This window comes from Agromyces sp. Leaf222, from assembly GCF_001421565.1.
Lineage (GTDB): Bacteria > Actinomycetota > Actinomycetes > Actinomycetales > Microbacteriaceae > Agromyces.
In genome coordinates this window covers 3258101-3314336 of the sequence record NZ_LMKQ01000001.1, presented here as the reverse complement: position 1 = coordinate 3314336, position 56236 = coordinate 3258101, and the positions used below count along the sequence as shown (strand labels likewise).

The window sequence follows — 56236 nt, the reverse complement described above, 5'->3', positions numbered from 1 at the left end:
CCCGCAGACCCTGATCAACGTGCGACCCGTCGTCGCCGCGATCAAGGAGTTCTTCGGCACGTCGCAGCTCTCGCAGTTCATGGACCAGAACAACCCGCTCGCGGGCCTGACCCACAAGCGTCGCCTCTCGGCGCTCGGCCCCGGCGGTCTCTCACGAGACCGCGCCGGCGTCGAGGTCCGAGACGTCCACCCCTCGCACTACGGCCGCATGTGCCCGATCGAGACCCCGGAAGGCCCGAACATCGGTCTGATCGGCTCGCTCGCATCGTTCGCGCGCATCAACTCGTTCGGCTTCATCGAGACGCCGTACCGCAAGGTCGTCGCGGGCAAGGTCACCGACGAGATCGAGTACCTGACCGCCATGGAGGAGTCCGGCGAGGTCATCGCCCAGGCGAACGCCCCGCTCAAGTCCGACGGGCACTTCCAGGAGGACCGCGTCCTCGCCCGCAAGACCGGCGGCGAGGTCGACCTCATCCCCGCCGACGAGATCGGCTACATGGACGTCTCCCCGCGCCAGATGGTGTCGGTGGGTACCTCCCTCATCCCGTTCCTCGAGCACGACGACGCGAACCGCGCCCTCATGGGTGCCAACATGCAGCGTCAGGCTGTGCCGCTGCTCCGCAGCGACTCGCCGTTCGTCGGAACCGGCATGGAGGGCTACGCGGCCATCGACGCCGGCGACGTGGTCACCGCCGAGAAGCCCGGTGTCGTCACCGAGGTCTCGGCCGACTCCGTCACCGTGCAGCTCGACGAGGGCGGCACGCAGACCTACTGGCTGCGCAAGTTCGACCGCTCCAACCAGGGCACGTCGTACAACAACCGCGTCATCGTGACCGCGGGTGAGCGCATCGAGGCCGGCGAGGTCATCGCCGACGGTCCCGCGACCGACAACGGCGAGCTCGCGCTCGGCAAGAACCTCCTCGTGGCGTTCATGCCGTGGGAGGGCCACAACTTCGAAGACGCGATCATCCTCAGCCAGAACCTGGTGAAGGACGACGTGCTCTCCTCGATCCACATCGAGGAGTACGAGGTCGACGCCCGCGACACGAAGCTCGGCAAGGAGGAGATCACCCGTGACCTCCCCAACGTCAGCCCCGACCTGCTCTCCGACCTCGACGAGCGCGGCATCATCCGCATCGGCGCCGAGGTCCGCCCCGGCGACATCCTCGTCGGCAAGGTCACGCCGAAGGGCGAGACCGAGCTGTCGGCCGAAGAGCGTCTGCTCCGCGCGATCTTCAACGAGAAGAGCCGCGAGGTCCGCGACACGTCGCTGAAGGTGCCCCACGGTGAGCGCGGAACGATCATCGCCGTCAAGGAGTTCTCGGCCGAGAACGACGACGAGCTCGGCTCGGGCGTCAACCAGCGCGTGATCGTCTACATCGCCCAGAAGCGCAAGATCACCGAGGGTGACAAGCTCGCCGGCCGTCACGGCAACAAGGGCGTCATCTCGAAGATCCTGCCGGTCGAGGACATGCCGTTCCTCGCCGACGGAACCCCCGTCGACGTGATCCTGAACCCGCTCGGCATCCCCGGTCGAATGAACTTCGGCCAGGTGCTCGAGACCCACCTCGGGTGGGTCGCCAAGCAGGGCTGGAAGGTCGAGGGCAACCCGTCGTGGGCCAAGAAGCTCCCGAAGGCGGCGCACGAGGCCGCTCCGGGCACCAAGGTCGCCACCCCGGTGTTCGACGGGGCCTTCGAGGAGGAGATCGCGGGTCTGCTCGACTCCACGCTCCCCAACCGCGACGGCGAGCGCCTCATCGACTCGACCGGCAAGACGCATCTCTTCGACGGTCGCTCCGGTGAGCCGTTCCCGTACCCGGTCTCGGTCGGCTACATGTACATCCTGAAGCTGCACCACCTCGTCGACGACAAGATCCACGCTCGTTCGACGGGCCCGTACTCGATGATCACCCAGCAGCCGCTCGGTGGTAAGGCGCAGTTCGGTGGGCAGCGATTCGGTGAGATGGAGGTGTGGGCCCTCGAGGCCTACGGCGCCGCATACGCGCTCCAGGAGCTCCTCACGATCAAGTCCGACGACATCCTCGGCCGCGTCAAGGTGTACGAGGCGATCGTCAAGGGCGAGAACATCCAGGAGCCCGGCATCCCCGAGTCCTTCAAGGTGCTCATGAAGGAGATGCAGTCGCTCTGCCTGAACGTCGAGGTCCTCTCGGCCGACGGCACCGCGGTCTCCCTCCGCGACACCGATGACGAGGCCTTCCGCGCTGCGGAAGAGCTCGGCATCAACATCTCCGCGCGCTTCGAGTCGTCGAACATCGACGAGATCTAAGCCTGGCCAGTAGACGACTACAGAGACTTTCCAAGGAGAGAAATTGCTCGACGCAACCACATTTGACGAGCTTCGCATTGGCCTGGCGACCGCCGACGACATCCGCAAGTGGTCTTACGGTGAGGTCAAGAAGCCCGAGACCATCAACTACCGCACCCTGAAGCCCGAGAAGGACGGTCTGTTCGGTGAGCAGATCTTCGGACCGAGCCGTGACTGGGAGTGCGCGTGCGGCAAGTACAAGCGCGTTCGCTTCAAGGGCATCGTGTGCGAGCGCTGCGGCGTGGAGGTCACCAAGTCCTCCGTCCGTCGTGAGCGCATGGGCCACATCGAGCTCGCCGCTCCCGTGACCCACATCTGGTACTTCAAGGGTGTTCCCTCGCGCCTCGGCTACCTGCTCGACATGGCGCCGAAGGACCTCGAGAAGGTCATCTACTTCGCGGCCTACATGGTCATCGACGTCGACGACGAGGGTCGTCACGCCGACATGCCCGGCCTCGAGAACGAGATCCGTCTCGAGATCAAGACGATCGGCGACCAGCGCGATGCCCGCATCGCGACGCTGATGGTCCGCAAGGAGGAGGAGCTCGCGGCACTCGAGGCCGAGGGCGCCAAGTCCGACCAGAAGAAGCGCGCCGAGGCCGCCGCCGACAAGGAGATGACCGGCGTCCGCAAGTCGGCCGACGAGCAGATCGCGCACCTCGAGCGCGTGTGGGAGGACTTCCGCACCCTCAAGGTCGGCGACCTGAAGCCCGAAGACGCCGTCTTCCACGAGCTCCAGGACCGCTTCAGCATGTACTTCACCGCCTTCATGGGCGCTGAGGCCATCAAGAAGCGCCTGCTCGCGTTCGACCTGGCCGCCGAGGCCGAAGACCTGCGCCTGCAGATCGCCGAGGGCAAGGGTCAGAAGAAGATCCGTGCCATCAAGCGACTCCGCGTCGTGAGCTCCTTCCTCGCCACGGGCAACTCGCCCGCCGCGATGGTGCTCGACGTCGTTCCGGTGATCCCGCCGGAGCTTCGTCCGATGGTGCAGCTCGACGGTGGCCGCTTCGCGACCTCCGACCTCAACGACCTCTACCGTCGTGTGATCAACCGCAACAACCGCCTTCGTCGTCTGCTCGACCTCGGTGCCCCCGAGATCATCGTCAACAACGAGAAGCGGATGCTGCAGGAGGCCGTCGACGCGCTGTTCGACAACGGTCGTCGTGGTCGCCCGGTCACGGGTACCGGCAACCGCGCCCTCAAGTCCCTGAGCGACATGCTCAAGGGCAAGCAGGGTCGCTTCCGCCAGAACCTGCTCGGCAAGCGCGTCGACTACTCGGGCCGTTCGGTCATCGTCGTCGGCCCGCAGCTGAAGCTGCACCAGTGCGGTCTGCCCAAGCAGATGGCGCTGGAGCTCTTCAAGCCGTTCGTGATCAAGCGCCTGATCGACCTGAGCCACGCTCAGAACATCAAGGCTGCGAAGCGCATGGTCGAGCGCTCGAACCCGCACGTGTGGGACGTCCTCGAGGAGATCATCCGCGAGCGCCCCGTGCTGCTGAACCGTGCACCCACCCTGCACCGTCTCGGCATCCAGGCGTTCGAGCCGCAGCTCGTCGAGGGCAAGGCCATCCAGCTCCACCCGCTCGTGTGCGCCGCGTTCAACGCGGACTTCGACGGTGACCAGATGGCCGTGCACCTGCCGCTGTCGGTCGAGGCCCAGGCCGAGGCCCGCATCCTGATGCTCGCGTCGAACAACATCCTGAAGCCGTCCGACGGCCGTCCGGTGACCCTGCCCTCGCAGGACATGATCATCGGTCTGCACCACCTGACGACCGAGAAGCCCGGCGCAGCCGGCGAGGGCCGCGCGTTCTCGTCGATCTCCGAGGCCATCCTCGCGTTCGACCAGAACCGTCCGGGCGACATCGCGCTCGACCTGAACGCGAAGGTGCGCATCCGTCTCGACGGCGTGCACTTCGCCGAGGGCGAGGCCCCCGAGAACTTCGTCGAGGGCAAGCCGTACCTCATGGAGACCACGCTCGGTCGTGCGCTCTTCAACGAGGCGCTTCCGGTGGACTACCCGTTCTTCAACGAGCAGGCCGGCAAGGGCCAGATCTCGGCGATCGTCAACGACCTCGCCGAGCGCTACCCGAAGACCGAGGTCGCCGCGACCCTCGACCGCATCAAGGACGCCGGCTTCCGCTGGGCGACCCGTTCGGGCGTCACCGTGGCACTCTCCGACATCATCACGCCCCCCAACAAGGGTGAGATCGTCGGCCGCTACGAGAAGCTGGCCGCCAAGGTCACCGCGCAGTTCGAGAAGGGTCTCACGACCGACCTCGAGCGTCGTCAGGAGCTCATCCAGATCTGGACCAAGGCCACCGACGAGGTCGCCAAGGCCATGCAGGAGAACTTCCCGACCGACAACACCATCAACCGCATGGTCACGTCGGGCGCCCGTGGTAACTGGCTCCAGGTTCGCAACATCGCCGGTATGCGCGGTCTCGTGAACAACCCGAAGGGTGAGATCATCCCCCGCCCGATCATCTCCTCGTACCGCGAGGGGCTGTCGGTGGCGGAGTACTTCATCGCGACGCACGGTGCCCGAAAGGGTCTGGCCGACACGGCCCTCCGTACCGCCGACTCGGGGTACCTCACGCGTCGACTCGTCGACGTCTCGCAGGATGTCATCATCCGTGAAGAGGACTGCGGCACCGGCAAGGGCCTCGAGCTCCCCATCGCGACGACGGATGCCGCGGGCGAACTCGTCCGCGACCCCAACGTCGAGAACTCGGTGTTCGCCCGTTCGCTCGCGGCAGATGCCGTGAACGACAAGGGCGAGGTCGTCGCCGAGGCCGGCGAAGACGTGGGCGACGTGCTCATCGAGAAGCTCATCGCAGCAGGCGTCGGAACCATCAAGGTCCGCTCCGTCCTCACCTGCGAGTCGGCCGTCGGTGTCTGCGCGAAGTGCTACGGCCGTTCGCTCGCGACCGGCAAGCTCGTCGACATCGGCGAGGCCGTCGGCATCATCGCGGCCCAGTCGATCGGCGAGCCCGGCACGCAGCTCACGATGCGTACCTTCCACACCGGTGGTTCGGCTTCGGCCGATGACATCACGCAGGGTCTTCCCCGCGTGCAGGAGCTCTTCGAGGCCCGTACCCCCAAGGGTGCGTCGCCCATCGTCGAGGCCGCCGGTCGCATCACGATCGACGAGAGCGAGCGTCAGCGCAAGGTCATCCTCACGCCCGACAACGGCGACGAGCCGATCGCGTACAACGTGCTCAAGCGTTCGACCCTTCTGGTCGAAGACGGACAGCACGTCGAGCTCGGCCAGCAGCTGATCGTCGGCGCCGTCGACCCCAAGGAGGTCCTCCGGGTCAAGGGCGTGCGCGAGGTGCAGAAGCACCTCGTCGACGGTGTGCAGGGCGTCTACCGCTCGCAGGGTGTGCCGATCCACGACAAGCACATCGAGGTCATCGTGCGCCAGATGCTGCGCAAGGTCACCGTCGTCGACCACGGCGACACCGACCTGCTTCCGGGTGAGCTGGTCGACCGGTCGAAGTACCAGGAGATCAACCGCGCGACGATGACCGAGGGCAAGAAGACCGCCTCGGCTCGTCAGGAGGTCATGGGCATCACCAAGGCGTCGCTCGCGACCGAGTCGTGGCTGTCGGCCGCGTCCTTCCAGGAGACGACCCGCGTGCTCACGCAGGCCGCCATGGAGGGCAAGTCCGACCCGCTCGTCGGCCTCAAGGAGAACGTCATCATCGGAAAGCTGATCCCCGCGGGCACTGGTCTCAACCGGTACCGGAACGTGGCGGTCGAGGCGACCGAGGAGGCGAAGGCGGAGCGGTACCCGAACCGCATCTTCACGGACGACGCGGCGTTCACCGAGGGTGACCTGAGCTTCGTCGACTTCGACGCGTTCTCGAACGACGACTTCACGCCCGGCAACTACAGCTAGGCGCGATTCGCACAACGAACGGCCCCCGATCCCTTGCGGATCGGGGGCCGTTCGGCGTTTCACGGGGTGCGCAGAGGCCGGCGGATGCCGCGGCATCCGCTCTCCGTCGGGCTCCCGTCGGGCGACCCCCGCCCGGGAGGCCCCCGCCCGGGAGGCCCCCGCTCTGGGGGCCGCGCCGCGGGAATCGCGAACCTACTGTGTTCCCACACGCGGAACCCGATCCGCGTGCTTCACACCCGGTGCGGTGGTCGGCCCGACGACCGCTCCGACCCGATTGTGCGGAGCGACATGGCTGTCCTCGGAGAGATCCTGATCCTGCAGGGCGACGTCCCCTACGAACACCTGCACGAGGTCACGTCGGTCGACGAGTCCGACGAGCGCGCCGTGCAGGCGCTGGTCACGCGCGGCCTCATCACCGAGCGGCAGCTGCAGCGCGCTCGGGCGGCGCAGGCGGGCGTGCCGTTCATCGACGACCTGCTCGACTACCCGGTCGAGCAGGAGGCGGTCGACCTGGTCGGTCCGTCGACGTGCCGGCGGCATTCGGTGCTGCCGATCGCGGTGACGATCGACACGATCGTGCTCGCGATGGCGACGCCGGGCGACGTGTTCGCGCTCGACGACGTGCGCGTCGAGTCCGGCCTGACCGTGAGCCCGGTGGTCGCCGATCGCGAGCAGCTGCTCAGCATGATCGACCGGTACCACCGCGCCGACGAGGAGCTGCTCGACCTCGCGACGACGCTCGAGGGCGAGGCCGAGGCATCCGTCACCGATGCGTTCCAGGTCGCCGATGCCGATGACGACGCGCCGATCGTGCGCCTCGTGAACGTGCTCGTGTCGCAGGCGATCGCGGACTCGGCCTCCGACATCCACATCGAGCCGCAGGAGCACTCGCTGCGGGTGCGGTACCGCATCGACGGCGTGCTGCACGAGATGCAGAGCGCGCCGAAGTCGATCCAGAGCGGGGTGATCTCGCGCCTGAAGATCATGGCCGACATCGACATCGCCGAGCGGCGCAAGCCGCAGGACGGGCGGATGTCGGCGGTCGTCGGTGGCCGCAAGGTCGACGTGCGCGTCGCCACCCTGCCGACGGTGTGGGGCGAGAAGGTCGTCATGCGCATCCTCGACAACTCGCATGCGAGCCTCGACCTGCGCGACCTCGGCCTGAGCCCTGCGAACCAGGCGGTGTTCGAGCGCTCGTACCGCAAGCCGCACGGCATGATCCTGGTCACGGGCCCGACGGGTTCGGGCAAGTCGACGACGCTGTACGCGACGTTGAACGCGGTGGCGCGGTCTGAGGTCAACGTGATCACCGTCGAGGACCCGGTCGAGTACCGCATGAACGGCATCAACCAGGTGCAGGTCAACGCGAAGGCCGGCCTGACGTTCGCGAGCGCGCTGCGCAGCATCCTGCGGTCGGACCCCGACATCGTGCTCGTGGGCGAGATCCGCGACCGCGAGACGGCGCAGATCGCGATCGAGGCGTCGCTCACGGGTCACCTCGTGCTCTCGACGCTGCACACGAACGATGCGGCGAGCGCCGTCGTGCGCCTCACCGAGATGGGCGTCGAGCCGTTCCTCGTGGGGTCGGCGGTCGACTGCGTGGTCGCCCAGCGGCTCGCACGTCGGCTGTGCGACCGGTGCAAGGCGCCGCTCGAGGTCACGCGCGAAGAGCTGCAGGTGCTGCGCTTCGAGCTCGCCCCCGGCGAGATGGTGCCAGAGGTCTTCGGCGCGGTGGGCTGCCAGGCGTGCGCGAAGACGGGCTACAAGGGCCGCATCGCGCTGCACGAGGTCATGGAGGTCGACGAGCAGCTCGAGCGACTGGCCGTGGCGAGGGCCGCGGCGAGCGAGATCGGCGCGATGGCGCGCCGCAACGGCATGAGCTCGCTCCGCCAGGACGGCTGGGCGAAGGTGCGCGACGGCGTCACCTCGATCGAAGAGGTGCTGCGCGTCGCGATCTAGCGCAGCGCGGCGCACCGGGAGCGCACCGGTACGGCATGGCGACGAGACGCAGCGCGCCGAAGCATGAGAGGCATTCGGGCCATGCTCGTCGATGCGGGTCGAACCTCCCGAAGGAGGCGGATCTCGGTGCCCATTCGGTAGTCGACGCTCACGAATTGCACCGCGCGCGCTCCCGGGCGTGCGCGGTGCTCGTTGCTAGCATGAGCCAACCGACGCGGGTGCGTGGCGCCCGGAAGGAGCGCGATCATCATGAGCGACACGACGAGTGGCCCTGACAAGGCCGGTGCGACGCCGTCCGACGAGGCCGTCGACCTGCCCGGTGACGAGTCTTCGACCGACGCTCCCGCTCCCGCCGACGCGGACGCGGAGGTTCCCTCCGACCCGGTGACGGATGCCGCGCGGGAGCCCGAGTTCGTCGAGTCCGAGGCCGGGTTCGTCGAGCCCGACCCCGAGCCCGTCGAGTCCGAGGCCGGGTTCGTCGAGCCCGACCCCGAGCCCGTCGCTGCGGCCGAGCCAGTGCCCGAGGCGGTCGCGGAGCCGTTCGAGGTGTCTGAGCCGGATCCCGTTGCCGATCCCGAGCCCGTCGCCGAGCCGGAACCGAAGCCGGTCGCCGTGCCCGAGCCGGAGCCCGTCGCTGCTCCCGTCGCCGCGGCCGCTCCCGAGCCCGTCATCGAACCCGACGTCGACGCCGACGCAGCCCGCACGGCGAGGCTCGACGAGGCCGTGCAGCGCGCGAACGCCGGCGCCGTTACCTCCGACGCCGTCGGCGATGCCGACGACGACGCGCTCGCCGCCCCCGCGGTGACGCCCTCCGAGCCCACGCCCGAGCCGGCATACGAGCCGCTGCCCGAGCCCGTCGCCGCCGAGAGCGTGCGCCGTGAGACGTACATCCCGCCCAGCGCGGCCGCGGCGGGGGCGGTCGCCGGAGCGGCGACGCTCGCCCCGGAGCCGTTGATCACGCCGTCGACGCCCGCCGTGCCGCCGCAGACGATCTACGTGCAGGCCCCCGTGGCCCCGAAGTCGAAGGGCAACCGCGCGTTCGGGGTGCTCGTCGCCGCGATCGGCGCCGTCGCGTTCGCGCTGATCTACGCCGGGGTGACCTACCTGCTGCTGCTCGGCCGCGGCGACCAGGGAGCCGCGACCGACGAGTTCGTGAAGTTCCTGGCCGGCCCCTACTGGGCGCTGTTCTGGGTGCCGACGGTCGCGTTGTTCGTCGGATTCGCGCTGCTCGCGGCGATCGTCAACCGCGGACCGTGGTGGACCTACGCGGTCTTCGGACTGCTCGTCGGCGTGCTCGTGTACTTCTCGTACATCGGCGCCTCGCTGCTCGCGGTGCAGGCATGGACCCTCACGTTCGACGAGGCGCAGAAGTTCATCGGCGAGCGCTGGCTCGACCCGTTCGCGATCGTCGCGGGCGTGGTCGCGCGTGAGATCCCGATCTGGCTCGGCGGATGGATCGCCGCGCACGGCCGCACGGTGACCGAACGCAACCGCCTCGCACTCGAGGCGTACGACCGCGAGCTCGCAGCCGGACCCAGGCCGATCGTCTGACCGCGTGCGCGTCGGCGTCCGCGCCCGCCTCCGCGCGAGGGCGGACGCCGACGCGCACGCGCGCCCGGCGTCGGCGACGATGAACACCGGTTCGGCGCCGCTCGTTTAGGGTTGTGCGGGGGATCGGCGCCCGCATGGTGACCGCTCCCCATCGACAGCGCCAGCCGGTTCGAGTTTGCTGGCTCGTTGACCCTGCGCCCGAGGAGCCTAGTGAGCATCACGATGCACGTCGACGACGAGCCCACGCCGGGGCTCGGCCCCGACGGAAGACCGGACCCCGCCTACGCCGCGGCCCTCGGGCTCGTGCCCGCGCCGACCGGGCGGCGCGCCGCGGCGTTCAGCCTCGACGCGGCGATCTGGCTCGTGCTCGCCTCGCCGTCGATCTTCGGCGCCGTCGCGTTGTCGCGCGCCGTGCTCGCGGCCGGCGGCGACGCGTCGGCCGTCGACCTCACGACGCTCGCCGTTCCGCTCATCGCGCTCGCCGCCGGACAGGTGCTGACCGCCCTCTTCGGGCTCATCCAGTTGGTCATGCACGGGCTCCGCGGCGTCACCGTCGGCAAGGCCGCCCTCGGCATGCGCTCGGTCAGCGTGGTCGACTTCGGCAAGGCCGGCTTCTGGCGCATCACCCTGCGGGCGCTCGTGCTCTGGGCGAGCTGGATCGTGCTGCCGTTCATCGGCCCGGCGGTGATGTTCCTCTCGGCGAACTGGGACCCCGAGCAGCGCGGGCGCTCCTGGCTCGACCGCACGGGCCGGTGCTACGCGGTCGATGCGCGCAACGGACTCGACCCGTTCGACGCGAAGGCGTTGCGGCATGCCCGCCGCCAGGTCGAGTCCCCGCGCGAAACCGGCACGGCCAAGCTGCCCTCGCTCGCGAGCGACCGCCCCGTCGGCGAGGAGTTCCTCATTCCGTCGCAGCGTTCGAGCTCCGGCGTGGTCTCGGCCGGCGGATCCGTCGAGACCGGCCAGTGGACCCCGCCGCCCGTCGGCTCGACCGGGCCCCCGCCTGCGCCCGCCGGCCCGTCTCCGCTGCCGCCGAGCCCCGCCGCGCCGCCGGCCGCAGCGATGCCCGCCACGGCCGCCGCTGCCGCCGTCCCGCCCGCCGCACCGCCAGCGCCCCCCGCGTTCGTGCGGCCGCAGCAGACGACCCTGCCGCAGCAGACCACCCTGCCGCAGCAGACCACCCTGCCGCTTCCGCCCGCTCCGGCCGCCCAGACGCCCGCATCCGCCCGACCCGATTCGCAGGTCGTCGTGCTCGTCTTCGACGACGGCACCCGCCTGGTTCCGGGCGACTACGGACTGCTCGGCCGCGCGCCGGTCTCCGCCCCGGGCGAGCAGGCGCAGCTGGTGCCGCTCAGCGACCCGTCGATGCTCATCTCCAAGGTGCACGCCGAGTTCGGCGCCACGGCCTCCGGCTTCTGGATCGCCGACCGGGGGTCGACGAACGGCACAGATGTGCGGCACCCCGACGGCCGCGTCGAACCGCTGCGGGCGGGCGTGCGCACGCCGCTCGCCGTCGGCAGCGTCGTCACGGTCGGCGGCCGCAGCTTCACGATCGCACGCGATTCCGAAAGGTAAGGCATGAAGCTCAAAGTCGGTCTCCGCCGCCAGCAGGGCGCCCCGGTCGACCTCGTCATCACGACGGATGCCACGGCCACCGTCGGCGACGTCGCCTCGGCGATCGCCCACAACGACCCGGCATCGCCGGGCCTCCGCGGCGCGACGGGACTGAGCCTCGCGGTGGCGCCCCCGACCTCGAGCGAGCCGGTCGTGCTCGACCCGCAGGTGCTCATCGGCGACGCCGCCATCGGATCGGGGTTCAACGCGGCCGTCGTGGCCGGGCAGACCGCGGGCGGCCAGGGCGGCCAGTCGGCGGTCGCGGCCGTCATGCGCGTGCACAACGGCCCCGACGCGGGGCGCGAGTTCCCGCTGCCGCGCGGGGCGAGCATCATCGGTCGCGCGGCGGGCGCCGACATCGTGCTCGTCGATGCGCTCGCCTCGAAGCGGCATGCGAGGGTCGAGGTCGACCAGGCGTCGATCGAGCTCGTCGACCTGAACTCCGCCAACGGGCTCGTCGTCGACGGCGGCCTCGTGCAGCGCGTGCGCGTGATCCCCGGGCAGAAGATCACGATCGGCGACACCGACATCTCCTTCTCGCTCGTCGCGACCGGCGACGCCGCCCCGTCGAGCGATCCGGTGCTCGAGCGCGGCGGCTCGCTCATGTTCAACCGGTCGCCGCGCGTCGAGGAACGCTACCCGGGCACCGAGCACCGGCATCCGACCGTCCCGAACGAGGCAGAGCCGCGCCTGTTCCCGTGGCCGATGATCGTCGCGCCCATCATGCTCGGCTTCGCGATGTTCGCGTTCACGGGCCGGGCGACATCCCTGCTCATCGTCGCGATGTCGCCGCTCATGATGCTCGGCAACTTCGTCGGCCAGCGCACGCAGCAGGGCAAGAAGCTGCGGCTCGAGATCGACACGTTCGAGACCCAGATCGAAGACCTCGAGGAACGGCTCGCCAAGGAGACGATCGTCGAGCGGGCCAGGCGCCTCGAGGAGTCGCCAGCGGTCGCCGCGGTCTACGAGCAGGCCATGCGCCTCGGGCCGCTGCTCTGGACGCGCCGCCCCGAGCACTGGAACTTCCTCGCGCTGCGCCTCGGCATCGGCCGCGCCCGCAGCCGCAACACCGTCGCGCAGACCAGCGAGCTCAAGGGCATCGCCAGGTATGCGAGCCAGGTCGACGTGCTGCGCGACCGCCACGAGTTCATCGACGACGTGCCGCTCGTCGAGATGCTGCCGAGCTCGGGTGCCATCGGCATCGCGGGCCCCCGTCACCTCGCCGCCGATGTGCTCCGCGGCCTCGGCGTGCAGCTCTTCGGCCTGCACGCCCCGAACGAGCTCGTCACCGCCGCGATCGTCGACCCGGCGTGGGCGCGCGAGATCGAGTGGATGAAGTGGCTCCCGCACACCACGAGCCCGAAGTCGCCGTTCGCCGAGCTCGCCCTGGCCGACAGCCAGTCGGCGGGCACCGCCCTCCTGAACGCGCTGGAGGAGACGATCCTCGAGCGCCTGTCGGGTACCGCGAGCCGCCGCGGACCCCTCAGCACCGACGACTCCACGATGTCGCTCGGCGCCCGCGTCGGCGGCTCGGGCGGTTCGGCCGGCGAACTCGACGGCGACCTCGCGCTCGTGCTCATCGCCTCGAACGACGCACCCGTCGACCGGCCGCGCCTCACGCAGGTCATCGAGCGAGGGGCGGATGCCGGCATCTTCACGATCTTCCTCGCCCCGACCGTCGAGTCGCTGCCCGCCGCCTGCCGCACCTTCATCGACGCGACCGACGGGCTCGAGCACGCCCGCGTCGGCTACGTGCGCGCCGGCGAGGACTACCGTGAGGCCGTCATCGAGGGCGTCTCGAACCAGTACGCCGAGGTCTTCGCGAAGCGGCTCGCACCCGTCGTCGACTCCAGCTCGGTGACCGCGGACTCGACCGACCTGCCGCGCAGCGTCTCCCTGCTGCGCCTGCTCGGCACCGACATGGCCGCCCAGCCGTCGACCGCGGTCGAGCGCTGGCGCCAGAACAACTCCGTGCTCGACCGCACCCGCGGCACGCGCCCTCGGCTGAAGCGCGCGGGCACGCTGAAGGCGTACATCGGCCAGGGCAGCCCCGACGCGATGTCGCTCGACCTGCGCACGCAGGGCCCGCACGCCCTCGTCGGCGGCACGACCGGTTCGGGCAAGTCCGAGTTCCTGCAGGCGTGGGTGCTCGGCATGGCGGCCGAGTACAGCCCCGACCGGGTCACGTTCCTCTTCGTCGACTACAAGGGCGGGTCGGCGTTCGCCGACTGCGTCGAGCTGCCGCACTGCGTCGGCCTCGTCACCGACCTCAGCCCGCACCTCGTGCGGCGAGCCCTCACGAGCCTCCGCGCCGAGCTGCACCACCGCGAGCACCTGTTCAACCGCAAGAAGGCGAAGGACCTCCTCGAGCTCGAGAAGCGCCAAGACCCCGAGACGCCGCCCGCGCTCGTGCTCGTCATCGACGAGTTCGCCGCACTCGCGGGCGAGGTGCCCGAGTTCGTCGACGGCGTCGTCGACATCGCCCAGCGCGGCCGCTCGCTCGGCATCCACCTGATCATGGCCACGCAGCGTCCGGCCGGCGTCATCAAGGACAACCTGCGCGCGAACACGAACCTCAGGGTCGCACTGCGCATGGCGGATGTCTCCGACTCGAACGACGTCGTCGGCGACCCGATCGCGGGCACCTTCGACCCGTCGATCCCGGGTCGCGGCATCGCCAAGACCGGCCCAGGTCGCCTCGTGCCGTTCCAGTCGGGCTACGCCGGCGGCTGGACGACCGACGTGCCCGACGTCGCCCAGGCCAAGGTCGCCGAGCTCCGCTTCGGCGGCGCGATCGTGTGGGAGGGCGACGCAGAGGGCGAGTCCGACACCCACGACGAGGACCTCGGCCCGAACGACCAGAAGCGGCTCGTGAAGAACCTCATCGCCGCGGCATCCGAGGCGCGCATCCCCGCGCCCCGCCGGCCCTGGCTCGACGACCTCGCGACCACCGTCGACCTCCGCAGCCTGCCCCAAGACGGCGACTCGCGCATCCCGCTCGGTCTCGCCGACATCCCCGAGCGCCAGCTCCAGGAGCCGATGTACTTCGAGCCGGACACCGACGGCCACATGCTCGTCTACGGCACGAGCGGTGCGGGCAAGTCGACCGCCCTGCGTTCGATCGCGCTCGCAGCCGGCGCCAGGCCCGACCTCGCGCGGGCGGTCGTCTACGGCCTCGACTTCGGCACCGGCTCGCTCCGCGCCATCGAGGAGCTCCCGCACGTCGGCTCGATCGTGCCGGGCGACGACGCAGAGCGCGTGCAGCGCCTGCTCCGCAACATCCGCTCGGTGCTCGACGAACGCGCCAAGCGGTTCTCGGCCGTGAACGCGGCGACCCTGTCGGAGTACCGCGCGATCACCGGGCGCACCGACGAGTCGCGCATCCTGCTGCTCATCGACGGCTTCGGCACGTTCAAGCAGGAGTGGGAGACGACGTCGGCCCGATCGCCGTTCTACGCGATCTTCATGCGCCTGCTCGGCGAGGGGCGCCCGCTCGGCATCCACGCCATCGTGACGGCCGACCGCTACGGCGCCGTGCCGACCGCGGTCAGCGCGAACGTCAGCAAGCGCATCATCCTGCGGATGTCGGATGACGGCGCCTACGCGATCCTCGGCGCCCCGAAGGACGTGCTCAACGAGCGCAGTGCCCCGGGCCGCGCCATCGTCGACGGCTTCGAGACGCAGATCGCGGCCATCGGCGGCACCGCCAACGTCGCCGAGCAGACGAGCGCGATGCAGGAGTTCGCCGCGACCCTGCGCGCGCGGGGCGCGGTCGAGGCGTCCGAGATCGGCGCGCTGCCGACCGAGCTCGCCACGACCGACCTGCCCGACCAGATCGACGGGCAGCCGGTCATCGGCGTCTCCGACGACGTGCTCGGCCCCAAGGGCTTCGAGCCGATCGGCACGTTCGTGATCGCCGGTCCGCCGAGGAGCGGCAAGTCGACCGCGCTCCGGGCCCTCGTCACCTCGGTGCGCCGCTTCGACCCCGCCGTGGAGCTGTTCCACTTCGGCGGACGACGTGCGGTGCTGCGCGAGTTCGCGCCGTGGCGCCGCTCGGCGACCACCATCGACGACGCGCGGGCGCTCGCGAAGGAGCTCGCCGGCATCGTCGGCGACGAGTCGATCCCCGGCCGCATCATGATCGTCGTCGAGAACGTCACCGAGTTCGGCGACACCGACGCCGAGCGTCCGCTGAAGGAGCTGTTCCAGGCGATCAACCGAAGCGATCACTTCCTCGTCGGCGACGGCGACGTGTCGCAGCTGAGCTCCGGATACGGGCTCGTCGGCGAACTGAAGGCGGGTCGGCGCGGCATCGCGCTCCGCCCAGAGACCTACGACGGCGACTCGCTGTTCAAGGTGCCGTTCCCGAAGGTCGCCAGGCACGAGTACCCCGAGGGCCGGGGCATCTTCGTCGAGAACGGCGCGTTCGTGACCGTGCAGCTGCCGCTCGTGGGGGAGGGCCCCATCGGTGGGTAGTCCTCCCCATTGGGCGTGTCGCGTCGATGCGCTTATCTTTGGTGGAGCAGGGCGCGCCACGGCGGGCCGAGACACGACGAAAGGTGCAACACCATGGCGGACTTCAAGGCTTCTTACGGCGAGATGGAATCGATGGCCGGCAAGCTCGACAGCGGTCGCGAGGACATCGGCGACGTGCTTCGCCGACTGAAGGACGACGTCGACCGTCTCCTCGGCGACGACTTCAAGACGCAGCACGCGTCGGGCAAGTTCGGCGAGGGCTACACCGAGCTGACCACGGGCCTCGAGAAGGCGATCGAGGGCATCAGCGACATGGGCGACTCGCTCCGCAAGATGATGCAGGCGATCAAGGACACCGACCAGGCGCTCGCCGGCAACTAGCATCCGGCGTCGCCCATGGGCGACGCGCGACAGGGGAGGGCCGGTGGGTCCTCCCCTCGGCGCTCTCTCGAGCGCATGAGCTGACCCGAGTGGAAGGAACGAGCACATGGCCGGTCCCGATGTCGACCTCGACTTCGACGACCTCACGTCGATGACGTCCGATCTCGGCACGTTCGTCAAGGAGTTCGAGGACATCAAGAACTCCACCGACGACGTACAGGATGCCGTGGGCTCCCCGCAGGGCCGCGGAGAGCTGCGCGGCAAGGTCGGCGACTTCGAGAGCAAGTGGGACGGCAACCGCGAGGTCATCCTCGAGGGGCTCACGAACATCCACGATCACCTCAAGGCGATCGTCGACGGCTTCAGCGAGACCGACGTGAAGCTCGCGACCCCCTCGCCTTCGCCAGGACCCTCGCCGACTCCGGCAGGAGGCCCGCGATGACGACCGACGACCACACCCGACGCGGAGGCACCCGATGAGCTACGGCGGAACGCTGCGCTCCCCGAACCGGCACTACCTGCTGTCCGAACTCGACGGCTCGCCCTCGAAGATCGAGGCCGCCGGCAACCACTACATCGAGATCGGCGCACGCATGTCGGCCACCGCCGACGAGCTGAAGAAGCTCGGCGACGGTGAGAAGTACAAGGCCAAGAGCCTCGACAAGGTGCGCGAGTCCGCCCGCGAGATGCAGGGCGAGCTGCGCAATGTCGGCGAGCGCTACGAGAAGACCGGCCCGGTGCTCGTCACCTACGCCGGCGCGCTGCGCACGGCACGCAACACGACCGTCGACCCGTACGTCGAGCTCATCGCCAACGCCCACCAGGCGAACCTCGACGCTGCGGCCGACCGCCGCGAGGCGCAGGGCAAGGTCGACGACAACAACACGACCTGGCTCTGGGAGAAAGAGGCGACCGACCACCAGAAGGCCGTCGCCGATGCCGCACTCGACGAGGCGAAGACCGCCGCGACGACCGCGGCAAGCAAGCTCGAAGACCTCTGGGAGGAGTTCGAGAGCGGGTTCCACGACTGGGACAAGGCGTACGACGACGCCGTCGGCGACATCGCGAGCGCGCTCGAGGCATCCGGGGTCGACGACAGCTGGTGGGAGGACCTCCTCGACGGCATCGCGACCGTGGCGACCGTCATCGCGACCATCGCCGTCATCGCCGCCCTCGTGATCGGGGGTCCGATCTTCCTCGCGATCGCCGCGGTGGCGGGCATCGTCGCCCTCGTCGCGCACTGCATCATGATGGCCTGCGGCTCGAAGCGCGTCAGCTGGACCGATATCGCGTTCGACGCGATCGGCGTGCTGCCGTTCCTCGGTGCGTTCGGCAAGGGGCTCGCGGCGGGTCGCGGCGGCATGGGCGCCCTCCGTGCGGGCCTCGGCTTCGGCAATGCGTCGAGTGGGTTCCTCGCGATCGGGCGCAACGCCATCGTCCGCGACCTTCGCACGGTCACGGGCGCCGGCCGCTTCGTCGGAAACCGTGCGGCGCGTGATGCCGCGGCATCCGGCCTGGCAGACGACTTCCTGCGCGCGAGCCGCGGCAGCTGGCTCGGCAACACGTGGAACGCGCTGCGCAACGGCGGTTCCCGGTTCGACGGCGAGGCGTACACGCTCACCCAGCGGCTCGCCTCGGCATGGCCCGGCGCCGGCGTCCTGCCGCCCGGCGGTCGTGCGGCGACGTGGGCCACGCAGTTCAGCACGATGCCGTCGCTCGCAGGCCAGGGCCTGAACCTCTGGAACACCGGGTACGGTGGCTATCAGACAGCGCAGGCCACCGGCCTGCCGCTGCCCGACATGCCCGACTTCATCGGCGGTGCGATCGACTTCGTCCGAGGTCGATGACCGGCCGCTCCCCAGAAAGCCGAGGAGCCTCCTTGAGCTCGCTCCGTGACGAACTCACCGGCGTGCAGACGCCGAAGGTGTCGTACACCCTGCTCTGCCCGCCCGGGTGGACCAAGCTGCCTCCGTCGGCGCTGACCGACGACGCGGCCACGGCGAGTGCGCTGCAGGCCATGAAGGGCGCGGGACGAGCCGACCTGGTGCTCGAGTTCCGCAGCATGCTCTCGCGACTCAAGAGCTCCCTCCGCGACCGGGGAGTGTTCGAGGTCTACGTCGCACCCGAGCGCGAGGGGGCGCCGATGCCGGCGATCATCGCGGTCTCGCCGTTCGTCGTGCCGACGGGCGTGACCTGGAACGCCGCGCTCGCGAGGCTCGCCAAGGGCGGCGCCGTCGAGGCGGCCCCGGCCGAGGTCGAGATGCACCTGATCCGCCGCGCCTCCCAGTTCCGCGACGACTCGGCCGCGGTGCACACCGACGAGCTCACGTACGTCGTGCCGGTGCCCGGGGGCGACCAGCGCCGGGCGCTGGTCTTCCAGGCCTCGGTGCTGTCGGTCGACGACGACAACTCCGCCGAGCTGGCCAGGGGCCTGGTGTTCACGTGCGAGGCGATCATGTCGACGTTCAGATGGGTGCCCGCAGCGTGAAGCAGACCTTCCCGATCTCATTCGACTCCGACCGGTGGGTTCGTGTTCCCGTCGCGTTCGCCGACGAGCAGTGGGCCTCTGGCGACGAGTGGGCGGAGTGGATCGCCGACGAGCTCACGCAGGGCCGCGAGTCGGCGGCGGAGTTCCGTGACCCGCTGCGCGATCAGGCGGCCGCGATCGCGGCGTTCCCGACCGAGCACGTGGGCGCCCGGTTCTGGTTCTTCCCGATCGACGGCGACCCGGCCGGTTGGGTCGACGTGTACGTGCAGCGACGCGATCACGACGGTTCGGATGCCGCGGCGCTGCTGCCCGACGCCGGCGCGACGCTGATCGAGCCCGCCGTCGACGCGCTCGCCGTCGCGTCGTTCGACGACGCGGTGCGGCGTCTGACGTTGTCGCCGATCGCCGCGGATGACGACGCTGGCCCCGAGGCGCGGCCCGGCATCCTCGCGAAGGGGGAGTGGGTCGCGGTGTCCGGAGACTGGGCGGTGTACCTCGTGTCGGTCGACGACGACCCCCGCCGGCTCACCTTTCGACTCGACGACATCGACGCACTCTTCGCGGGCATCGACCCGCGTGGCGTCGCCGCAGCTTCTGGAGTGGCCCGATGAGCGAACGAGACCTGTCGACCGATGGCGTGAACGTCGAGCTGGCCGCGGCGATCCGGCGCGTGCCGTCGACGCTCTCGGCCGAGGAGGCGCTCGCGGGCGTGCCGCTCATGGCGCTGCTCGCGAGCCATGCCGATGCCGCCAAGGGGTATCCGACCATCGTCTCGACCGTCGAGCGGGCCGAGCTCGACCTGGTTCAGCCGTTGCGCGACGTCGCGCCGAAGAAGACGTCGAAGGCCTATCGCTGGTGGAGCGTCATCGCGCTGGTGCTCTCGCTGATCGCGCCCGCGCTCATCATGACGGGGCGCACCGGCAGCTCCGCGCTCGACCCCGTCTCGGGCGCGCTGCCCTCGGGCCTCGCGATGGCCGTGGCGCTGGGCCTCTTCGTGTGGCTCGAGCCCAAGCGCACGTCGAACCCGCTCTATCGCTCAGGCAACTTCGGAGCGCCGATGTTCGTGCTGATCACGGTGATCTGGGCGATCGGCGTGTCCATCGTGCTCCGCTCGGGTGAGGAACTCCAGTTCCATCCCGAGGCGGTCTTCGGGCTCGTCCTCCAGATCGTCGCGACCATCGGATGCCTCGTGCTCGCCGTGTTCGCGTTCCGGCACGACCGGGAGCGGCCGGAGTGGGCCGGCGGGCGCAAGGTCCGTGGGTCCTCGGCGCTTCCGCCCGAGGTCGCGGAGTCGCCCGAGTATCGCGCGAAGCTCGAGCAGCGCCTCACCGAATGGCGTCGCCACGTCTACCGCTTGAGCACCGCCGACGAGCGTGCGGCCCTGCTCGATGCCGAACTCGAAGCCGTGCGTCTGCTCGCCGATCGAGGCACGTTGACGGCGGCGCAGTTCGACGAGGCGCAGCAGCGAGTGCGCTCCCGCGAAGACTGGCGATGACCAGACGATGACGCGCGCGGCCACGGTCGGGGTCGTGGCGGCCGGTGCCATCACGGGGGAGCGCTCCCCATTCCGTCCGGGGTGCGCGACCTCGTATGGTCGTCACTGTCCTGACGTCGACACCGTGAAAGGCGAGTCCGCATGGCAGACCTCGTGAAGCTCGACCTCGCCGCGATCGGCGGCGCCGCGAGCGATGCCCGCGCCATCAAGCGGGTCTTCGACGAGAGCGACCAGTCCGCGCACGACGCGGCCGATGCGGCGGGGCACCCCGATCTCGCCCACGCGATCGAGCGGTTCGCCTCGACGTGGGACGACCGCCGGCAGGACTTCGCCGAGAACCTGGGCAAGCTCGCGGGCGTGCTCACCGAGATCGATCTCGCGTTCACCGAGATCGATCGCTCGCTGGCCGCACGTGAGGAGAACTGATGCATCCGCTTCCCGGTGACCCGGTCGTGCTTCGCCGCACCGGCCAGCGCTACGCCGAGACCGCCTCCGCGATCCGCGATGCCGTCGCCACCCTCGACCGCATCGCCGAGCCGTCGGCGATGGTCAGCCTCGCGATCGATCGCGTGCGAACGGATGCCGCGAGGCTCGCCGGCGACATCGGCGCCGCCGAGCGGCGATACGGCGAGACCGGCGACGCGCTCGTCGACTACGCATCGGCCCTCGAGTCCGCGCAGGACGATGCCGATCGCGCCATCCGCGACGCGGATGACGCCGCCGGCCAGTCCGCGACGTTCGAGGCCCGTGACCGCACGCTGCGCTCGCGTCTGCGGGCGATGCCCGACGACGCCGCGGCAGCCGACATCCGGGCCCTCGAGCGCTCGATCACCGCCGTCGGCGCCGAACTCGACCGAAGTGACGGGGCAGCCGAATCGGCGCGACAGCGCTGGCAGGAGGCCGTCGAGGCCAGGGATCGCGCCGCGCGGGCGGCGATCGAGCGCATTCGTGGCGTCGTCGACGGCAGCGACCTCAACGACTCGTTCTGGGATGACGTGGGCGGTGCGTTCGGCGCCGTGTTCGACGCGATCGGCGATGCGCTCAAGGCGATCGCCGGGGCTGTCGTCGCGGCGGTGATGGCCATCGTCGAGGCGGTCATCGTGCTCATCGCGGCAGTGCTGGTGGTGGTCGCCGCGATCGTGCTGCTCGGCCTCGCGGTGGTTGCCGCGCTCATCGTCGCGGCACTCGCGATCGCTGCCCTGCTCATCGTCGTCGTGGCCGCAGCGCTGCTCGCGTTCGTGGCCATCGCGCTCATCGCCGGGCTGCTGCTCGTCACCGCAGGGCTCGTGCTCCTCGTCGCGGCGGCCATCGCGGTGATCCTGGCCGCAGTCGTCGGGCTCGCACTGCTGTTGCTCAGCAGCCCGCTCTTCTGGTCACTCGTGCTGGGCGCGGCCGGTCTCATCGCGCTCGTGCTCGCGTGGCGCGTGGCGATCGAGATCTTCGCGCCGACGCCCGAGGTCACGCCGTTCGAGCCCGGCGCCGACGAGAGCCGTGAGTCGCATGCGGCTTGGGAGGATGCGAACGCGGTCACCGAGATCGACAGCCTCGACGACCTCGTCGGTCTCGAGGGACTCTCCGACACGATGGGCGGCGAATCCCAGACCGTCGTCGACATCGTCCGCATGGAGGGCGAGCCGGCGCGCTACATCGTGACGCTGCCGAGCACGCAGGACTGGCAGGCCGCCGGCGTCTTCTTCGGACAGGACATGAACGGCGACGGCGCGGTCAACGACCTCGACACGAACATCGTGCTCCGCCTCTTCCCCGACGTGCGCACCCAATACGAGCGTGCCGTGCTCGACGCGATGACGAAGGCCGGCATCGGGCCCGACGACCCCGTGCTGCTCGTGGGGTTCAGCCAGGGCGGCATCCTCGCGGGACACCTCGCGGCGAACCGGTCCGATGCGTTCAACTTCGAGGGCGTGGTGGCCTACGGCGCGCCCATCGACGACATGGCGATCCCGTCGAAGACGACGGTCGTCTCGATGCAGCACGAGGGCGACATCGTGCACCAGCTCGACCTCACCGGACCACCGCGTTCGACCGACACCTGGACGACCTATTCCCGCGACGTGCCTCCAGGGGTCAACCCGTCGACGGGGGAGCCGTACTCGGCCCAGCCGCACAACAACGTCGCCTACCAGCAGACCGCGCGCGACCTCCTCGCTGCGGACCCGACCATCGACGACGGACTCGCGCAGTTCTTCGGCACCGTCGGCGACAGCGCTCAATACACGTTCGCGGAGTAGGTAGGGTGCTCAGCATGGTGAATCGTCTCGGTAGGGTCGCGCTCGGCGGCATGGTGGTGGCCCTGGTGGTGGCGCTCGGTGCGTGCGCGGCGCCGAGTGCAGCCGAGGCGCACGACGACGTCGCCGACGCCGTGCGCGCCGCCTCGCCCGAATTCGCCGAGGTCTACGTCGAAGACGGCGTCGACGGCCTCTCCCGCTACCTCTTCGTCGAGCTCGACATGGTCGGCGACGACCTGCCCATCGACGCGTTGACCGCAGCCCTCGGCGCCGTCGGCACCACCGTGCCGAAGCAGTACGACACCGTTCGGGTGGTCGCGCGCACGGCAGGCGGTGATCGCCTCGAGCTCGAGGTGCCGATGCAGCAGACGGGCATCGACGGGGTCTTCATGATCAACCCGCGCCTCGCGAGCATCCAGGCGGCCGCTCTGCGCGGCCTCGGCGAGTAGGTCGCTCGCGTGAGGTCGAGAATCGGCGCAGTGGCGCTCGGCGTCATCCTCGTCACGTTGGCTCTTGGCGGATGCGCGGCGCTTCCGGGCGAGAGCGCGAACGCCGGCGTCAGCCACGACGAGGCGTACGACGACATCGCCGACGCCGTGCGCGTCGCGTCGCCCGAGTTCGCCGAGGTTCGCATCGGCGAGGGTGCAGAGGGGGCGGAGACCTTCCTCATGGTCGAACTCGACATGATCGGCGACGAACTCCCCGGAGCTGCGCTCGACTCGGCGATGCTCGTGCTGCGCGAGTCCGTTCCCGACTCGTTCGACGCGGTCAGAGTCGTCGCCGTGTCGGCGGCCGACGTCGAACTCGACCTCGAGGAGCCGCTGCTGCAGACCGGGGTCGACGGCCAGACGATGATCGATCCCGGCACGGCGAGCATCCCGGTCGACGCGTTGCGCGACATGAGGATCCTCGGCTGATGGCGGTGTCCCGAACCCTCGCGCCGCGTCTCGAGTTCGCGTTGCCCGGCGCCTGGTGGCGTGCACCACTCGATGCCGACGGCGAGGAGCGCGCCCACGCGATCTCGGAGTTCGTGCGCGCGAAGTACGGCCGCCGCGACGATCTCGCCCGCACGCGGGCGGAGCACCGCGTGAAGCTGGCCCACGCCCTCGACGAGGCGGTGCGCGCCGGAGCCGTGGCGATGCACGTCTCGGAGTCGAACGACGGCGGCATCGCCTTCGCCTCGACGGTCACCGAGTACGCGCTCCCGGGCGTCTTCGGCACGAACCCCGCGCCGGAGGTGCTGGCCGACCGCGTGGTCAGCGGGCTGGCGCGTGCAGGCGGCGCCGAGGTCGCGACCGGTGCGGCCGGTGCGGCCCCGGATGCGGGCGAGGCCTGGTCGGCGTTCCAGGCGGCGGGCGGCGTCGCGTTCGCGAAGGGCGAGTCCATCGTGCTGCGCCGTGTGCTGCGCCGCGGGGCCGACGCGAGCCCGACTGCTGCCCCGCACCCCGGCGAGCCGAACGCATCGCAGCCCGACGCGGCATCCGAAGCCACGACCGCCGAGTCGATCACCGCCGACTACTGGATCACGGTGCCAGGCAGGCCCGAGGTCGTGCTCGTGAGCATGACGAGCGTGCTCGGTCCGCTCGAGCCGCTCATGCTCGAGCTGTTCGACCGCATCGTCGCGGCCGCGGCCTGGCGCGCGGCGCCGTCGCTGCGCGACGAGCTGACCGCCGCACGCTGACCGTCCCGCACCCCACGCCGACCACGACACGTCCACCGGCGCGTACGCTCGAACGCATGGACCCCCGACGCACGGCCTGGGTCGTCGCCGGATTCGCGGCGGCGCTCCACGTCGCCGTCGTCGTGTGCGCCTACGGGTTCGTGAGCCTGCTGGCCGACGTCGAGGTCGTCGCCGATCCGCAGGTGGGGGTGCTCGTGGTGCCCGTCGCCGTCGGGGTATCCGCCCTGACCCTGCTCGTCACGCTCGGACTGCGGCTGGCGCGGCCGGAGCGCATGGCGTCGACCGTCGTGCTCGCCGCCTTCGTGACCTGGGCGATGCTCGTCATCGTGGCGATCATCGGGCACCTGATGGCCTCGACGGGCAACGTGCTCGAAAGCGTGGCGTTCGGCATCCTGTTCGGGCTCGGCTGGTTCGGCCTGCTCGTGCCGGTCTCTGCGGCGGTCGCGTCGGTGTTCGCGGTGCTCGTCGCCCGCGGGCGCGATCACGGCATGCGACGACCGCGCTGGCCGTGGGAGCGCGACGACGACGAGTGACGGATGCCGCGTCAGGCCGGGTCGTCGACGTACCCGGTTGCGGCGACCGAGACGCGCGCCGCACCCCCGGTGAGCTCGGCGATGCGGCCGGCGAAGCCCTCCGTCTCCGACGGCGGCACGCCGAGGTCGATCCGCATGCCGGTGCCGTACTCGATGCGGAGCGGAACGTGGCCGATGCGGCGCAGTTCGGCCTCGAGCGAGGGCCCGCGCTCGTAGTCGACGTGCACCTCGAGCGTCGTCCGCAGGCTCCGGCCGAGTCGGGTCGCGGCCCGTGCCGACTCCTGCACCGAGGCCGTGTAGGCGCGCACGAGTCCACCGGTGCCGAGCAGCACCCCGCCGAAGTACCGGCTGACCACCGCCGCGACGTCCGAGAGTCCCTCTCCGCGCAGCGCCTCGAGCATCGGCTGCCCCGCCGTGCCCGACGGCTCGCCGTCGTCGCTCGATCGCGCGAGCTCCCCGCGCGCGCCGATGACGAAGGCGGTGCAGTGGTGGCGAGCCTTGGGCTCGGCGGCCCGAACGCTCGCGACGACCCGGCGCGCGGCGCCCTCGTCGTCGACGCGTTCGAGCACGCAGATGAAGCGGGAGCGCTCGATCTCGAGCTCCGTGCGCACGCGCCCGGCGATGGTCGTGTAGCTTCCGGATGCCGCGCCCATGCCGCCATTCTCCCGGAGCCCGCCGCGCCGAGTGGCCGTCGCGACCCTCGCTCGAGCGGTCGGCGCCCCGGTCGCGCGGCTGCGCAGACCCCACGCGCGGCACTCGCGGCGCTATCGTGAACCTCGTGGAGGGTTCGGTCGAGGCGCGCGTGAGCCACGAGGTCGACCGCTGGCTGCAGTGGCTGCCGCGGTGGCGACCCGGCACGCACCGCTCCCGGGTGCGCCTGTGCCAGCGCTGCTTCGGCTCGCCGATCCTCGCCGCCGCCGGCCTCGACGTCGACGTGCCGCATCCGGTGCAGCACTCGTTCTCGATGCGCATGAAGGGCGTCATCGACCTCGCGGTCGACGACTACACGGCTCGCAACCTGCCGATGCTGCACCGCGAGATCCGACTGGCCGAAGAGCGTAAGGCCCGTCGTCCGTACCGCGCGGGCGAGGGGCTCGACCCCGAGTTCGCCGGCCTCGACGTCGACCCCGAGCCGGTGGCCGACCAGCCGTTCCTCTTCACCCTCGGCGGACTCGAGCAGGAGGCGGCGGCCGAGGCCGCCGAGCCGGCACCGCGTCCGTTCACGCCTGACGAGAAGGAGGCGCTCCGCGAGGAGGTGCGCCTCGCCGACGAGTTCGCGAAGCAGCTCGGCCGCCGCATCTGCGTCGAGCTCGCGCAGCACCGCTACCGCATCGGTAACGCGGTCGAGCGCCTCGTCGAACCGCAGGTGGCCGAGATGCTCGCCGACCTCGACCGCGAGCTCGACGCACCCGGATGGCCCGGCTGAACGACAGCTGCGAGACCGCTGGGCAGCCGCCTGCGGCATCCGCCCGCATTTGACCGCAACGTTACGCGGCATTACCATAGATCGGGTGTGCGCGCTCCGGCGTGCGCACTCAGGGCGTCTCGCCCCCACGGCATACCCACCACATCAAAGACCACGCGGTTCCGCGCGGTCGGTGGGTCGTGATGTGAAATCCATCAAACGCTGTCACCGTGCAGCACCAACAAGGAGAAGCAGTGCCAACCATTCAGCAGTTGGTCCGCAAGGGTCGCTCGCCGAAGGTCACCAAGACCAAGGCTCCCGCCCTGAAGGCCAACCCCCAGCAGCGCGGCGTGTGCACGCGTGTGTACACCACCACCCCGAAGAAGCCGAACTCCGCGCTCCGCAAGGTCGCACGTGTGAAGCTCTCGAACGGCACCGAGGTCACCGCCTACATCCCCGGTGAGGGCCACAACCTGCAGGAGCACTCGATGGTGCTCGTGCGCGGCGGTCGTGTGAAGGACCTCCCGGGTGTCCGTTACAAGATCATCCGCGGTGCCCTCGACACGCAGGCCGTGAAGAACCGCAAGCAGGCTCGCAGCCGCTACGGCGCGAAGATGGAGAAGAAGTAATGCCTCGCAAGGGACCCGCTCCGAAGCGCCCCGTCGTCGCAGACCCCGTCTACGGCTCGCCGGTCGTCAGCCAGCTCGTCAACAAGATCCTCGTCGACGGCAAGAAGGACCTCGCTCAGCGCATCGTCTACGAAGCGCTCGAGAACGTGGCCACCAAGTCCGGCCAGGACGCCGTCACGGTGCTCAAGAAGGCGCTCGACAACGTGCGCCCGACCCTCGAGGTGCGTTCGCGCCGCGTCGGCGGTTCGACCTACCAGGTCCCCGTCGAGGTCAAGCCGCACCGCGCCAACACCCTCGCCCTCCGCTGGCTCACGAGCTACGCGAAGGCCCGTCGCGAGAAGACGATGACCGAGCGTCTCACCAACGAGATCCTCGACGCGTCGAACAGCCTCGGTGCAGCCGTCAAGCGTCGTGAAGACACGCACAAGATGGCCGAGTCGAACCGCGCATTCGCCCACTACCGCTGGTAGCAGGCCGAGCGGATGCCGCGGCCTCGGCTCGCGGCATCCGCTCCCCCTTCCCCTTCCGTTCCTGAACATCCGGAGGAACCCCCGTGGCACAAGACGTGCTCACCGACCTGAGCAAGGTCCGCAACATCGGCATCATGGCCCACATCGATGCCGGCAAGACCACCACCACTGAGCGCATCCTGTTCTACACGGGCGTGAACCACAAGATCGGCGAGACCCACGACGGCGCCTCGACGACCGACTGGATGGAGCAGGAGAAGGAGCGCGGCATCACGATCACGTCTGCCGCCGTGACCTGCTACTGGAACAAGAACCAGATCAACATCATCGACACCCCCGGCCACGTGGACTTCACGGTCGAGGTCGAGCGTTCGCTCCGCGTGCTCGACGGTGCGGTCGCCGTCTTCGACGGCAAGGAGGGCGTCGAGCCCCAGTCCGAGACCGTGTGGCGTCAGGCCGACAAGTACAACGTCCCGCGCATCTGCTTCGTCAACAAGATGGACAAGCTCGGCGCCGACTTCTACTACACGGTCGACACGATCGTCAGCCGTCTGGGCGCCAAGCCGCTCGTGCTGCAGCTCCCGATCGGTTCCGAGTCGCAGTTCGAGGGCGTCGTCGACCTCATCGAGATGCGCGCACTCACGTGGCGCGGCGACGCAAAGGGTGACGTCGAGATGGGCGCCAAGTACGCCATCGAGGAGATCCCCGCCGACCTCGTCGAGAAGGCCGCGGAGTACCGCACGGCCCTGCTCGAGGTCGTCGCCGAGACGAGCGACGACCTGATGGAGAAGTACTTCGGCGGCGAGGAGCTCACCGTCGCCGAGATCAAGGCTGCGATCCGCAAGCTCACGGTCAACTCGGAGATCTACCCGGTCCTCTGCGGTTCCGCGTTCAAGAACCGCGGCGTGCAGCCGATGCTCGACGCCGTCATCGACTTCCTCCCGTCGCCGCTCGACGTCCCGGCCATCGAGGCCCACGACGCCCGCGACGAAGAGAAGGTCGTCATGCGTCACGCCGACGCGAGCGAGCCGTTCACGGCCCTCGCGTTCAAGGTCGCGGTGCACCCGTTCTTCGGTCGCCTCACCTACGTGCGCGTCTACTCCGGCCGCCTCGACAGCGGCGCCCAGGTCATCAACTCGACCAAGGGCAAGAAGGAGCGCATCGGCAAGATCTTCCAGATGCACGCCAACAAGGAGATCCCGATCGATTCGGTGACCGCCGGCAACATCTACGCCGTCATCGGCCTGAAGGACACCACGACCGGTGACACCCTGTCCGACCCGAACAACCAGGTCGTGCTCGAGTCGATGACCTTCCCCGAGCCCGTCATCGAGGTCGCCATCGAGCCGAAGACGAAGGCCGACCAGGAGAAGCTGGGCACCGCGATCCAGAAGCTCGCCGAGGAAGACCCGACGTTCCGCACCGAGCAGAACCAGGAGACCGGTCAGACGGTCATCAAGGGCATGGGCGAGCTGCACCTCGACATCCTCGTCGACCGCATGAAGCGCGAGTTCAACGTCGAGGCCAACGTGGGCAAGCCCCAGGTCGCGTACCGCGAGACGATCAAGCGCTCGGTCGAGAAGCACGACTACACCCACAAGAAGCAGACGGGTGGTTCGGGTCAGTTCGCGAAGATCCAGTTCGCGCTCGAGCCCCTCGAGGTCACGGCCGACCAGACCTACCTCTTCGAGAACAAGACCTCCGGCGGACGCGTCCCCCGCGAGTACATCCCTTCGGTCGATGCCGGATTCCAGGACGCCATGCAGTACGGCATCCTGGCCGGTTACCCGATGGTCGGCGTCAGGGCGAGCCTGCTCGACGGCGCCGCACACGACGTCGACTCCTCGGAGATGGCGTTCAAGATCGCCGGCTCGATGGGCTTCAAGGAAGCCGCTCGGAAGGCGAACCCGGTTCTGCTCGAGCCGCTCATGGCCGTCGAGGTGCGCACCCCTGAGGAATACATGGGTGATGTCATCGGCGACCTGAACTCGCGCCGCGGTCAGATCCAGTCCATGGAGGACGCGAGCGGCGTGAAGGTCATTCGCGCCAACGTGCCCCTGTCGGAGATGTTCGGCTACATCGGCGACCTGCGGTCCAAGACCTCGGGCCGCGCGGTGTACTCGATGACGTTCGACAGCTACGCGGAGGTCCCGAAGGCTGTCGCCGACGAGATCGTCCAGAAGAACAAGGGCGAATAAATCTCCCTGGCGGGGGCCTTGGCCCTCTCCGACCCACGAGCCAGCCGGTTCGCGTAACATATCTACAAACCCCGTAGCACGCCGGTCGCAATCCAGCGCCCGGAGGTTCTACACGAGTCCTGAGGAGGACCCACAGTGGCTAAGGCCAAGTTCGAGCGGACCAAGCCGCACGTCAACATCGGAACGATCGGTCACGTCGACCACGGCAAGACCACGCTCACCGCAGCGATCTCGAAGGTGCTTGCTGACAAGTACCCCTCGGCGACCAACGTTCAGCGCGACTTCGCGTCGATCGACTCGGCTCCCGAAGAGCGCCAGCGCGGCATCACGATCAACATCTCGCACGTCGAGTACGAGACGCCGAAGCGCCACTACGCGCACGTCGACGCTCCCGGTCACGCCGACTACATCAAGAACATGATCACCGGTGCGGCTCAGATGGACGGCGCGATCCTCGTGGTCGCCGCCACCGACGGCCCGATGGCTCAGACGCGTGAGCACGTGCTGCTCGCCAAGCAGGTCGGCGTGCCGTACCTGCTCGTCGCACTGAACAAGTCCGACATGGTCGACGACGAGGAGATCCTGGAGCTCGTCGAGCTCGAGGTTCGCGAGCTGCTCTCGAGCCAGGGCTTCGACGGCGACGACGCTCCGGTCGTCCGCGTCTCGGGCCTCAAGGCTCTCGAGGGCGACGAGAAGTGGGTGGACTCGGTTCTCGAGCTCATGGCCGCCGTCGACGACTCCGTGCCCGACCCGGTGCGCGACCGCGACAAGCCGTTCCTCATGCCGGTCGAAGACGTGTTCACGATCACCGGTCGTGGCACCGTCGTCACGGGCCGCGCCGAGCGTGGCACGCTGAAGATCAACTCCGAGGTCGAGATCGTCGGCATCCGCCCGACGCAGAAGACCACGGTCACGGGTATCGAGATGTTCCACAAGCAGCTCGACGAGGCCTGGGCCGGCGAGAACTGCGGTCTTCTCCTCCGTGGCACCAAGCGCGAAGACGTCGAGCGCGGCCAGGTCGTCGTGGCCCCCGGCTCGGTCACCCCGCACACGGACTTCGAGGGCACCGCGTACATCCTCTCCAAGGATGAGGGTGGGCGTCACAACCCGTTCTACGCGAACTACCGTCCGCAGTTCTACTTCCGCACCACCGACGTCACCGGCGTCATCACGCTGCCCGAGGGCACCGAGATGGTCATGCCCGGCGACACCACCGACATGACGGTCGCGCTGATCCAGCCGATCGCCATGGAGGAGGGCCTCGGCTTCGCCATCCGCGAGGGTGGCCGCACCGTCGGCGCCGGTACCGTCACGAAGGTCATCAAGTAAGTCCTTCGCGAGAGCGACCTTGAACGGGGTCGGACCTTCGGGTCCGGCCCCGTTCTGTCGTTCCGGGTGGCGGAATGCGCACACCGGATGCACGGGTGCCCGTAACCCCGTCGACATTTCGATCACCCCCCGAGCGGGTTACGCTGGGTTGGTATGGCGATGTCCGCAGCGGTCCCGAGCACCACCACCGTGCGGCCCGAGATCCAAGCGCTCCGGGCCGTCGCCGTCGCGGCCGTGGTCCTGCATCACGGGTGGCCCGCGGTCGCTCCCGCCGGGTACATGGGCGTCGACGTCTTCTTCGTCGTCTCGGGGTACCTCATCACGGCGCTCCTGCTCCGCGAGGTGGATCGCACCGGTCGTGTGTCACTCGGCGCGTTCTACCTCAGGCGTGCGCGTCGCATCCTCCCTGCAGCGATGGTGGTGCTGCTGGCCGTCTCGGCGGCGACCCTGGCGTTCGCCCCGTACCGGGACTGGGCCGCGTACTTCCGCGAGATCGTGGCGAGTGCGTTCTACGTCGAGAACTGGCGCCTGGCTGCGGACTCGCAGCTCCCGGCGTCCGCCGATCTCGAGTCGACGCCGGTGCAGCACTTCTGGTCGCTGTCGGTCGAGGAGCAGTTCTACCTGGCGTGGCCGCTCCTCATCCTCCTGGCTCTCTGGCTGGTGCACCGTCGAGGTGCATCGATCATGCGGACGCTCGCCATCGTGCTGGGTGCGGTCACGGCCGCGTCGTTCGCCTGGTCTCTCGTGCTCACGGCCGAGGACCACAACCTCGCGTACTTCTCCACGTTCAGCAGGGCTTGGGAGTTCGGCGTCGGCGGCCTGCTGGCGCTGCTGGCCGCGGCGATCCCTCGCCTGACGGCCGATCGCTGGCGCGCGGGTCGCAGCCTCGTCTCATGGGGCGGGCTCGCGATGATCGTCGTGCCGGTGGTCGCGTTCGACGACACCGAGGCGTTCCCGGGTCTCTGGGTGCTGCTGCCGGTGACGGGCACGCTCGCCATCATCTGGGCCGGCACGCCCGCGACGCGCTGGTCGACCTCGCACGTCGTCGGCCTCAGGCCGGTGCAGTGGGTGGGCGACATCTCGTACTCGCTGTACCTCTGGCACTGGCCGATCTTCATGTTCACGCCGATGGTCACCGGGGTGCCGAGCCCACCGGCCCTCATGGTCGTGCTCGTCGGCGTCTCGCTCATCGTGTCGGCGTTCTCGAAGCGATTCGTCGAGGACCCGTTCCGGCGGCGCACCGGTGCGATCGGCTCGCATCCGCGCGTGCTCGCCGGGGCGTTGGCCGTGGCGCTCGCCGGCGTGATCACGATGGGATCGGTCGCCCCCGGCATCGCCGCCGACGAGCTCGTGTGCCGCAGCCAGGGGCCGCGCGAGTAGCGAGCGGTTGCGGCTGCCGGTGTGCGGATGTCGCGGCCGCCGCGTGGGGGAGCGGAGGCCGCGCTCGCCTCACTCGCCGACGTCGACGATCTCGTGCGTGACGTCGATGTCCTGCTCGACGCTGCGCCCGACCGTGCAGCTTCGCGCGATGGAGGCGTCGACGAGGTGCGCGAGCTTCTCGCGCTCGGCGTCGGTGAGGCCCGCGAGGGGAATGAGCAGCTCCTCCTCGATGCGCTCGTAGCGGTTGTCGGGTTCGGAGGTGCCATGGGCCCAGACCGTGAATGCGACGTCTTCGCCGAGACGGCGTGAGATCACGCGGTCGGCGCTCATGCCGGAGCACGCCGCGAGGGCGAGCTTCAGCAGTTCGCCTGGCGAGAAGTGGCCCGGCGTGCCGGCCGGACCGATACTGACCGTCGCGCCCGATGCATTGCGCCCCTCGAAGGTTCGCTCGCCCGTTCGGGCCGCCGAGACGCTGCCCGAGTCCGCACGCGCGCTCTCGCGATGGTGGATGCCGGTCGCCGGAGTCTTCGTCATACCGACATCCTCGCCGCTCGGAGGCGCCGATCGATAGGGGTGGACGGATGCCCGGAAGACTCTCAGGCCGTCGTGGGACACTGAGAGGACACCGACGATGCGACGGCCTCGGCCACCGCTTCGACCCGCTGTCCGCCACTCCTGGTTTCGCCCGGAACGGCGCGCGACACGCCCGGGTTGCAGCAATGTGCCGAGTATGGCAAACTTGGTGAGTTCAACATTTCGGGCGTGCGCTCTGCGTGCGTCCGGATCACTGCCAGGCAGTGCATAACCACCCGCGCAGCAGCGCCGAGATCCTCCAGGACTTCGAGCCATTGTGCGCAAGGGGTCAGGTTAGGCCGCGGGCAGCAGAACACGACTGAACCGAAACCAAAACAGCCTTGGGCGAACCATGTCTTCCGCCAGGAAGACACGCCCGAGCGCGGGGGTCGGGGATACGGCTTGCGGGTCGAGCGTGTCGAGGTCACCAAATGCGGGTCGAGATCCGTGCGGTGGTTTCGACAGGCTCGATCACAGCCTTTGACAGAAGAACAGTGGTTGCTTCATCAGAAGTCGCTACGCGGCGCCCGATGCCCTCGGAAGGGGTATGGCGCCTTGACAGAGAGAGAGTTCGACATGGCGGGACAGAAGATCCGCATTCGACTGAAGTCGTATGACCACGAGGTCATCGACACCTCGGCGCGCAAGATCGTCGACACGGTGACCCGCGCGGGCGCCACGGTCGTCGGCCCCGTGCCGCTTCCGACCGAGAAGAACGTGGTGTGCGTCATCCGTTCGCCCCACAAGTACAAGGACAGCCGCGAGCACTTCGAGATGCGCACCCACAAGCGCCTCATCGACATCGTGGACCCGACGCCGAAGGCCGTCGACTCGCTCATGCGTCTCGACCTGCCCGCCGACGTCAACATCGAGATCAAGCTCTGAGGTAACAGATGTCTTCCGCTACCAAGAACGTGAAGGGTCTGCTCGGCACCAAGCTCGGCATGACCCAGGTGTGGGACGAGAACAACAAGCTCGTGCCCGTGACCGTCATCGAGATCGCTCCCAACGTGGTCACCCAGCTCCGTACCGTCGAGCGTGACGGCTACGAAGCTGTGCAGATCGCCGCCGGCGCCATCGACCCGCGCAAGGTCAACCAGCCCGCGACCGGCCACTTCGCCGCCGCAGGCGTGACCCCCCGTCGCCACGTGACCGAGGTCCGCACCGCGGACGCCGCGTCCTACGCGCTCGGCCAGGAGCTCCCCGTCGAGGGTGCCTTCGAGGCCGGCCAGCTCGTCGACGTCGTCGGCACGAGCAAGGGCAAGGGCTTCGCCGGTGTCATGAAGCGCCACAACTTCAAGGGCGTCTCCGCCTCGCACGGTTCGCACCGCAACCACCGCAAGCCCGGTTCCATCGGTGCCTCGTCGACGCCCAGCCGCGTCTTCAAGGGCATGCGCATGGCCGGCCGCATGGGTGGCGAGCGCGTGACCGTGCTCAACCTCCGCGTGCACGCCGTCGACGCAGAGAAGGGCCTGCTGCTCGTCAAGGGCGCCGTCCCCGGTGCTCGTGGCCGTCTCGTTTTCGTCCGCAACGCAGTGAAGGGGGCGTAGTCCATGGCTACCGCGACCAACACCATCGACACCCTCGACGTCACCGGCAAGAAGTCCGGCACCGTTGAGCTCCCCGCCGAGCTCTTCGACGTGCAGACCAACGTGCCGCTGATCCACCAGGTCGTCGTCGCCCAGCTCGCCGCAGCGCGTCAGGGCACCCACAAGACCAAGACCCGTGGTGAGGTCTCCGGCGCCGGCCGCAAGCCGTTCAAGCAGAAGGGCACCGGCCGCGCTCGTCAGGGCTCGATCCGCGCTCCTCAGATGACCGGTGGTGGCATCGTCCACGGCCCGCAGCCGCGTGACTACTCGCAGCGCACCCCCAAGAAGATGATCGCCGCTGCTCTGCTCGGCGCACTCTCCGACCGCGCTCGCGGCGGCCGCATCCACGCGGTCGAGGCCTTCGTGGCCGGCGACGTCGCCAAGACGAAGGACGCCATCGCGCTCCTCTCGTCGATCGCTCCGGCGAAGCACTACCTCGTGGTGCTGGCTCGCGGCGAGGAGCTCGCCGAGCGCGCCGTCCGCAACATCCCGACCGTGCACTCGCTGACGGTCGACCAGCTGAACGCCTACGACGTGCTCGTCTCGGACGACATCGTCTTCAGCACCGCTGCGCTCGAGGCGTTCATCGCCTCGAAGACGGCGAAGAAGGAAGAGGTCTCCGCATGAGTGCCGCACACAACAAGGACCCGCGCGACGTCATCATCGCGCCGGTCGTCTCGGAGAAGAGCTACGGCCTGATCGACGAGGGCAAGTACACGTTCACCGTGGACCCCCGCTCGAACAAGACCGAGATCAAGCTCGCCATCGAGAAGATCTTCAACGTCCAGGTGGCGTCGATCAACACCCTGAACCGTCAGGGCAAGACCCGCCGTACCCGGTTCGGCATGGGCAAGCGCAAGGACACCAAGCGCGCGATCGTCACCCTCAAGTCCGGCTCGATCGACATCTTCACGGCTGTCGGCTAAGGAGCAGAGGAAGAACATGGCTATTCGTAAGTACAAGCCCACGACCCCGGGTCGTCGCGGTTCCTCCGTCGCCGATTTCGCGGAGATCACGCGTTCGACGCCCGAGAAGTCGCTGCTCAAGCCGATCTCCAAGACCGGTGGCCGCAACAACCAGGGTCGCATCACGACCCGTCACATCGGTGGTGGCCACAAGCGCCAGTACCGCGTGATCGACTTCCGTCGCAACGACAAGGACGGCGTGCCGGCCAAGGTCGCTCACATCGAGTACGACCCCAACCGCACCGCCCGCATCGCGCTGCTCCACTTCGTGGACGGCACGAAGCGCTACATCATCGCGCCGAACAAGCTGCAGCAGGGCGACCCGATCGAATCGGGCGCCGGTGCCGACATCAAGCCGGGCAACAACCTGCCGCTGAAGAACATCCCGACGGGTACCGTCATCCACGCGATCGAGCTCCGTCCCGGTGGCGGCGCCAAGCTGGCCCGCTCGGCCGGTGCGTCGGTTCGTCTCGTCGCCAAGGACGGCCCCTACGCGCAGCTCCGTCTGCCGTCGGGCGAGATCCGCAATGTCGATGCGCGCTGCCGCGCGACCATCGGCGAGGTCGGCAACGCCGAGCAGTCGAACATCAACTGGGGCAAGGCCGGCCGCAAGCGCTGGAAGGGCGTCCGCCCGACCGTGCGTGGTGTCGCGATGAACCCGGTCGACCACCCGCACGGTGGTGGTGAGGGCAAGACCTCCGGTGGTCGCCACCCGGTCAGCCCCTGGGGCAAGTCCGAGGGACGCACTCGTCGCCCCAACAAGGAAAGCGACAAGCTCATCGTCCGTCGTCGCACCGTCGGCAAGAAGCGCAAGTAGGAGTAAGAGAAGATGCCTCGCAGTCTTAAGAAGGGCCCCTTCGTCGACGAGCACCTGCTTCGCAAGGTCGTCGTCGCCAACGAAGCCGGTTCCAAGAACGTCATCAAGACGTGGTCCCGTCGCTCGATGATCATCCCGGCAATGCTCGGGCACACGATCGCCGTGCACGACGGCCGCAAGCACATCCCGGTGTTCGTCACCGAGACCATGGTGGGTCACAAGCTCGGAGAGTTCGCCCCCACCCGCACCTTCCGTGGACACGTGAAGGATGACAAGAAGGGTCGCCGCCGCTGACGCGGTGGCGAAAAGGAGGAGAGAAATGGTGGAGTCGATCGCACGCGTGCGTCACATCCGCGTGACCCCCATGAAGGCCCGTCGCGTCGTCAACCTGATCCGCGGCAAGCAGGCACAGGAGGCACTCGCCATCCTGAAGTTCGCACCCCAGAGTGCGAGCGAGCCGGTGTACAAGCTCGTCGCCTCGGCCATCGCGAATGCTCGCGTCAAGGCCGATGCAACGAACACCTATCTGGACGAGCAGGACCTCTACATCAGCCGCGCATTCGTCGATGAGGGCACCACCCTCAAGCGTTTCCAGCCGCGTGCTCAGGGTCGTGCCTTCCGCATCAACAAGCGAACGAGCCACATCACCGTCGTGCTCGCCACGCCCGAGGAGGGTACGAAGTAATGGGTCAGAAGGTAAACCCGTACGGCTTCCGTCTCGGCATCACCACCGACCATGTGTCGCGGTGGTTCTCCGACTCGACCAAGCCCGGACAGCGCTACGCCGACTACCTCGCTGAGGACGTCAAGATCCGTCGCCTGCTCCAGACGTCGCTCGACCGCGCGGGAGTCTCGCGCATCGAGATCGAGCGCACCCGTGACCGTGTGCGTGTGGACATCCACACCGCACGTCCCGGCATCGTGATCGGCCGCCGCGGCGCCGAGGCCGAGCGCATCCGCGCCGACCTCGAGAAGCTGTCCGGCAAGCAGATCCAGCTCAACATCCTCGAGGTGAAGAACCCCGAGGCCGACGCCCAGCTCGTCGCGCAGGGCATCGCCGAGCAGCTCTCCGCACGTGTGGCGTTCCGCCGCGCGATGCGCAAGGGCCTGCAGGGTGCTCAGCGCGCCGGCGCGAAGGGTGTCCGCATCCAGGTCTCCGGCCGCCTCGGCGGCGCCGAGATGAGCCGCTCGGAGTTCTACCGCGAAGGCCGTGTGCCCCTGCACACGCTCCGCGCGAACATCGACTACGGCTTCTACGAGGCGAAGACCACCTTCGGCCGCATCGGCGTGAAGGTCTGGATCTACAAGGGCGATATCACCAACAAGGAGCTCGCACGCGAGCAGGCTTCGCAGAAGCCCTCGCGTGGCGACCGCAATGACCGTCCCCGCCGTGCGCCCAAGGCGCAGGAGCCGGTCGCAGCAGGAGTTGAGGCATAACCATGTTGATTCCCCGTCGAGTCAAGTACCGCAAGCAGCACCACCCCGGCCGCTCGGGCCAGGCCACCGGTGGCACCAAGGTGTCGTTCGGTGAGTTCGGCATCCAGGCGCTGACGCCCGCTTACGTGACCAACCGTCAGATCGAGTCCGCTCGTATCGCCATGACGCGTCACATCAAGCGTGGCGGCAAGGTGTGGATCAACATCTACCCCGACCGTCCGCTCACGAAGAAGCCGGCCGAAACCCGCATGGGTTCCGGTAAGGGTTCGCCCGAGTGGTGGGTCGCCAACGTCAAGCCGGGTCGCGTCCTCTTCGAGGTCTCGGGCGTCTCCGAGGAGCTCGCTCGCGAGGCTCTGACCCGTGCCATCCACAAGCTGCCCCTCAAGGCACGCATCATCAAGCGCGAGGAGGGCGACGCATAATGTCCGTCGGAACGAAGGAGCTCGCCACTGTCGAGCTCGACACCTTTGAAGACGAGCGACTCGTCGACGAGCTGAAGAAGGCCAAGGAAGAGCTGTTCAACCTGCGCTTCCAGTCGGCCACCGGCCAGCTCGAGAGCCACGGCCGCCTGCGTGCGGTCAAGCGCGACATCGCTCGCATCTACACGGTCATCCGTGAGCGCGAGCTCGGCATCCGTGCCACTCCCGCACCGGTCGAGGCTCCGGCCAAGGCTGAGAAGAAGACGAAGAAGGCCAAGGCCGAGGCGGAAGCCCCTGCTGAGGCCGCAGAGACGAAGGAGGCCTGATCATGGCTGAGACCAAGAAGGCTGCTGCAGCCGAGGTCGCCGAGTCGGCCGAACTCGTTCGCGGGTACCGCAAGGTGCGTCGTGGCTACGTCGTCAGCGACAAGATGGACAAGACCATCGTCGTCGAGGTCGAAGACCGCGTGAAGCACCCGCTGTACGGCAAGGTCATCCGCCGCACCTCGAAGGTCAAGGCGCACGACGAGCAGAACTCCGCCGGCATCGGCGACCTCGTCGTGATCTCCGAGACCCGCCCGCTCTCCGCCACGAAGCGCTGGCGCCTCGTCGAGATCGCCGAGAAGGCCAAGTAAGCCTCCGGCTTGCTTGAAAGAAGGAGACAACTGTGCTTCAGCAGGAATCACGAGTCAAGGTCGCCGACAACACCGGCGCCAAGGAGCTGCTCACCATTCGCGTGCTCGGCGGGTCGAAGCGTCGCTACGCCGGCCTGGGCGACGTCATCGTCGCCACGGTCAAGGACGCGATCCCCGGCGGCAACGTCAAGAAGGGCGATGTGGTCAAGGCCGTCATCGTCCGCACCGTCAAGGAGACCCGTCGTCCCGACGGTTCGTACATCAAGTTCGACGAGAACGCCGCAGTGATCCTGAAGAACGACGGCGAGCCTCGCGGCACCCGCATCTTCGGACCGGTCGGTCGCGAGCTTCGCGACAAGAAGTTCATGAAGATCATCTCGCTGGCACCGGAGGTTATCTAGTCATGGCCAACATCAAGAAGGGTGACCTCGTTCAGGTCATCTCGGGCCGCAGCCAGGCCCGCGGCGGAGACCGCGGCAAGCAGGGCAAGGTCATCGAGGTGCTCGTCGCCGAGAACCGCGTCGTCGTGCAGGGTGTGAACTTCGTCACCAAGCACGTGCGCGTCGGCCAGACGCAGCGCGGCTCGAAGACCGGTGGCATCGAGACCCACGAGGCCCCGATCCACGTCTCGAACGTCGCGCTCGTCGACCCCGAGACGAAGAAGCCGACTCGCGTCGGCTTCCGCGAAGAGCAGATCACGAAGGACGGCGTCACCAAGACGGTCCGCGTTCGTTACGCAAAGAAGTCAGGCAAGGACATCTGATGACCGACACGGTTACGCAGGCTGGCAAAATCCAGCCGCGACTCAAGACCAAGTACCGCACCGAGATCGCCAAGACCCTCACCGAGGAGCACGGCTACACCAACGTGCACCAGGTTCCGGGTCTCGTGAAGATCGTCGTGAACATGGGTGTCGGCGAGGCCGCACGCGATGGCAAGGTCATCGACGGCGCGATCGCCGATCTCACCAAGATCACCGGTCAGAAGCCGCAGGTCACCAAGGCTCGCAAGTCCATCGCGCAGTTCAAGCTGCGCGAGGGCCAGGCGATCGGCACGCACGTCACGCTGCGCGGCGACCGCATGTGGGAGTTCCTCGACCGCCTGCTCTCGCTCGCGCTGCCCCGAATCCGCGACTTCCGCGGCCTCTCGGACGCGCAGTTCGACGGCAACGGCAACTACACCTTCGGTCTCACGGAGCAGTCCGTGTTCCACGAGATCGACCAGGACAAGATCGACCGCGTCCGCGGCATGGACATCACTGTGGTGACCACCGCCAAGACCGACGCCGAGGGCCGCTCGCTGCTCAAGCAGCTGGGCTTCCCGTTCAAGTCGACCGAGTCCGCTCAGTAGTTCGTAGTAGACTCAACGAGTTTGTGCCAGCGCCGGCGGGTCTCGGAGCTTTCCGAGGCCCCGCCGGCACCGGCATATCGGCGGTCCGCATCCGCGTATCGCCACCACCACAGGTCAGCCCCCGTGTAACGGGTGCTGAAACCTGGTGAACGTAAGGAAACATCTGCCATGACGATGACCGACCCGGTCGCTGACATGCTGACCCGCCTTCGCAACGCGAACTCGGCGCATCACGACTCCGTGACCATGCCGAACTCGAAGCTGAAGTCGCACATCGCCGACATCCTCACCAAAGAGGGATTCATCGCCGGCTTCGAGGTGAACGACGCCCGCGTCGGCACCGAGCTCACGCTGACCCTCAAGTTCGGCCCGAATCGCGAGCGCTCCATCGTGGGCATCAAGCGCGTCTCGAAGCCCGGCCTCCGCGTCTACGCGAAGTCGACCGAGATCCCCAAGGTGCTCGGCGGCCTCGGCGTCGCGATCCTGTCCACCTCCAGCGGTCTTCTGACGGACCGCCAGGCCGAGAAGAAGGGCGTGGGTGGGGAAGTCCTCGCCTACGTGTGGTAATCCCATGTCACGAATCGGACGACTCCCCATCGACATCCCCGCGGGTGTCGAGGTCAAGGTCGACGGCTCCGCCGTCAACGTCAAGGGCCCCAAGGGCGAGCTCTCGCTCACCGTGGCTTCGCCCATCGAGGCAAAGGTCGAGGCGAACCAGGTCCTGGTCACCCGCCCCGACGACGAGCGTGCATCGCGTTCGCTGCACGGCCTGACCCGCACGCTCATCGCGAACCAGATCATCGGCGTCACCGAGGGCTACTCCAAGGGCCTCGAGATCGTCGGTACCGGTTACCGCGTCGCGCAGAAGGGTACTGCGATCGAGTTCGCGCTCGGTTTCTCGCACCCCGTCACCGTCGAGCCGCCCGCCGGCATCACGCTGACCGTCGAGGGCAACAACAAGCTCACGGTCGCTGGTATCGACAAGCAGGCCGTCGGCGAGACCGCCGCGAACATCCGCAAGATCAAGAAGCCCGAGCCCTACAAGGGCAAGGGCATCCGCTACGCCGGCGAGGTCGTGCGTCGCAAGGCCGGAAAGTCAGGTAAGTAATCATGGCTGTGAAGACCAAGACGGCTGCGCGTTCGCGCCGCCACACCCGCCTTCGCAAGAAGGTCGTCGGCACCGAGCTGCGCCCGCGCCTCGTCGTCACCCGTTCGGCCCGTCACGTGTTCGTGCAGGTCGTCGACGACAGCAAGGGCCTGACCGTCGCCAGCGCCTCGACCATGGAGGCAGACCTCCGTGCGTTCGACGGTGACAAGACCGCCAAGGCCAAGAAGGTCGGCGAGCTGGTCGCAGAGCGTGCGAAGCAGGCCGGCGTCGAGTCGGTCGTCTTCGACCGCGGCGGCAACAAGTACGCCGGTCGTGTCGCAGCGATCGCCGATGGAGCGCGAGAGGCAGGGCTCAACCTGTGAGTGAGAACACTGTTAAGGAGACCGAGGTGACTGCAGAGGCACCCGTCGAGACGGCAGCTGCTTCTGAGCCGGCTCGCAACGAGCGCGACAACCGTCGTGGCGGCGGTCGTGACCGCAACCAGGGTGGCCGCGACCGCGGTGGCCGCGACGCCGAGAAGAGCCAGTTCCTCGAGCGCGTCGTGACCATCAACCGCGTGTCGAAGGTCGTCAAGGGCGGTCGTCGCTTCAGCTTCACGGCGCTCGTCGTCGTGGGCGATGGCAACGGCCTCGTGGGCGTCGGCTACGGCAAGGCCCGCGAAGTCCCGACCGCGATCTCGAAGGGCGTCGAGGAGGCGAAGAAGAACTTCTTCCGCGTCCCGCGCATCGGCGCGACCATTCCCCACCCCGTCCAGGGTGAGGCAGCGGCCGGTGTCGTGCTCCTGCGTCCGGCGTCGCCCGGTACCGGTGTCATCGCCGGTGGTCCCGTGCGCGCCGTGCTCGAGTGCGCCGGCATCCACGACGTGCTGAGCAAGTCGCTCGGCTCGTCGAACACGATCAACATCGTGCACGCAACGGTCGAGGCCCTGAAGCAGCTCGAAGAGCCGCGCGCAGTGGCAGCCCGCCGTGGCCTCGCCTACGACGAGGTCGCACCGGCCCGTCTGCTGCGTGCCGAGGCTCAGGCGGCCGAGGCCGCTGCAGCAGCGAAGGCAGGTGCCTGATGGCCAAGCAGCTCAAGGTGACCCAGATCAAGTCCAAGGTGAGCGAGAAGCAGTACCAGCGTGACACGCTGCGTAGCCTCGGACTCAAGCGAATCGGCCAGTCGGTCGTGCGTGAGGACAACCCGCAGAACCGTGGGTACGTCAACACCGTCGCTCACCTCGTGAAGGTTGAGGAGATTGACTAATGGCTGACGAGAAGATCGACGCCGCCGCAGAAGCCCCCAAGAAGGCTCCCGCGAAGAAGGCTGCGGCCAAGCCCGCCGCCGAGAAGGCCGCAGCTCCCAAGGCTGCTGCCGCGAAGAAGGCGCCGGCCAAGGCCGCCGCTGCGAAGGCTGACGACGCCGCTGCCGAGAAGGCTCCTGCGAAGAAGGCCCCCGCGAAGAAGGCCGCTCCGAAGGCCGACGTGGCCGAGAAGCGCGAGCAGGTCCTGAAGGTGCACCACCTTCGTCCGGCTCCCGGTGCCAAGAAGGACAAGACCCGCGTCGGACGCGGTGAAGGTTCCAAGGGCAAGACGGCCGGTCGCGGCACCAAGGGCTCGAAGGCCCGCAACAACATCCGCCCCGGTTTCGAGGGTGGACAGCTTCCGTACCACATGCGTGCGCCGAAGCTGCGCGGCTTCAAGAACCCGTTCCGCGTGGAGTACCAGGTCGTGAACCTGGACAAGCTGGCCGAGCTCTACCCGAAGGGCGGCGATGTCACCATCGCCGATCTCGTCGAGAAGGGCGCCGTGCGCAAGAACGAGCGCGTCAAGGTGCTCGGCAACGGCGACCTCCAGGTCAAGCTCAACGTCGTCGTCGACAAGGTCTCCGGCTCCGCCGAGCAGAAGATCGTTGCCGCCGGCGGCTCGGTCAAGTAAGACCAAAGCACCACATCGAGTTCGAGCCTGTCGGGACCTCGCGTATGATTCACGGGGGTCTCGACAGGCTCGAGCCATATTTGGACTGACTCCATGACGGAGCAACAGGAGGACGAGTGTTCAACGCCATCGGGCGGATCTTCCGCACGCCGGATCTTCGCCGCAAGCTCGGGTTCACGCTGGGCATCGTCGCCCTGTTCCGACTCGGCTCGTTCATCCCGGCGCCGTTCGTCGATTTCGGGAACGTGCAGGCATGTCTCGCGGCAAGCCAGAGCACGACCGGGCTCTACGAACTCGTCAACCTCTTCTCCGGCGGCGCGCTGCTCCAGCTGTCGATCTTCGCGCTCGGCATCATGCCGTACATCACGGCGTCGATCATCGTGCAGCTCCTCCGCGTGGTCATCCCCCACTTCGAGACCCTCTACAAGGAGGGCCAGTCGGGCCAGGGACGCCTCACGCAGTACACCCGCTACCTGACGATCGCCCTCGGCGTCCTGCAGTCGACGACGCTGATCACGGTCGCCCGCTCGGGCGCCCTGTTCCCCTCGGGCGACCCCTCGTGCTCGCAGCTGATCACGAACGACGCCTGGTACGCGATCCTGCTCATGGTCATCACCATGACGGCCGGTACCGGACTCATCATGTGGATGGGTGAGCTCATCACCGAGCGCGGCATCGGCAACGGCATGTCGCTCCTGATCTTCACGTCGATCGCCTCGACGTTCCCCGGTTCGCTCTGGTCGATCGCGCAGGCTCGCGGTCTCGACACCTTCTTCGTCGTGTTGGCGGTCGGTCTGCTGATCGTCGTCGCGGTGGTGTTCGTCGAGCAGTCGCAGCGGCGCGTTCCGGTGCAGTACGCCAAGCGCATGGTCGGCCGCCGCACCTACGGCGGCAACAACACGTACATCCCCATCAAGGTCAACATGGCCGGCGTCGTGCCCGTCATCTTCGCCTCGTCGCTGCTGTACCTGCCCGCGCTCATCGCGCAGTTCAACCAGCCGGCGCAGGGCGAGGAACCCCAGGCCTGGGTCGTGTGGATCACGAACTACCTCACCAAGGGCGACCACCCGCTCTACATGCTCCTGTACTTCCTGCTCATCGTCGGGTTCACGTACTTCTACGTGGCGATCACCTTCAACCCCGACGAGGTCGCCGAGAACATGAAGAAGTACGGCGGCTTCATCCCCGGCATCCGTGCCGGTCGCCCGACGGCCGAGTACCTCGACTACGTGCTGACCCGCGTCACGCTGCCCGGTTCGCTCTACCTCGGCCTCATCGCGCTGATCCCGCTCATCGCCCTGAGCCTCGTCGGCGCCAACGCGAACTTCCCGTTCGGCGGCGCCTCGATCCTCATCATCGTCGGCGTCGGTCTCGAGACCGTGAAGCAGATCGACGCGCAGCTCCAGCAGCGCCACTACGAAGGTCTCCTTCGATGACCGCGTCGGCAACCGGCTCCGCCCGCTTCCTGATCGTCGGGCCGCAGGGCTCCGGCAAGGGAACGCAGGGCGTGCTCGTCGCAGAGGCGTTCGGCGTTCCGCAGGTCGCGACCGGAGACATCTTCCGGGCGAACGTGTCGGGCGGCACCGAGCTGGGCAAGCGCGTGCAGGCGATCATCGAGGCAGGCGACCTGGTTCCCGACGCCCTCACGAGCGAGCTCGTGCGGGATCGGCTCGCACAGCCCGATGCGGCACGTGGGTTCCTCCTCGACGGCTACCCGCGCAACCGCGGCCAGGTCGACGACCTCGCCGGCTTCCTCGACGGTCGCGGCGAGGCACTCGACGCCGTGATCGAGCTCGAGGTCCCGCGCGACGAGAGCATCGCCCGCCTGCACGACCGTGCGGTCAAGCAGGGGCGCACCGATGACACCGAAGAGGTCATCGCGAACCGGCTCGCCATCTACGAGCGCGAGACGGCGCCGATCCTCGACGTCTATCGGGAGCAGGGCCTGGTGCTGCGCATCGACGGCGTCGGATCGCTCGACGAGGTCACGCAGCGCATCTTCGACGCCCTCGAGGCCCGCGGCTTCGTCGCCGAAGGCTCGGGCGGCAACGGCGCGGCTGCCTGACCCGGCGTGTTCCGGCGGTCGATCTACAAGTCCGCGCGCGAGCTGCGCGCGATGCGCCCGGCCGGCGCCGCAACCGCTGCGGCGCTGGCCGAGGCGCGACGCCTGATCGCCCCAGGGGCGAACGGACTCGAACTGGATGCCGCGGCCGACCGCGTCATCGTCGAACTCGGTGGGCGTTCCAACTTCAAGCTCGAACCCGGCTACGGTCACACCCTCTGCGTCTCGGTCGACGATGACGTGGTGCACGGCATCCCGACCGACCGACCGTTCCGGCCGGGTGCCATCGTCTCGGTCGACGGTGGGGCCGAGGTCGATGGCTGGAACGGCGACGCCGCGTTCACCGTCGTCATTCCCGACTCAGAGCGTCCGGAGCTCGTGGCCTCTCGAACCCAGCTCAGCCGGGTCACCGAGGGCTCGCTCTGGCGGGGCATCGCCGCGTTGGCGACGGCCGGCCGCCTCAATGAGGTCGGCGACGCGATCGAGGAGTACATCGAGGACGCCGGCTCGTACGGCATCCTGACCGACTACGTCGGCCACGGCATCGGTCGGTCGATGCACGAGGAGCCGCCGGTGTTCAACTACCGGGTCGATCGGCGCGGGCCCGCGGTTCGTCCGGGACTCGTCGTGGCGATCGAGCCGATGGTCGTCGCAGGATCGATCGAGACCTTCATCCGCGACGACGGCTGGACCGTGACCACGTCGGACGGCGCGGATTCCGCGCACTGGGAGCACTCCATCGCCGTGCACGACGACGGCATCTGGGTGCTCACCGCCGAGGACGGCGGAGCCGCCGGCCTCGCGCCCTTCGGCATCGTGCCGGTCCCGATCGCCTGAGCCTCGCGCCGACGGTGCCCACCGTGCCCTCGGCGCCCGATGCCGGGCCTCGCCTGTCGCACCGCGGCTGGGTAGGGTGAAGGCGGGGGAGCGTCTGCGCTCGCGCGACGCCGATCGAACGCGATGAGAGGGGCGACGATGCAGCTCACGGGAACCGGAGTCGGCGGAGGCATCGCGATCGGCCCGGTGGTCCGCATGGAGGATCCGCTCCCAGAGCCCGTCGACCACCCGAGCGAACGTACGCCCGACATCGAGGCAGGGCGTGCCGCCGACGCGCTCTCGGCGACCGCAGCAGACCTCGCCGAGCGGGGCCGCACCGCCGGCGGAGCCGCGAAGGAGGTGCTCGAGGCCCAGGCCCTCATGGCGGCCGATCCGACCCTCGCGACCGAGGTCGCGAATCGGGTGCAGGGCGGCGCCACGGCCGAGCGGGCGGTCTTCGACGCGTTCGCCGGCTACCGCGACACGCTCGCGGCCATGGGCGGGTACCTCGCGGAGCGGGCCGCCGACCTCGACGACATCTCGCAGCGAGTGCGCGCCCATCTCGCCGGGGTGCCCGCTCCGGGCGTGCCGGCGCCGGGGCATCCGTTCGTCCTCGTCGCGCGCGACCTCTCACCGGCCGATACCGCGACCCTCGACCTCGACCAGGTGCGCGCCCTCGTCACCGCTGAGGGGGGACCCACCTCGCACACCGCGATCCTGGCTCGGGAGAAGTCCATCGTCGCGATCGTCGGCGTGCGCGACGCATCGACCCTCGCCGACGGGGAGGTGGTCATCGTCGATGCGGGCGCCGACACGGTGACGGTCGCCCCGACGCCCGCGCAGCTCGCCGACGCGGAGCGACGGATCGCCGACCGAGCGACGCTCGCCGCCGCGCCGCTCGAACCCGGCCGGCTCGCCGATGGCACGCCAGTGCCGCTCCTGGCGAACCTCGGATCTGCCGACGGCGCCGCCGAGGCGGTGCGTCTCGGCGCCGAGGGCGTCGGCCTCTTCCGCACGGAGTTCCTGTTCCTTGACGCCGACCGCGCGCCGACCGTCGAGGAGCAGCGCGTCGAGTACGTGCGGCTGCTCGAGGCGTTCCCCGGCCGGAAGGTCGTCGTGCGCGTGCTGGACGCGGGCGCCGACAAGCCGCTCTCGTTCGTCAACGACGACGTCGAGCCGAACCCGGCGCTCGGGCTCCGCGGCATCCGTGCCCTTCGAGCAGCCGAGCCGGTGCTGCGCGACCAGCTGACCGCGCTGGCCCAGGCGGATGCCGCGACCGACGCCGAGCTGCAGGTGATGGCGCCGATGGTGGCGACCGTCGAGGAGGCACGCTACTTCACGGAGCTCGCGAAGGAACTCGGCGTTGCGGTCGCCGGGGTCATGGTCGAGACGCCCTCGGCCGCGCTCATCGCCGATCGCGTGCTCGCCGTGACGGACTTCGCCTCGATCGGCACGAACGACCTCGCGCAGTACACGATGGCGGCCGATCGGCTGCTCGGTTCGGTGGCGGCACTGCAGGACCCGTGGCATCCGGCCGTCCTGCGGCTCATCGGCGAGGTGGGCGCCGCCGGCGCGAAGACGGGCCGGCCCGTCGGCGTCTGCGGCGAGGCTGCGGCGGATCCTCTGCTCGCCGTCGTGCTCGTGGGTCTCGGCGTGACCTCGCTGTCGATGTCGCCGTCGGCGATCGCCGAGGTGCGGTCGTCACTCCTGGGATTCGCACGAGCGGATGCCGAGCGGTTCGCCCGCGCGGCGCTCGCGACCGACGGTGCGAGCGAGGCGAGAGGGGCCGTGCGCGAGGCGGTCGCGGCCATGCGAGGCGATTCCGACGCCGGTTCGCTTAATCGCGGGGGATGACGTAAAGTTGACCCTTGGTGCTCTGCACGTGCGCCTTGGCATGCCCGACATCCGTCGCGCCCGCCTTGGTCGACACCTGAGCATCATCGCACGACCAGCATCCCAAACTCCAAGCGATAGTGAGGCTATGGCCAAGAAAGACGGCGTCATCGAGATCGAGGGCTCGGTCATCGAGGCTCTCCCGAACGCGATGTTCCGGGTTGAGCTCACGAACGGGCACAAGGTTCTCGCACACATCTCAGGCAAGATGCGTCAGCACTACATCCGCATCCTCCCCGAGGACCGCGTGATCGTGGAGCTGAGCCCCTACGACCTGACCCGCGGCCGGATCGTCTACCGCTACAAGTAAGCCTGCTGGAAAGTAACGGCCCGAGGCACCCCACGGGCACGAAGACAGCGAATCCAAGGAAACACTCATGAAGGTCAATCCCTCCGTCAAGCCCATCTGCGACAAGTGCAAGGTCATCCGCCGCCACGGCAACGTCATGGTGATCTGCGAGAACCCGCGCCACAAGCAGCGCCAGGGCTAGTCAGAAGACTTTCGAACCGCCCCTCGGGCTCGGTTCGTCCCCATAACTGAACACTGCATATCGGCAACACCAGAACCACGGCATCTCCGGATGCCGCGGGGACACCTCGGGGCGGAGGCCCGAGCACCGGTGTTGCTCCACACCTCCACTTCGAAAACAGGAGAAGCCGAACATGGCACGTCTTGCAGGAGTCGACATCCCGCGCGAGAAGCGCGTGGAGATCGCACTCACCTACATCTACGGCGTCGGCCGCACGCGCGCGCTCGAGACGCTCGCGGAGACCGGTATCGACGGGAACATCCGCGTCAAGGACCTCAGCGACGACCAGCTCGTCGCGCTGCGCGACTACATCGAGGGCAACTACAAGGTTGAGGGTGACCTCCGCCGCGAGGTGGCCGCCGACATCCGCCGCAAGGTCGAGATCGGCTCGTACGAGGGCATCCGCCACCGTCGCGGCCTCCCGGTCCGCGGTCAGCGCACCAAGACGAACGCTCGCACCCGCAAGGGCCCGAAGCGCACCGTCGCGGGCAAGAAGAAGCCCGGCCGCAAGTAACCGCTCGTCGCCAGATCTAGGAGATTTCACACATGGCAGCATCCAAGGCGGCTACTCGCAAGCCGCGCAAGAAGGAAAAGAAGAACATCGCCGTGGGCCAGGCCCACATCAAGTCGACGTTCAACAACACGATCGTCTCGATCACCGACACCAACGGTGCCGTGATCAGCTGGGCCTCCTCCGGTGGCGTCGGCTTCAAGGGTTCGCGCAAGTCGACCCCGTTCGCCGCACAGCTCGCCGCCGAGTCGGCCGCCCGCCAGGCGCAGGAGCACGGCATGAAGAAGGTCGACGTCTTCGTCAAGGGCCCCGGCTCGGGCCGTGAGACCGCGATCCGCTCGCTCCAGGCCGCAGGCCTCGAGGTCGGCAGCATCAACGACGTGACGCCCCAGGCTCACAACGGATGCCGCCCGCCCAAGCGCCGCCGCGTCTAAGCACTCCTCGTCGGTCGAGTAGGGCGCCCGCGCCCGCACCGAGATCCCGCGACATCCGCAGATCTCGGTGCGGCCCTCAAGGGCCTACTCGACCGGCGACACGCACTCTCTACAACTCAAGATCCTCGAACTCGCAGGTGTCATATAGCGGACACCCTGCCGAAAGGAATCCACAGTGCTGATCGCACAGCGTCCGACGCTCACCGAAGAGAACATCTCGGAGTTCCGTTCGCGTTTCGTGATCGAGCCCCTCGAGCCGGGCTTCGGTTACACCCTGGGCAACTCGCTCCGGCGTACGCTCCTCTCGTCCATCCCCGGCGCGGCTGTCACCAGCATCCGCATCGACGGCGTGCTGCACGAGTTCTCGACGGTTCCCGGTGTGCGTGAAGACGTCACCGAGATCATCCTGAACATCAAGAACCTGGTCGTCTCGAGCGAGCACGACGAGCCCATCACGGCATACCTGCGCAAGCAGGGCGCCGGCGAGGTCACCGCTGCGGACATCTCCGCTCCGGCCGGCGTCGAGGTGCACAACCCCGAGCTCGTCATCGCCACGCTCAACGAGTCGGCGAAGTTCGAGCTCGAGCTCACCATCGAGCGCGGTCGCGGCTACGTCTCGGCCAGCCAGAACCGCAACGAGTACTCCGAGGCCGGCCAGATCCCGGTCGACTCGATCTACTCGCCGGTGCTCAAGGTCACCTACCGCGTCGAGGCCACCCGTGCCGGCGAGCGCACCGACTTCGACCGCCTCGTGGTCGACGTCGAGTCGAAGCCCGCCATCAGCCCGCGTGACGCCATCGCCTCGGCGGGTCGCACCCTCACCGAGCTGTTCGGCCTGGCCCGCGAGCTCAACGTCGCGGCCGAGGGCATCGAGATCGGCCCCGCGCCGGTCGACGCCGTGCTCTCGAGCGAGCTCTCGATCCCGATCGAGGACCTCGACCTCTCCGTGCGCAGCTACAACTGCCTCAAGCGCGAGGGCATCAACACCGTGTCCGAGCTCGTGGCCCTTTCGGAGTCGCAGCTCATGAACATCCGCAACTTCGGTCAGAAGTCGGTGGATGAGGTCAAGGACAAGCTCACCGAGATGGGTCTTTCGCTGAAGGACTCCGTCCCCGGATTCGACGGGGCCCACTTCTACACGGGCTTCGAAGAAGAGAACTGATCCTTCTTCCCCCGCTGTACTGAACCCCCAATACTGGAGATAACGAACCATGCCGAAGCCCACCAAGGGCCCCCGCCTCGGAGGCGGACCTTCGCACGAGCGGCTCATGCTGGCGAACCTCGCCGCTGCGCTCTACACGCACAAGTCGATCACCACGACCGAGACCAAGGCGAAGCGCCTTCGTCCGCTCGCCGAGCGTCTCATCACGTTCGCCAAGCGCGGCGACCTGCACGCGCGTCGTCGCGTGCTCGCCGTGATCGGCGACAAGGCGGTCGTCCACGAGCTGTTCACGATCATCGCCCCGCAGGTCGCCGACCGTGAGGGCGGCTACACCCGCATCACGAAGATCGGCAACCGCAAGGGCGACAACGCGCCCATGGCGGTCATCGAGCTCGTCCTCGAGCCCGTGACGCCGAAGGTGCGCGCGGCCAAGCCCGCTGCGGCACCGGTCGCCGACGAGGCTCCCGCCGAGGAGCCCGTGGTCGAGGCTGAGGAGACCGTCGAGGTCGCCGAGGCCGAAGAGACCACCGAGGCCGCCGACGAGGCTCCCGCCGAGGAGTCGGCCGACGCCAAGTAGTCGACCTTCTGCGAACGGGCCCCGGTGCACTGCACCGGGGCCCGTTCGCGTTCGCGGTTCCACTCGAACGGGCCCCTTTCCACAGCGGCGGGGGGCCCGTTCCGCGTCTGTGCCAGACTCGTGCCCGGTCCGGGATCGTCCGGCCCCAGGCGAAGGGTGCACGGCGTGCGAACTCAGGTGCGGGTCCCAGAAGACCGCGACCTCTCGATCGACTTCGCGCGGGCGCTCTGCCTCCCGGTCGTGGTGCTGCTGCATGCGCTGCAGATGGGCATCGGCGGTGATCCGCTGCGCGCTTCCAACGCACTCGCCGGCTTCGAGCCGCTGGCCTGGGCGACCTGGCCGCTCATGATCATGCCCGTGTTCTTCATCTGCGGCGGGTTCGCCTCGATCACGCAGTGGCGCCGCCTTCGCGGGCACGGCGAGACCGTCGCGCATTACGTGCGGGTGCGAGCGGTGCGCCTCGCGCAGCCGGTCGTCGCGGTCACCGCGGCGGTCGGCGCGGTGCTGGGCGCGATGCTCGCCTGCGGCGTCGATGCGGGGTTCGTGCAGAGCTTCGCGTTCCGGCTCGCAGAACCGCTCTGGTTCATCCCGGTCTACCTCATCTGCACGGCCGCGGTGCCGGCGATGTCGTGGCTCCACCGGCATGCACCGTGGCCGACGTACCTGGGGCTGGCCGGCGCAGCGGTCGTCGTCGACGCGCTCTCGCGGGGGTTCGGCCTTCCGGTGGGGGCGTTCAACTGGATCTTCGTCTGGCTCTTCGCCCAGCAGCTCGGCTTCGGCCTGCGCGACGGCTGGTTCTCACGGCGGTCGCCGTGGGTCCTCGCCGCCATCGCCGCGTTCGCCTACGGGTTCATCGGCATGCTGGTCGGGGTGTTCGGGTACTCGCACGACATGCTCGACAACCTGAATCCGCCGAGCCTGGCCATCCTCGCGCTCGCGCTCGGCCAGGTCTGCCTCTTCGCGCTGTTGCAGCCGGCGATCCGCCGCCTCGTGCAGCGGCGAACCGTGCTCGGCGTGGTGTTCGTGTTCGGCGTGTACGGCATGGTCATCTACCTCTGGCACACCTTCGCGATGGCCGTCGTCACGGGCGCGCAGCTGCTGCTCGGCCTTCCGTTCCCGCCCGTGCTGTCGCCCCAGTGGTGGGCGACCCGCCCGCTCTGGATCCTCGCGATCGCGCTCGTCGTCGCCGGCTGCTGCCTGGTCGTGCCGAAGCTCGAGGCGTTGTGGCCGAAGCCCGTCGAGCGCCCGACGCCGCTCGCGGCGGTGGTGCTGTGGGCGGCCTGCGCGGTGGCCGGCGTCGGCGTGTTCCTGACCCTCGGCTACGTGCCGTGGCAGCACGGCGTCATCGCATGGTCGCTCGTGACGGTCGCGGTCGTCGCGCTCATCATCGGTGGACCCGGCGCGCGCGATCCACGGGCGCGGGCCGACGAGATCTCGGCGGTCGCCGCCTCCGGTCGCGCGAGGTAGCGAGCGAGTGCCGGGTGCTCGCCGACCGTTCGTCGGGGCCGGATGCCGCGGCGCGGCGTTCTAGGCTTGGCATCATGAGTGCGATCGACGAGTCGGCGGCCGCGGCGGCAGGCGTCGGCGCCGAGGCATCCGTCGCGGCCGAGAGATCCGTCGCAGTCGACAGGTTCGGCGCGGCCGCGACATCCGTCGTGCGCATCAGGCTCGGCATCGCGTACGACGGCACCGAGTTCAGCGGCTGGGGCCGTCAGCCGACGCTGCGCACCGTGCAGGGCGTCCTCGAGGAGGCGCTCGCGACGCTGTTCCGGCGCACGGGTGCTCAGCCGAGGCTCACGGTCGCGGGGCGCACCGACGCCGGGGTACATGCGCGCGGACAGGTCGCCCACCTCGACGTCCCCGCGCGGGCGCTCGCGACCGTCGCGAGGCCGCGCCGCGGGCGCTCCGACGAGGAAGCAGGCCAGGCGGGAGTGCTCGCCCGTCGCATCACGGGCATCCTCGGTGCCGACGCCGACGTGGTGATCACGAGCGCCGACCTCGCCCCGGCCGGGTTCGACGCGCGATTCTCGGCCCTCTGGCGGCGCTACGAGTACCTCGTCGCCGACACGTCGGCGTTGCGCGACCCGCTCACGCGGCGCAGCACCGTCGCATACCCGAGATCGCTCGACGTCGAGGCGATGGATGCCGCGGCCGGCTCGCTGCTCGGGCTCCACGACTTCGCCACCTTCTGCAGGCCGCGGGCGGAGGCGACGACGATCCGCACCCTGCAGCGCTACGGGTGGCGGCGGCGCGCCGACGGCGTGCTCGTGGCGTCGCTGCAGGCCGATGCGTTCTGCCACTCGATGGTGCGCGCGCTCGTCGGTGCCTGCGTCGCCGTGGGGGAGGGGCGGCTCGATGCATCCGACCCGCTGGTGCTGCTGCGCGCCACCGAGCGCACGAGCGCATTCAAGGTGATGCCGGCGAAGGGCCTCGTGCTGACCGAGGTCGGATACCCTGAGGACGACGAGCTCGCGACGCGTGCGGCGCAGACGAGGGCACGACGCGAATTGCACGTTGACGGGGTCATCGGCTAGGCTGTCTCTTTGGTGCCGCCCTCTGCGTCGGCACCCGAAGTTGAGCCCTCCACCGGGCGGCTCGTCCGCATCGCGGTCGAACACCCACGGAGTGGGATTCACGAACCCCTCACTCGATCAGAAAGCAGCACGACAGTGACGCGCACCTACACCCCCAAGGCGAACGAGATCCAGCGCGACTGGGTCATCATCGACGCCACCGACATCGTTCTCGGCCGACTCGCGAGCCACACCGCAGCCCTGCTGCGCGGCAAGCACAAGCCGACCTTCGCGAACCACATGGACACCGGTGACTTCGTCATCATCGTCAACGCCGAGAAGGTGGCCCTCACCGGCCAGAAGCTCCTCCAGAAGAAGGCCTACCGCCACTCGGGCTACCCGGGCGGCCTCAAGGCCGTCGGCTACGCCGAGCTCCTCGAGAAGAACCCCGTCCGCGCCGTCGAGAAGGCGATCCGCGGCATGCTCCCGAAGAACTCGCTCGGTCGTGCCCAGCTCAAGAAGCTGAAGGTCTACGCAGGCGCGGAGCACCCGCACGCGGCTCAGCAGCCCAAGCCGTACACCCTCACCCAGGTCGCCCAGTAATTCCGGCACCCTCGACGTTCTCGAAAAGGATTCACACCACCATGGCGAAGATCGCAGACCAGCTCGACGCGGCTCCGGAGAGCTACACCACCGAGAGCGCCCCCGCGGCGGCTCCCACCACCCCCCGTGCCGTGCTCAACGTGTCCGGCGCAGCCGTCGGCCGTCGCAAGCAGGCCATCGCGCGCGTGCGCGTCGTTCCGGGCGCCGGCAACATCACGGTCAACGGCCGTGCGTTCGCCGACTACTTCCCGAACAAGCTGCACCAGCAGCTCATCACCGACCCGTTCACCGTGCTCGAGCTCACCGGCTCGTACGACGTGGTCGGCAAGATCACCGGCGGCGGCCCCTCGGGCCAGGCCGGTGCACTGCGTCTCGCGATCGCTCGTGCGCTCAACGAGATCGACCGCGAGAACAACCGCGCAGCCCTGAAGAAGGCCGGCTTCCTCACTCGTGACGCCCGCGTCATCGAGCGCAAGAAGGCCGGTCTCAAGAAGGCCCGCAAGGCGCCCCAGTTCTCGAAGCGCTGATCCAGCGCTCCGGAACTCCGAATGCCTCGGCTCTTCGGAACTGACGGGGTCCGGGGCCTGGCCAACCGTGAACTCACGGCTGACCTGGCCCTGGGCCTCGCTCAGGCGGCTGCCGCCGTGCTCACGCAGGGCAGGCACGCCGATGAACTCCGCGCTGCGGGTCGTCGACCCGTCGCGGTGGTGGCGCGCGATCCGCGCGTCTCCGGTGAATTCCTCACCGCAGCCGTCTCGGCCGGCCTCGCGAGCTCCGGTGTCGACGTCCTCGACGCCGGGGTCATCCCGACGCCCGCCACGGCATTCCTGATCGACTCGATCGGTGCCGACTTCGGCGTCATGATCTCGGCGTCGCACAACCCCGCGCCCGACAACGGCATCAAGTTCTTCTCGTTCGGCGGCACGAAGCTGCCAGACGAGGTCGAGGACCGCATCGAGTCCTACCTCGGCCGGCAGAAGCTCGCTCCGATCGGCGGCGGCGTCGGTCGCATCCGGCGGTTCGCCGACGCCGAGGACCGCTACGTCGTGCACCTGCTCGGCACGCTGCCGAACCGTCTCGACGGCATCCACGTCGTGCTCGACTGCGCGCACGGCGCGGCCGCGGGCGTTTCGCCCGAGACCTTCCGCGACGCCGGCGCCACCGTCACCGTCATCGGCGCAGACCCCGACGGCATGAACATCAACGACGGGGTCGGCTCGACGCACCTCGACCACCTCGCGGCGGCCGTGCTCGAACACGGCGCCGACCTGGGCATCGCCCACGACGGCGACGCCGACCGCTGCCTCGCCGTCGACGCCGACGGCAACATCATCGACGGCGACATGATCATGGCGATCCTCGCGGTGGCCATGCAGGAACGCGGTGCCCTCACCGACGACACGCTCGTCGTGACCGTCATGTCGAACCTCGGCCTGCGCCGGGCGATGGCCGATCGCGGCATCCGCGTCATCGAGACCAAGGTCGGCGACCGGTACGTGCTCGAAGCCCTGGCCGCCGAGAAGCTCGCCCTGGGCGGCGAGCAGTCGGGCCACGTCATCATGAGCGAGTTCGCGACGACCGGCGACGGCGTGCTGACGGGTCTCCACCTCGTCGCAGAGATGGCCCGCACCGGCAAGTCCCTCGCCGAACTCGCGTCGGTCATGACCGTCTACCCGCAGGTGCTCGTCAACGTGCGCGGCGTCGACCACCACGCGCTCGCCGGCGACGAGGAGATCGCGGCCGCGGTCGCCGCGGTCGAGGCCGAGCTCGGCGACACCGGCCGAGTGCTGCTGCGCCCGTCGGGAACCGAGCCGATGGTGCGCGTCATGGTCGAGGCGCAGAGCCAGGACGATGCCGAGCGCCATGCCGCATCGCTCGCGGCGGTCGTCGAGGCTCGACTCTCGCTGGCCGTCTGACCCGCGAGGCGCGACTCAGAGCTTGCGCAGCAGCACGGTCGACACCGTGTGGTCCGCGCTCTTGCGCAGCACGAGCGAGGCCCGCGACCGCGTGGGGCGCACGTTCTGCAGCAGGTTCGGCTCGTTGATGGTGCGCCAGATCTCGCTGGCTCGGGCGCGCGCCTCGTCTTCGGTGAGGCTGGCGTACCGGTGGAAGTACGAGCGCGGGTTCGTGAACGCACCGCGCTGGAGCTTGAGGAAGCGCTCCTCGTACCAGCGCGCGATGTCGCTCGTGCGCGCGTCGACGTAGATCGAGAAGTCGAACAGGTCGCTGACGGCGAGTCGATGACCGGGCCCGGGCGGCTGCAGC

62 protein-coding genes (2 of these 62 cut by a window edge) are annotated in these 56236 nt (G+C 68.9%); 59 read left to right on the top strand and 3 right to left on the bottom strand.

What is annotated here, in order from left to right; all coding sequences use genetic code 11:
- From rpoB to ASE68_RS14765, 18 genes are all read left to right on the top strand, one after another.
- Window positions 1-2287, top strand: partial view of a DNA-directed RNA polymerase subunit beta gene (gene rpoB, locus ASE68_RS14850; RefSeq protein WP_055860267.1) — the 3' portion only. The gene continues 1202 nt to the left of window position 1, outside the view; only the last 2287 of its 3489 coding nucleotides appear in the window; the start codon falls outside the window, past its left edge; its stop codon occupies window positions 2285-2287.
- Window positions 2288-2330: 43 nt separating this feature from the next.
- Complete coding sequence (gene rpoC, locus ASE68_RS14845; RefSeq protein WP_055860264.1) at window positions 2331-6227, top strand: DNA-directed RNA polymerase subunit beta'; 3897 nt, start codon at window positions 2331-2333, stop codon at window positions 6225-6227.
- A 288-nt stretch (window positions 6228-6515) separates the two neighbouring features.
- On the top strand, window positions 6516-8186 hold the full coding sequence (locus ASE68_RS14840) for a GspE/PulE family protein (protein ID WP_055860261.1): 1671 nt from the start codon (window positions 6516-6518) through the stop codon (window positions 8184-8186).
- Window positions 8187-8435: 249 nt separating this feature from the next.
- Entirely contained in the window at window positions 8436-9737 is a 1302-nt protein-coding gene (locus ASE68_RS14835; RefSeq protein WP_055860259.1) for a hypothetical protein, read from the top strand.
- Window positions 9738-9947: 210 nt separating this feature from the next.
- Entirely contained in the window at window positions 9948-11312 is a 1365-nt protein-coding gene (locus ASE68_RS14830; protein ID WP_055860256.1) for an RDD family protein, read from the top strand.
- A gap of 3 nt (window positions 11313-11315) precedes the next feature.
- Window positions 11316-15827: an FtsK/SpoIIIE domain-containing protein gene (locus ASE68_RS14825; RefSeq protein WP_055860253.1), complete on the top strand. Its 4512-nt coding sequence runs from the start codon at window positions 11316-11318 to the stop codon at window positions 15825-15827.
- 93 nt (window positions 15828-15920) lie between these two features.
- Window positions 15921-16208 (top strand): WXG100 family type VII secretion target, encoded by a 288-nt coding sequence (locus ASE68_RS14820; RefSeq protein WP_055860250.1) that lies wholly within the window; start codon window positions 15921-15923, stop codon window positions 16206-16208.
- Window positions 16209-16314: 106 nt separating this feature from the next.
- Window positions 16315-16650 carry a hypothetical protein gene (locus tag ASE68_RS14815; protein ID WP_055860249.1) on the top strand — a complete coding sequence of 112 codons (336 nt, stop codon included), beginning with the start codon at window positions 16315-16317 and terminating at the stop codon, window positions 16648-16650.
- 34 nt (window positions 16651-16684) lie between these two features.
- Window positions 16685-18055, top strand: a complete 1371-nt coding sequence (locus ASE68_RS14810; RefSeq protein ID WP_055860246.1) for a hypothetical protein — start codon at window positions 16685-16687, stop codon at window positions 18053-18055.
- A 32-nt stretch (window positions 18056-18087) separates the two neighbouring features.
- Window positions 18088-18696, top strand: coding sequence for a hypothetical protein (locus ASE68_RS14805; RefSeq protein ID WP_055860244.1), 609 nt, complete (start codon window positions 18088-18090; stop codon window positions 18694-18696).
- The gene (locus ASE68_RS14800; protein WP_055860241.1) at window positions 18678-19307 is read left to right on the top strand and encodes a hypothetical protein; all 630 of its coding nucleotides are present in this window, start codon (window positions 18678-18680) and stop codon (window positions 19305-19307) included. Before ASE68_RS14805 ends, ASE68_RS14800 begins: the two co-directional genes overlap by 19 nt.
- Window positions 19304-20191 carry a hypothetical protein gene (locus ASE68_RS14795; protein ID WP_055860239.1) on the top strand — a complete coding sequence of 296 codons (888 nt, stop codon included), beginning with the start codon at window positions 19304-19306 and terminating at the stop codon, window positions 20189-20191. The genes ASE68_RS14800 and ASE68_RS14795 overlap by 4 nt, the downstream gene beginning before the upstream one ends.
- Before the next feature lie 141 nt (window positions 20192-20332).
- A complete protein-coding gene (locus tag ASE68_RS14790) occupies window positions 20333-20617 on the top strand; it encodes a hypothetical protein (protein WP_055860236.1) in 285 nt (94 codons plus the stop codon).
- Entirely contained in the window at window positions 20617-22440 is a 1824-nt protein-coding gene (locus ASE68_RS14785; protein WP_055860233.1) for an alpha/beta hydrolase, read from the top strand. The genes ASE68_RS14790 and ASE68_RS14785 overlap by 1 nt, the downstream gene beginning before the upstream one ends.
- Window positions 22441-22454: 14 nt before the next feature.
- On the top strand, window positions 22455-22886 hold the full coding sequence (locus ASE68_RS14780; RefSeq protein WP_055860230.1) for a hypothetical protein: 432 nt from the start codon (window positions 22455-22457) through the stop codon (window positions 22884-22886).
- A 30-nt stretch (window positions 22887-22916) separates the two neighbouring features.
- Window positions 22917-23354 carry a hypothetical protein gene (locus ASE68_RS14775; RefSeq protein ID WP_055860228.1) on the top strand — a complete coding sequence of 146 codons (438 nt, stop codon included), beginning with the start codon at window positions 22917-22919 and terminating at the stop codon, window positions 23352-23354.
- Entirely contained in the window at window positions 23354-24118 is a 765-nt protein-coding gene (locus ASE68_RS14770; RefSeq protein WP_055860225.1) for a hypothetical protein, read from the top strand. The genes ASE68_RS14775 and ASE68_RS14770 overlap by 1 nt, the downstream gene beginning before the upstream one ends.
- A gap of 56 nt (window positions 24119-24174) precedes the next feature.
- Entirely contained in the window at window positions 24175-24651 is a 477-nt protein-coding gene (locus ASE68_RS14765; protein WP_055860222.1) for a DUF6121 family protein, read from the top strand.
- 11 nt (window positions 24652-24662) lie between these two features.
- Here the strand turns inward: ASE68_RS14765 and ASE68_RS14760 are convergent, their stop codons facing one another.
- Window positions 24663-25304 (bottom strand): YigZ family protein, encoded by a 642-nt coding sequence (locus ASE68_RS14760; RefSeq protein ID WP_055860219.1) that lies wholly within the window; start codon window positions 25302-25304, stop codon window positions 24663-24665.
- Window positions 25305-25429: 125 nt separating this feature from the next.
- On the opposite strand from ASE68_RS14760, the gene ASE68_RS14755 reads away from it, so the two are divergent.
- The 6 genes from ASE68_RS14755 (at window position 25430) to ASE68_RS14730 (ending at window position 32062) form a co-directional block, all read left to right on the top strand.
- A complete protein-coding gene (locus ASE68_RS14755) occupies window positions 25430-26077 on the top strand; it encodes a hypothetical protein (protein WP_055861459.1) in 648 nt (215 codons plus the stop codon).
- 233 nt (window positions 26078-26310) lie between these two features.
- Window positions 26311-26685: a 30S ribosomal protein S12 gene (gene rpsL / locus ASE68_RS14750; protein ID WP_022889720.1), complete on the top strand. Its 375-nt coding sequence runs from the start codon at window positions 26311-26313 to the stop codon at window positions 26683-26685.
- A complete protein-coding gene (gene rpsG / locus ASE68_RS14745; RefSeq protein WP_055860217.1) occupies window positions 26685-27155 on the top strand; it encodes a 30S ribosomal protein S7 in 471 nt (156 codons plus the stop codon). The genes rpsL and rpsG overlap by 1 nt, the downstream gene beginning before the upstream one ends.
- An 83-nt stretch (window positions 27156-27238) precedes the next feature.
- On the top strand, window positions 27239-29353 hold the full coding sequence (fusA, locus tag ASE68_RS14740) for an elongation factor G (RefSeq protein ID WP_055860215.1): 2115 nt from the start codon (window positions 27239-27241) through the stop codon (window positions 29351-29353).
- Window positions 29354-29488: 135 nt separating this feature from the next.
- Entirely contained in the window at window positions 29489-30682 is a 1194-nt protein-coding gene (tuf, locus tag ASE68_RS14735) for an elongation factor Tu (RefSeq protein WP_055860212.1), read from the top strand.
- 153 nt (window positions 30683-30835) lie between these two features.
- The gene (locus ASE68_RS14730; protein WP_055860209.1) at window positions 30836-32062 is read left to right on the top strand and encodes an acyltransferase; all 1227 of its coding nucleotides are present in this window, start codon (window positions 30836-30838) and stop codon (window positions 32060-32062) included.
- Between the two features lie 69 nt (window positions 32063-32131).
- Here ASE68_RS14730 and ASE68_RS14725 read toward each other — a convergent pair whose 3' ends face one another.
- Window positions 32132-32596 (bottom strand): OsmC family protein, encoded by a 465-nt coding sequence (locus ASE68_RS14725; protein WP_055860206.1) that lies wholly within the window; start codon window positions 32594-32596, stop codon window positions 32132-32134.
- A gap of 615 nt (window positions 32597-33211) precedes the next feature.
- Between ASE68_RS14725 and rpsJ the strand changes: the two genes are divergently transcribed.
- From rpsJ to glmM, 35 genes are all read left to right on the top strand, one after another.
- Window positions 33212-33520, top strand: a complete 309-nt coding sequence (gene rpsJ / locus ASE68_RS14720; RefSeq protein WP_017201594.1) for a 30S ribosomal protein S10 — start codon at window positions 33212-33214, stop codon at window positions 33518-33520.
- A gap of 8 nt (window positions 33521-33528) precedes the next feature.
- A complete protein-coding gene (gene rplC, locus ASE68_RS14715) occupies window positions 33529-34185 on the top strand; it encodes a 50S ribosomal protein L3 (RefSeq protein ID WP_055860203.1) in 657 nt (218 codons plus the stop codon).
- A 3-nt stretch (window positions 34186-34188) separates the two neighbouring features.
- The gene (gene rplD / locus ASE68_RS14710; RefSeq protein ID WP_055860193.1) at window positions 34189-34851 is read left to right on the top strand and encodes a 50S ribosomal protein L4; all 663 of its coding nucleotides are present in this window, start codon (window positions 34189-34191) and stop codon (window positions 34849-34851) included.
- Window positions 34848-35150 carry a 50S ribosomal protein L23 gene (gene rplW / locus ASE68_RS14705; protein ID WP_055860190.1) on the top strand — a complete coding sequence of 101 codons (303 nt, stop codon included), beginning with the start codon at window positions 34848-34850 and terminating at the stop codon, window positions 35148-35150. Before rplD ends, rplW begins: the two co-directional genes overlap by 4 nt.
- 16 nt (window positions 35151-35166) lie before the next feature.
- Window positions 35167-36006, top strand: coding sequence for a 50S ribosomal protein L2 (gene rplB, locus ASE68_RS14700; protein ID WP_055860187.1), 840 nt, complete (start codon window positions 35167-35169; stop codon window positions 36004-36006).
- Between the two features lie 12 nt (window positions 36007-36018).
- Window positions 36019-36300 (top strand): 30S ribosomal protein S19, encoded by a 282-nt coding sequence (gene rpsS / locus ASE68_RS14695; RefSeq protein WP_055860184.1) that lies wholly within the window; start codon window positions 36019-36021, stop codon window positions 36298-36300.
- Window positions 36301-36325: 25 nt separating this feature from the next.
- Window positions 36326-36691: a 50S ribosomal protein L22 gene (gene rplV, locus ASE68_RS14690; RefSeq protein ID WP_055860181.1), complete on the top strand. Its 366-nt coding sequence runs from the start codon at window positions 36326-36328 to the stop codon at window positions 36689-36691.
- Window positions 36691-37443 carry a 30S ribosomal protein S3 gene (rpsC, locus tag ASE68_RS14685; RefSeq protein WP_055860178.1) on the top strand — a complete coding sequence of 251 codons (753 nt, stop codon included), beginning with the start codon at window positions 36691-36693 and terminating at the stop codon, window positions 37441-37443. Before rplV ends, rpsC begins: the two co-directional genes overlap by 1 nt.
- Before the next feature lie 2 nt (window positions 37444-37445).
- Window positions 37446-37865 carry a 50S ribosomal protein L16 gene (gene rplP / locus ASE68_RS14680; RefSeq protein WP_055860175.1) on the top strand — a complete coding sequence of 140 codons (420 nt, stop codon included), beginning with the start codon at window positions 37446-37448 and terminating at the stop codon, window positions 37863-37865.
- Window positions 37865-38188, top strand: coding sequence for a 50S ribosomal protein L29 (rpmC, locus tag ASE68_RS20755; protein WP_055860172.1), 324 nt, complete (start codon window positions 37865-37867; stop codon window positions 38186-38188). The genes rplP and rpmC overlap by 1 nt, the downstream gene beginning before the upstream one ends.
- 2 nt (window positions 38189-38190) lie before the next feature.
- A complete protein-coding gene (gene rpsQ, locus ASE68_RS14670) occupies window positions 38191-38496 on the top strand; it encodes a 30S ribosomal protein S17 (protein WP_055860169.1) in 306 nt (101 codons plus the stop codon).
- A gap of 32 nt (window positions 38497-38528) precedes the next feature.
- Complete coding sequence (rplN, locus tag ASE68_RS14665; RefSeq protein ID WP_055860166.1) at window positions 38529-38897, top strand: 50S ribosomal protein L14; 369 nt, start codon at window positions 38529-38531, stop codon at window positions 38895-38897.
- Window positions 38898-38899: 2 nt separating this feature from the next.
- Complete coding sequence (rplX, locus tag ASE68_RS14660) at window positions 38900-39259, top strand: 50S ribosomal protein L24 (RefSeq protein WP_055860164.1); 360 nt, start codon at window positions 38900-38902, stop codon at window positions 39257-39259.
- Window positions 39259-39846 (top strand): 50S ribosomal protein L5, encoded by a 588-nt coding sequence (gene rplE, locus ASE68_RS14655; RefSeq protein WP_055860162.1) that lies wholly within the window; start codon window positions 39259-39261, stop codon window positions 39844-39846. The genes rplX and rplE overlap by 1 nt, the downstream gene beginning before the upstream one ends.
- A gap of 168 nt (window positions 39847-40014) precedes the next feature.
- On the top strand, window positions 40015-40413 hold the full coding sequence (gene rpsH, locus ASE68_RS14650; protein ID WP_055860159.1) for a 30S ribosomal protein S8: 399 nt from the start codon (window positions 40015-40017) through the stop codon (window positions 40411-40413).
- 4 nt (window positions 40414-40417) lie between these two features.
- Entirely contained in the window at window positions 40418-40954 is a 537-nt protein-coding gene (gene rplF / locus ASE68_RS14645; protein WP_055860156.1) for a 50S ribosomal protein L6, read from the top strand.
- A 2-nt stretch (window positions 40955-40956) separates the two neighbouring features.
- A complete protein-coding gene (gene rplR, locus ASE68_RS14640) occupies window positions 40957-41316 on the top strand; it encodes a 50S ribosomal protein L18 (protein WP_055860153.1) in 360 nt (119 codons plus the stop codon).
- Window positions 41317-41342: 26 nt separating this feature from the next.
- Entirely contained in the window at window positions 41343-42014 is a 672-nt protein-coding gene (gene rpsE, locus ASE68_RS14635) for a 30S ribosomal protein S5 (RefSeq protein WP_255353513.1), read from the top strand.
- A complete protein-coding gene (gene rpmD, locus ASE68_RS14630) occupies window positions 42014-42199 on the top strand; it encodes a 50S ribosomal protein L30 (RefSeq protein ID WP_055860148.1) in 186 nt (61 codons plus the stop codon). Before rpsE ends, rpmD begins: the two co-directional genes overlap by 1 nt.
- On the top strand, window positions 42199-42870 hold the full coding sequence (rplO, locus tag ASE68_RS20750) for a 50S ribosomal protein L15 (protein ID WP_082462280.1): 672 nt from the start codon (window positions 42199-42201) through the stop codon (window positions 42868-42870). The genes rpmD and rplO overlap by 1 nt, the downstream gene beginning before the upstream one ends.
- A 116-nt stretch (window positions 42871-42986) precedes the next feature.
- The gene (gene secY, locus ASE68_RS14620) at window positions 42987-44306 is read left to right on the top strand and encodes a preprotein translocase subunit SecY (RefSeq protein ID WP_055860136.1); all 1320 of its coding nucleotides are present in this window, start codon (window positions 42987-42989) and stop codon (window positions 44304-44306) included.
- A complete protein-coding gene (locus ASE68_RS14615) occupies window positions 44303-44935 on the top strand; it encodes an adenylate kinase (protein ID WP_055860133.1) in 633 nt (210 codons plus the stop codon). Before secY ends, ASE68_RS14615 begins: the two co-directional genes overlap by 4 nt.
- A 6-nt stretch (window positions 44936-44941) precedes the next feature.
- Window positions 44942-45769, top strand: coding sequence for a type I methionyl aminopeptidase (gene map, locus ASE68_RS14610; RefSeq protein ID WP_082462279.1), 828 nt, complete (start codon window positions 44942-44944; stop codon window positions 45767-45769).
- Between the two features lie 138 nt (window positions 45770-45907).
- Entirely contained in the window at window positions 45908-47602 is a 1695-nt protein-coding gene (gene ptsP / locus ASE68_RS14605; RefSeq protein ID WP_055860131.1) for a phosphoenolpyruvate--protein phosphotransferase, read from the top strand.
- A 127-nt stretch (window positions 47603-47729) separates the two neighbouring features.
- Window positions 47730-47951, top strand: coding sequence for a translation initiation factor IF-1 (gene infA / locus ASE68_RS14600; protein ID WP_011186713.1), 222 nt, complete (start codon window positions 47730-47732; stop codon window positions 47949-47951).
- Between the two features lie 67 nt (window positions 47952-48018).
- Window positions 48019-48132: a 50S ribosomal protein L36 gene (gene rpmJ, locus ASE68_RS14595; RefSeq protein WP_047561540.1), complete on the top strand. Its 114-nt coding sequence runs from the start codon at window positions 48019-48021 to the stop codon at window positions 48130-48132.
- Between the two features lie 172 nt (window positions 48133-48304).
- The gene (gene rpsM, locus ASE68_RS14590; RefSeq protein WP_055860129.1) at window positions 48305-48685 is read left to right on the top strand and encodes a 30S ribosomal protein S13; all 381 of its coding nucleotides are present in this window, start codon (window positions 48305-48307) and stop codon (window positions 48683-48685) included.
- Between the two features lie 32 nt (window positions 48686-48717).
- Window positions 48718-49116, top strand: coding sequence for a 30S ribosomal protein S11 (rpsK, locus tag ASE68_RS14585; RefSeq protein ID WP_055860122.1), 399 nt, complete (start codon window positions 48718-48720; stop codon window positions 49114-49116).
- Between the two features lie 175 nt (window positions 49117-49291).
- Window positions 49292-50278: a DNA-directed RNA polymerase subunit alpha gene (locus ASE68_RS14580; protein WP_055860115.1), complete on the top strand. Its 987-nt coding sequence runs from the start codon at window positions 49292-49294 to the stop codon at window positions 50276-50278.
- Between the two features lie 49 nt (window positions 50279-50327).
- Entirely contained in the window at window positions 50328-50855 is a 528-nt protein-coding gene (gene rplQ, locus ASE68_RS14575; RefSeq protein WP_055860112.1) for a 50S ribosomal protein L17, read from the top strand.
- A gap of 165 nt (window positions 50856-51020) precedes the next feature.
- Complete coding sequence (locus tag ASE68_RS14570) at window positions 51021-52322, top strand: acyltransferase (protein ID WP_162238283.1); 1302 nt, start codon at window positions 51021-51023, stop codon at window positions 52320-52322.
- Between the two features lie 188 nt (window positions 52323-52510).
- Entirely contained in the window at window positions 52511-53389 is an 879-nt protein-coding gene (truA, locus tag ASE68_RS14565) for a tRNA pseudouridine(38-40) synthase TruA (RefSeq protein ID WP_055861451.1), read from the top strand.
- Between the two features lie 135 nt (window positions 53390-53524).
- Window positions 53525-53971 carry a 50S ribosomal protein L13 gene (rplM, locus tag ASE68_RS14560; RefSeq protein WP_055860108.1) on the top strand — a complete coding sequence of 149 codons (447 nt, stop codon included), beginning with the start codon at window positions 53525-53527 and terminating at the stop codon, window positions 53969-53971.
- 41 nt (window positions 53972-54012) lie between these two features.
- The gene (gene rpsI, locus ASE68_RS14555; RefSeq protein WP_055860106.1) at window positions 54013-54498 is read left to right on the top strand and encodes a 30S ribosomal protein S9; all 486 of its coding nucleotides are present in this window, start codon (window positions 54013-54015) and stop codon (window positions 54496-54498) included.
- A 21-nt stretch (window positions 54499-54519) separates the two neighbouring features.
- Complete coding sequence (glmM, locus tag ASE68_RS14550; protein ID WP_055860104.1) at window positions 54520-55887, top strand: phosphoglucosamine mutase; 1368 nt, start codon at window positions 54520-54522, stop codon at window positions 55885-55887.
- A gap of 15 nt (window positions 55888-55902) precedes the next feature.
- Here the strand turns inward: glmM and coaA are convergent, their stop codons facing one another.
- Window positions 55903-56236: the 3' end of a type I pantothenate kinase gene (coaA, locus tag ASE68_RS14545; RefSeq protein ID WP_055861448.1), read on the bottom strand. 572 nt of this gene lie beyond the right edge of the window; 334 of the gene's 906 nt are visible here — the last part of the coding sequence; its start codon lies off the right edge, out of view; the stop codon is at window positions 55903-55905.

Excerpts from the sequence above, each read along its gene's own strand:
- ASE68_RS14800 (WP_055860241.1), top strand. The coding sequence starts at position 18,678 with ATGGGTGCCCGCAGCGTGAAGCAGACCTTCCCGATCTCATTCGACTCC.
- rpmC (WP_055860172.1), top strand. The coding sequence starts at position 37,865 with ATGTCCGTCGGAACGAAGGAGCTCGCCACTGTCGAGCTCGACACCTTT.
- ASE68_RS14825 (WP_055860253.1), top strand. The coding sequence starts at position 11,316 with ATGAAGCTCAAAGTCGGTCTCCGCCGCCAGCAGGGCGCCCCGGTCGAC.
- ASE68_RS14765 (WP_055860222.1), top strand. The coding sequence starts at position 24,175 with ATGGACCCCCGACGCACGGCCTGGGTCGTCGCCGGATTCGCGGCGGCG.
- ASE68_RS14730 (WP_055860209.1), top strand. The coding sequence starts at position 30,836 with ATGGCGATGTCCGCAGCGGTCCCGAGCACCACCACCGTGCGGCCCGAG.
- ASE68_RS14815 (WP_055860249.1), top strand. The coding sequence starts at position 16,315 with ATGGCCGGTCCCGATGTCGACCTCGACTTCGACGACCTCACGTCGATG.
- ASE68_RS14615 (WP_055860133.1), top strand. The coding sequence starts at position 44,303 with ATGACCGCGTCGGCAACCGGCTCCGCCCGCTTCCTGATCGTCGGGCCG.
- rpsQ (WP_055860169.1), top strand. The coding sequence starts at position 38,191 with ATGGCTGAGACCAAGAAGGCTGCTGCAGCCGAGGTCGCCGAGTCGGCC.
- ASE68_RS14795 (WP_055860239.1), top strand. The coding sequence starts at position 19,304 with ATGAGCGAACGAGACCTGTCGACCGATGGCGTGAACGTCGAGCTGGCC.
- infA (WP_011186713.1), top strand. The coding sequence starts at position 47,730 with ATGGCCAAGAAAGACGGCGTCATCGAGATCGAGGGCTCGGTCATCGAG.
- rplE (WP_055860162.1), top strand. The coding sequence starts at position 39,259 with ATGACCGACACGGTTACGCAGGCTGGCAAAATCCAGCCGCGACTCAAG.
- rpsS (WP_055860184.1), top strand. The coding sequence starts at position 36,019 with ATGCCTCGCAGTCTTAAGAAGGGCCCCTTCGTCGACGAGCACCTGCTT.
- ASE68_RS14790 (WP_055860236.1), top strand. The coding sequence starts at position 20,333 with ATGGCAGACCTCGTGAAGCTCGACCTCGCCGCGATCGGCGGCGCCGCG.
- rplO (WP_082462280.1), top strand. The coding sequence starts at position 42,199 with ATGGCTGACGAGAAGATCGACGCCGCCGCAGAAGCCCCCAAGAAGGCT.
- rpsG (WP_055860217.1), top strand. The coding sequence starts at position 26,685 with ATGCCTCGCAAGGGACCCGCTCCGAAGCGCCCCGTCGTCGCAGACCCC.
- ASE68_RS14835 (WP_055860259.1), top strand. The coding sequence starts at position 8,436 with ATGAGCGACACGACGAGTGGCCCTGACAAGGCCGGTGCGACGCCGTCC.
- ASE68_RS14840 (WP_055860261.1), top strand. The coding sequence starts at position 6,516 with ATGGCTGTCCTCGGAGAGATCCTGATCCTGCAGGGCGACGTCCCCTAC.
- glmM (WP_055860104.1), top strand. The coding sequence starts at position 54,520 with ATGCCTCGGCTCTTCGGAACTGACGGGGTCCGGGGCCTGGCCAACCGT.
- rplX (WP_055860164.1), top strand. The coding sequence starts at position 38,900 with ATGGCCAACATCAAGAAGGGTGACCTCGTTCAGGTCATCTCGGGCCGC.
- rpsC (WP_055860178.1), top strand. The coding sequence starts at position 36,691 with ATGGGTCAGAAGGTAAACCCGTACGGCTTCCGTCTCGGCATCACCACC.
- rpsI (WP_055860106.1), top strand. The coding sequence starts at position 54,013 with ATGGCGAAGATCGCAGACCAGCTCGACGCGGCTCCGGAGAGCTACACC.
- rplF (WP_055860156.1), top strand. The coding sequence starts at position 40,418 with ATGTCACGAATCGGACGACTCCCCATCGACATCCCCGCGGGTGTCGAG.
- ASE68_RS14810 (WP_055860246.1), top strand. The coding sequence starts at position 16,685 with ATGAGCTACGGCGGAACGCTGCGCTCCCCGAACCGGCACTACCTGCTG.
- rpsH (WP_055860159.1), top strand. The coding sequence starts at position 40,015 with ATGACGATGACCGACCCGGTCGCTGACATGCTGACCCGCCTTCGCAAC.
- rplC (WP_055860203.1), top strand. The coding sequence starts at position 33,529 with ATGTCTTCCGCTACCAAGAACGTGAAGGGTCTGCTCGGCACCAAGCTC.
- ASE68_RS14760 (WP_055860219.1), bottom strand. The coding sequence starts at position 25,304 with ATGGGCGCGGCATCCGGAAGCTACACGACCATCGCCGGGCGCGTGCGC.
- rplB (WP_055860187.1), top strand. The coding sequence starts at position 35,167 with ATGGCTATTCGTAAGTACAAGCCCACGACCCCGGGTCGTCGCGGTTCC.
- ASE68_RS14820 (WP_055860250.1), top strand. The coding sequence starts at position 15,921 with ATGGCGGACTTCAAGGCTTCTTACGGCGAGATGGAATCGATGGCCGGC.
- rpmD (WP_055860148.1), top strand. The coding sequence starts at position 42,014 with ATGGCCAAGCAGCTCAAGGTGACCCAGATCAAGTCCAAGGTGAGCGAG.
- rpmJ (WP_047561540.1), top strand. The coding sequence starts at position 48,019 with ATGAAGGTCAATCCCTCCGTCAAGCCCATCTGCGACAAGTGCAAGGTC.
- ASE68_RS14770 (WP_055860225.1), top strand. The coding sequence starts at position 23,354 with ATGGCGGTGTCCCGAACCCTCGCGCCGCGTCTCGAGTTCGCGTTGCCC.
- rplR (WP_055860153.1), top strand. The coding sequence starts at position 40,957 with ATGGCTGTGAAGACCAAGACGGCTGCGCGTTCGCGCCGCCACACCCGC.
- ASE68_RS14725 (WP_055860206.1), bottom strand. The coding sequence starts at position 32,596 with ATGACGAAGACTCCGGCGACCGGCATCCACCATCGCGAGAGCGCGCGT.
- rplD (WP_055860193.1), top strand. The coding sequence starts at position 34,189 with ATGGCTACCGCGACCAACACCATCGACACCCTCGACGTCACCGGCAAG.
- rpsJ (WP_017201594.1), top strand. The coding sequence starts at position 33,212 with ATGGCGGGACAGAAGATCCGCATTCGACTGAAGTCGTATGACCACGAG.
- ASE68_RS14780 (WP_055860230.1), top strand. The coding sequence starts at position 22,455 with ATGGTGAATCGTCTCGGTAGGGTCGCGCTCGGCGGCATGGTGGTGGCC.
- rplQ (WP_055860112.1), top strand. The coding sequence starts at position 50,328 with ATGCCGAAGCCCACCAAGGGCCCCCGCCTCGGAGGCGGACCTTCGCAC.
- rpsM (WP_055860129.1), top strand. The coding sequence starts at position 48,305 with ATGGCACGTCTTGCAGGAGTCGACATCCCGCGCGAGAAGCGCGTGGAG.
- rplP (WP_055860175.1), top strand. The coding sequence starts at position 37,446 with ATGTTGATTCCCCGTCGAGTCAAGTACCGCAAGCAGCACCACCCCGGC.
- rpsK (WP_055860122.1), top strand. The coding sequence starts at position 48,718 with ATGGCAGCATCCAAGGCGGCTACTCGCAAGCCGCGCAAGAAGGAAAAG.
- ASE68_RS14785 (WP_055860233.1), top strand. The coding sequence starts at position 20,617 with ATGCATCCGCTTCCCGGTGACCCGGTCGTGCTTCGCCGCACCGGCCAG.
- rplV (WP_055860181.1), top strand. The coding sequence starts at position 36,326 with ATGGTGGAGTCGATCGCACGCGTGCGTCACATCCGCGTGACCCCCATG.
- rplW (WP_055860190.1), top strand. The coding sequence starts at position 34,848 with ATGAGTGCCGCACACAACAAGGACCCGCGCGACGTCATCATCGCGCCG.
- ptsP (WP_055860131.1), top strand. The coding sequence starts at position 45,908 with ATGCAGCTCACGGGAACCGGAGTCGGCGGAGGCATCGCGATCGGCCCG.